This is a genomic window from Alcanivorax sp. 24 (assembly GCF_004360225.1).
GTDB classification, from domain to species: Bacteria; Pseudomonadota; Gammaproteobacteria; order Pseudomonadales; family Alcanivoracaceae; genus Alloalcanivorax; species Alloalcanivorax xiamenensis.
Genome location: NZ_SNUA01000008.1, coordinates 1 through 57,671 on the forward strand (window position 1 = coordinate 1; position 57,671 = coordinate 57,671).

At 60.8% G+C, this 57,671-nt stretch carries 41 protein-coding genes, 1 tRNA gene and 3 pseudogenes (1 of these 45 running past the window's edge); 22 read left to right on the forward strand and 23 right to left on the reverse strand.

Annotated features, from left to right (window positions below; genetic code table 11):
* From tnpB to E0L37_RS12190, 7 genes and pseudogenes are all read right to left on the reverse strand, one after another.
* Positions 1 to 220: IS66 family insertion sequence element accessory protein TnpB (gene tnpB, locus E0L37_RS21915; RefSeq protein ID WP_205655615.1), on the reverse strand; the 220-nt coding region annotated here is incomplete at its 3' end.
* Entirely contained in the window at positions 163 to 546 is a 384-nt protein-coding gene (locus E0L37_RS12165) for a transposase (RefSeq protein ID WP_041716686.1), read from the reverse strand. The genes tnpB and E0L37_RS12165, both read right to left, overlap by 58 nt.
* Positions 547 to 628: 82 nt before the next feature.
* A pseudogene (locus tag E0L37_RS12170) lies at positions 629 to 958 on the reverse strand (helix-turn-helix domain-containing protein); the annotation flags it as partial.
* Between the two features lie 166 nt (positions 959 to 1,124).
* A pseudogene (locus E0L37_RS12175) lies at positions 1,125 to 1,912 on the reverse strand (IS3 family transposase); the annotation flags it as partial.
* Positions 1,909 to 3,624, reverse strand: coding sequence for an alpha/beta fold hydrolase (locus E0L37_RS12180; protein WP_133492006.1), 1,716 nt, complete (start codon positions 3,622 to 3,624; stop codon positions 1,909 to 1,911). The pseudogene E0L37_RS12175 and the gene E0L37_RS12180, both read right to left, overlap by 4 nt.
* Positions 3,625 to 3,735: 111 nt before the next feature.
* Positions 3,736 to 5,745: a hypothetical protein gene (locus E0L37_RS12185; RefSeq protein ID WP_133492007.1), complete on the reverse strand. Its 2,010-nt coding sequence runs from the start codon at positions 5,743 to 5,745 to the stop codon at positions 3,736 to 3,738.
* A 75-nt stretch (positions 5,746 to 5,820) separates the two neighbouring features.
* Positions 5,821 to 6,729, reverse strand: coding sequence for an NAD(P)-dependent oxidoreductase (locus E0L37_RS12190; protein ID WP_133492008.1), 909 nt, complete (start codon positions 6,727 to 6,729; stop codon positions 5,821 to 5,823).
* Positions 6,730 to 6,867: 138 nt separating this feature from the next.
* Here E0L37_RS12190 and E0L37_RS12195 point away from each other — a divergent pair, with 138 nt between their 5' ends.
* Complete coding sequence (locus tag E0L37_RS12195) at positions 6,868 to 7,761, forward strand: LysR substrate-binding domain-containing protein (RefSeq protein WP_133492009.1); 894 nt, start codon at positions 6,868 to 6,870, stop codon at positions 7,759 to 7,761.
* Positions 7,762 to 7,846: 85 nt separating this feature from the next.
* On the opposite strand, the gene E0L37_RS12200 is transcribed toward E0L37_RS12195, so the two are convergent.
* Positions 7,847 to 9,265 (reverse strand): flavin monoamine oxidase family protein, encoded by a 1,419-nt coding sequence (locus tag E0L37_RS12200; protein WP_205655610.1) that lies wholly within the window; start codon positions 9,263 to 9,265, stop codon positions 7,847 to 7,849.
* 91 nt (positions 9,266 to 9,356) lie between these two features.
* On the opposite strand from E0L37_RS12200, the gene E0L37_RS12205 reads away from it, so the two are divergent.
* A complete protein-coding gene (locus tag E0L37_RS12205; protein WP_205655611.1) occupies positions 9,357 to 9,914 on the forward strand; it encodes a TetR/AcrR family transcriptional regulator in 558 nt (185 codons plus the stop codon).
* A 65-nt stretch (positions 9,915 to 9,979) separates the two neighbouring features.
* On the opposite strand, the gene E0L37_RS12210 is transcribed toward E0L37_RS12205, so the two are convergent.
* Positions 9,980 to 11,758 (reverse strand): AMP-binding protein, encoded by a 1,779-nt coding sequence (locus E0L37_RS12210; protein WP_133492012.1) that lies wholly within the window; start codon positions 11,756 to 11,758, stop codon positions 9,980 to 9,982.
* Between the two features lie 97 nt (positions 11,759 to 11,855).
* Positions 11,856 to 12,452 (reverse strand): TetR/AcrR family transcriptional regulator, encoded by a 597-nt coding sequence (locus E0L37_RS12215; protein ID WP_133492013.1) that lies wholly within the window; start codon positions 12,450 to 12,452, stop codon positions 11,856 to 11,858.
* Positions 12,453 to 12,542: 90 nt separating this feature from the next.
* Here E0L37_RS12215 and E0L37_RS12220 point away from each other — a divergent pair, with 90 nt between their 5' ends.
* Positions 12,543 to 13,457, forward strand: coding sequence for a crotonase/enoyl-CoA hydratase family protein (locus tag E0L37_RS12220; protein WP_133492014.1), 915 nt, complete (start codon positions 12,543 to 12,545; stop codon positions 13,455 to 13,457).
* On the opposite strand, the pseudogene zapE reads toward E0L37_RS12220, so the two are convergent.
* Positions 13,444 to 14,658: pseudogene (gene zapE / locus E0L37_RS12225) on the reverse strand (cell division protein ZapE). The gene E0L37_RS12220 and the pseudogene zapE overlap by 14 nt on opposite strands.
* A 108-nt stretch (positions 14,659 to 14,766) precedes the next feature.
* Between zapE and hmpA the strand changes: the two are divergent.
* Both hmpA and argC read left to right on the forward strand, forming a co-directional pair.
* Positions 14,767 to 15,990 carry an NO-inducible flavohemoprotein gene (hmpA, locus tag E0L37_RS12230; protein ID WP_133492015.1) on the forward strand — a complete coding sequence of 408 codons (1,224 nt, stop codon included), beginning with the start codon at positions 14,767 to 14,769 and terminating at the stop codon, positions 15,988 to 15,990.
* A gap of 119 nt (positions 15,991 to 16,109) precedes the next feature.
* Positions 16,110 to 17,051, forward strand: a complete 942-nt coding sequence (gene argC, locus E0L37_RS12235) for an N-acetyl-gamma-glutamyl-phosphate reductase (RefSeq protein ID WP_133492016.1) — start codon at positions 16,110 to 16,112, stop codon at positions 17,049 to 17,051.
* 48 nt (positions 17,052 to 17,099) lie between these two features.
* Here argC and E0L37_RS12240 read toward each other — a convergent pair whose 3' ends face one another.
* From E0L37_RS12240 to E0L37_RS12270, 7 genes are all read right to left on the reverse strand, one after another.
* Complete coding sequence (locus E0L37_RS12240; protein WP_133492017.1) at positions 17,100 to 18,476, reverse strand: lyase family protein; 1,377 nt, start codon at positions 18,474 to 18,476, stop codon at positions 17,100 to 17,102.
* Positions 18,477 to 18,487: 11 nt separating this feature from the next.
* Entirely contained in the window at positions 18,488 to 18,859 is a 372-nt protein-coding gene (locus E0L37_RS12245) for a hypothetical protein (RefSeq protein ID WP_133492018.1), read from the reverse strand.
* 104 nt (positions 18,860 to 18,963) lie between these two features.
* Complete coding sequence (locus E0L37_RS12250) at positions 18,964 to 20,082, reverse strand: Wadjet anti-phage system protein JetD domain-containing protein (RefSeq protein WP_133492019.1); 1,119 nt, start codon at positions 20,080 to 20,082, stop codon at positions 18,964 to 18,966.
* Between the two features lie 28 nt (positions 20,083 to 20,110).
* Positions 20,111 to 23,761, reverse strand: a complete 3,651-nt coding sequence (locus tag E0L37_RS12255; RefSeq protein WP_133492020.1) for an ATP-binding protein — start codon at positions 23,759 to 23,761, stop codon at positions 20,111 to 20,113.
* Positions 23,762 to 23,801: 40 nt separating this feature from the next.
* Positions 23,802 to 24,470, reverse strand: coding sequence for a DUF4194 domain-containing protein (locus E0L37_RS12260; protein ID WP_133492021.1), 669 nt, complete (start codon positions 24,468 to 24,470; stop codon positions 23,802 to 23,804).
* Positions 24,457 to 25,893: a Wadjet anti-phage system protein JetA family protein gene (locus E0L37_RS12265; protein ID WP_133492022.1), complete on the reverse strand. Its 1,437-nt coding sequence runs from the start codon at positions 25,891 to 25,893 to the stop codon at positions 24,457 to 24,459. The genes E0L37_RS12260 and E0L37_RS12265 overlap by 14 nt, the downstream gene beginning before the upstream one ends.
* A gap of 325 nt (positions 25,894 to 26,218) precedes the next feature.
* Positions 26,219 to 27,115: a YafY family protein gene (locus tag E0L37_RS12270; protein WP_133492023.1), complete on the reverse strand. Its 897-nt coding sequence runs from the start codon at positions 27,113 to 27,115 to the stop codon at positions 26,219 to 26,221.
* 855 nt (positions 27,116 to 27,970) lie between these two features.
* Here E0L37_RS12270 and E0L37_RS12280 point away from each other — a divergent pair.
* The 6 genes from E0L37_RS12280 (at position 27,971) to E0L37_RS12305 (ending at position 39,862) form a co-directional block, all read left to right on the forward strand.
* Entirely contained in the window at positions 27,971 to 30,850 is a 2,880-nt protein-coding gene (locus E0L37_RS12280; protein WP_133492025.1) for an SNF2-related protein, read from the forward strand.
* Positions 30,851 to 30,996: 146 nt separating this feature from the next.
* On the forward strand, positions 30,997 to 34,320 hold the full coding sequence (locus tag E0L37_RS12285; protein ID WP_133492026.1) for a DNA methyltransferase: 3,324 nt from the start codon (positions 30,997 to 30,999) through the stop codon (positions 34,318 to 34,320).
* Positions 34,307 to 34,615: a hypothetical protein gene (locus tag E0L37_RS21765; RefSeq protein WP_240687467.1), complete on the forward strand. Its 309-nt coding sequence runs from the start codon at positions 34,307 to 34,309 to the stop codon at positions 34,613 to 34,615. The genes E0L37_RS12285 and E0L37_RS21765 overlap by 14 nt, the downstream gene beginning before the upstream one ends.
* Positions 34,615 to 37,974: a DEAD/DEAH box helicase family protein gene (locus E0L37_RS12295; RefSeq protein WP_133492027.1), complete on the forward strand. Its 3,360-nt coding sequence runs from the start codon at positions 34,615 to 34,617 to the stop codon at positions 37,972 to 37,974. Before E0L37_RS21765 ends, E0L37_RS12295 begins: the two co-directional genes overlap by 1 nt.
* A 281-nt stretch (positions 37,975 to 38,255) precedes the next feature.
* Positions 38,256 to 39,131, forward strand: coding sequence for a three-Cys-motif partner protein TcmP (gene tcmP / locus E0L37_RS12300; RefSeq protein WP_133492028.1), 876 nt, complete (start codon positions 38,256 to 38,258; stop codon positions 39,129 to 39,131).
* Complete coding sequence (locus E0L37_RS12305) at positions 39,128 to 39,862, forward strand: DUF5131 family protein (RefSeq protein ID WP_133492029.1); 735 nt, start codon at positions 39,128 to 39,130, stop codon at positions 39,860 to 39,862. The genes tcmP and E0L37_RS12305 overlap by 4 nt, the downstream gene beginning before the upstream one ends.
* Before the next feature lie 187 nt (positions 39,863 to 40,049).
* On the opposite strand, the gene E0L37_RS12310 is transcribed toward E0L37_RS12305, so the two are convergent.
* Positions 40,050 to 42,116 (reverse strand): TonB-dependent copper receptor, encoded by a 2,067-nt coding sequence (locus tag E0L37_RS12310; RefSeq protein ID WP_205655612.1) that lies wholly within the window; start codon positions 42,114 to 42,116, stop codon positions 40,050 to 40,052.
* 469 nt (positions 42,117 to 42,585) lie between these two features.
* Between E0L37_RS12310 and E0L37_RS12315 the strand changes: the two genes are divergently transcribed.
* On the forward strand, positions 42,586 to 43,983 hold the full coding sequence (locus tag E0L37_RS12315) for an 8-oxoguanine deaminase (RefSeq protein WP_133492030.1): 1,398 nt from the start codon (positions 42,586 to 42,588) through the stop codon (positions 43,981 to 43,983).
* Positions 43,984 to 44,282: 299 nt separating this feature from the next.
* Here E0L37_RS12315 and E0L37_RS12320 read toward each other — a convergent pair whose 3' ends face one another.
* Entirely contained in the window at positions 44,283 to 44,519 is a 237-nt protein-coding gene (locus E0L37_RS12320; protein ID WP_133492031.1) for a DUF5062 family protein, read from the reverse strand.
* Between the two features lie 205 nt (positions 44,520 to 44,724).
* Between E0L37_RS12320 and E0L37_RS12325 the strand changes: the two genes are divergently transcribed.
* The 8 genes from E0L37_RS12325 to E0L37_RS12360 all read left to right on the forward strand — a co-directional run bounded on the left by E0L37_RS12325 (position 44,725) and on the right by E0L37_RS12360 (position 52,562).
* The gene (locus tag E0L37_RS12325; protein ID WP_133492032.1) at positions 44,725 to 45,204 is read left to right on the forward strand and encodes a CinA family protein; all 480 of its coding nucleotides are present in this window, start codon (positions 44,725 to 44,727) and stop codon (positions 45,202 to 45,204) included.
* Positions 45,205 to 45,401: 197 nt separating this feature from the next.
* A complete protein-coding gene (recA, locus tag E0L37_RS12330; protein WP_133492033.1) occupies positions 45,402 to 46,439 on the forward strand; it encodes a recombinase RecA in 1,038 nt (345 codons plus the stop codon).
* Positions 46,408 to 46,908 carry a regulatory protein RecX gene (locus E0L37_RS12335; protein ID WP_133492034.1) on the forward strand — a complete coding sequence of 167 codons (501 nt, stop codon included), beginning with the start codon at positions 46,408 to 46,410 and terminating at the stop codon, positions 46,906 to 46,908. Before recA ends, E0L37_RS12335 begins: the two co-directional genes overlap by 32 nt.
* Positions 46,909 to 47,240: 332 nt before the next feature.
* On the forward strand, positions 47,241 to 48,008 hold the full coding sequence (locus E0L37_RS12340) for a sulfite exporter TauE/SafE family protein (RefSeq protein WP_022995677.1): 768 nt from the start codon (positions 47,241 to 47,243) through the stop codon (positions 48,006 to 48,008).
* A 98-nt stretch (positions 48,009 to 48,106) separates the two neighbouring features.
* Positions 48,107 to 50,704 (forward strand): alanine--tRNA ligase, encoded by a 2,598-nt coding sequence (gene alaS, locus E0L37_RS12345; protein ID WP_133492035.1) that lies wholly within the window; start codon positions 48,107 to 48,109, stop codon positions 50,702 to 50,704.
* Positions 50,705 to 50,811: 107 nt separating this feature from the next.
* Positions 50,812 to 52,038: an aspartate kinase gene (locus tag E0L37_RS12350; RefSeq protein WP_133492036.1), complete on the forward strand. Its 1,227-nt coding sequence runs from the start codon at positions 50,812 to 50,814 to the stop codon at positions 52,036 to 52,038.
* 158 nt (positions 52,039 to 52,196) lie between these two features.
* Positions 52,197 to 52,385: a carbon storage regulator CsrA gene (gene csrA / locus E0L37_RS12355; RefSeq protein ID WP_022995680.1), complete on the forward strand. Its 189-nt coding sequence runs from the start codon at positions 52,197 to 52,199 to the stop codon at positions 52,383 to 52,385.
* A gap of 87 nt (positions 52,386 to 52,472) precedes the next feature.
* Positions 52,473 to 52,562, forward strand: a tRNA-Ser gene (locus E0L37_RS12360).
* Between the two features lie 594 nt (positions 52,563 to 53,156).
* Here E0L37_RS12360 and E0L37_RS12365 read toward each other — a convergent pair.
* The 3 genes from E0L37_RS12365 to E0L37_RS12375 are packed head-to-tail and all read right to left on the reverse strand — an operon-like array spanning position 53,157 to position 54,877.
* A complete protein-coding gene (locus E0L37_RS12365; protein ID WP_133492037.1) occupies positions 53,157 to 53,543 on the reverse strand; it encodes a hypothetical protein in 387 nt (128 codons plus the stop codon).
* Between the two features lie 26 nt (positions 53,544 to 53,569).
* Entirely contained in the window at positions 53,570 to 53,977 is a 408-nt protein-coding gene (locus E0L37_RS12370; protein ID WP_166643061.1) for an SMI1/KNR4 family protein, read from the reverse strand.
* A gap of 12 nt (positions 53,978 to 53,989) precedes the next feature.
* On the reverse strand, positions 53,990 to 54,877 hold the full coding sequence (locus E0L37_RS12375) for a YafY family protein (RefSeq protein ID WP_133492039.1): 888 nt from the start codon (positions 54,875 to 54,877) through the stop codon (positions 53,990 to 53,992).
* A 448-nt stretch (positions 54,878 to 55,325) separates the two neighbouring features.
* Between E0L37_RS12375 and E0L37_RS12380 the strand changes: the two genes are divergently transcribed.
* Together E0L37_RS12380 and E0L37_RS12385 are read left to right on the forward strand one after the other, a co-directional pair.
* On the forward strand, positions 55,326 to 56,552 hold the full coding sequence (locus E0L37_RS12380; RefSeq protein ID WP_133492040.1) for a hypothetical protein: 1,227 nt from the start codon (positions 55,326 to 55,328) through the stop codon (positions 56,550 to 56,552).
* A 117-nt stretch (positions 56,553 to 56,669) separates the two neighbouring features.
* On the forward strand, positions 56,670 to 57,671 hold the 5' end (the start) of the coding sequence (locus E0L37_RS12385; RefSeq protein WP_133492041.1) for a parallel beta-helix domain-containing protein. The gene runs 1,983 nt beyond the window's last position; only the first 1,002 of its 2,985 coding nucleotides appear in the window; it begins with the start codon at positions 56,670 to 56,672; its stop codon lies beyond the right edge, outside the window.

Genomic DNA, 57,671 nt, shown 5'->3' on the forward strand with positions numbered 1-57,671 from the left:
CGTGGATCAGCACCTTCATGCGGTTGCCCCGGCGGTTGGCGAACAAGTAAGCCTGGTGCGGCTTCGCCGCACCGAACACCTGGATCACCCGGGCCAGGGCCTTGTCCGGCCCGGCGCGCATGTCCAGTGGCGCGGTGGCCAGCCAGATCTCGTCGATGCGGATCATCGCAGCAGCTCGCGTAACAGGGCCAGGCACTGATGGGCCTGCTCGGCGGGCCATTCCACGATGACCGGTCCGCCGGAGCGGGGCACTTCAATGCGGATGCGGTTACCCGACTCCTTGGCGCAAGACCGGTCAGGAGGGCTCGACGCCACCGGTACCGCCAAGGGCATAAACGCGGGTGACGTTATTGTCTGGCCGGCTTGCTCGGCTTCACGGATCCAGCGGCGGACCAGGTTGGCGTTGAGTTGGTTGTCCAGGGCGATCCGGGAGACGGACACGCCCGGTTCCTGACAGGCGGCCACGATGTGCGCCTTGAACTCACGGGAGAAGTGACGGCGACGTCGCGGTTGAGGTTGGGGCTGAGATACGCTTAACGGGTCCATCGATAGTGTCCACTAAGAAATAAGTGGACACTATCGTGAAGGCCGCAACCGTCGACTCAAGATGGGGTCGCCGGACGCTTACGATGCTGCGGACACCACTGGCAGAGACAAAGACCCCACGTTTGCGCAGTTCGTTGGAGACCCTGACCTGCCCATGAGCGGGCTCTTCCAGGGCATACTGGGTGACCGCCTCTTCCACGTGAGGTTCTACCCGGTTCTTGGGATTGGGAGTGCGTCGCGTCTTCTCCAGAAGGGCATCAACGCCACCTTCCTCGACCGCTTCCTTGTAGCGGTAAAAGGTGTCTCTCGACACGCCCATCATCTTGCAGGCCTTGGAGACGTTACCAAGCTCGTCGGCCAGGTTCAGCAGGCCAACCTTGTGTCGGATGATACGATCATTACTATGGAGCATGAGGGTTACCTTTTGGTTCTGGTTTCAGGTTTAGGCACCTTCATCAGAACCGGTAACCCTCTCTTTTTCAAAGGGATCTGTCAGATTTGGTCTGAACTACTCCAACTCATGCAGATCCAACCATTCGTGCCGTGCCGTGCCGTGCCGTGCCGTGCCGTGCCGTGCCGTGCCGTGCCGTTCGGTTGAACCGCTCAATGTACGCGTTCTGGGTCGGTTTGCCTGGCTGGATGTAGATCAGTGTAATCCGCTTCCTGTTGGCCCACTCCACCAGCGCCTGCGAGATATATTCCGGGCCGTTATCACAGCGCAGGGCGGCGGGCTTCCCTCGCCATTCGATGATCTGGTCAAGCGCACGTATCACTCGTTGTGCAGGCAGTGACAGGTCAACTTCAATACCGAGCCCTTCGCGATTGTAGTCGTCGAGCACATTGAATGTTCTCAACGACTTGCCGCTGACCAGCTGGTCGCCCATGAAATCCATCGACCAGACCTGATTCGGCGCCGTCGGCACCGCCAATTCGCCGGGATAACCCCGCTTGATTCGCCGCCGGGGCTTGATCCGTAGGTTAAGCTCCAGCTCCCGGTAGATCCGATACACCCGCTTGTGGTTCCAGGCATAGCCTTTCACGTTACGTAAATACAGGAAACATAACCCGAATCCCCAGCGCTTGTGGGCCTGCGTGAGCTTAAGCAGCCCGTCCGCAATCAGGGCGTTTTCGCCGCTGAGCTTTGCCTGGTAGCGGTAGCAGGTTTCACTAATGCCGTACACCACACAGGCGAGCCGGACACTGATACCGTGCTTGGCGACGCCCTTCATGGCCATCTCCCGGCGTTGAGACGGCCTTACAGCTTTCCCTCCAGGGCTTCTTGGCGCAGCTCCGCTTTGAGGCGCTCCTCAGCATATATCTTCTTCAGACGGGCGTTCTCGGCCTCCAGGTCCTTCAGTCGCTTCAAGGGCTGGTAAGGGCTGGAAAGGCAGTCCCTCCGGGTGATTCCTCGGGAGAAGAAAGTTCGAGCAGTTCAGTTAAAAACGCTTTCCAGACCTTGTAGATCATAAAACGCCCCTGGTCCGGGAAGCTGCGAAAACTGACGTTGGGCAGGCTCGCGGCCAGGCCACGGGCACTGCCGATGGAGATGATGCGGTCGTCTTCTCCGTGCCAGTAGGTGACAGGCACGCTGATCTGGCTGAGATCCACATACCAGGGGTGCTGCATACGCAGATACTCATCAATGATGATGCGGGCGCCCTGGAAGTGACTGAGCTTCATGCGCTCGATCAGCCGGGCCAGCAGGTCCGGGTTTCCGAGTACGGCCTGGTCTTCGGGGCACAGGGATTTGGCCAGACGTGAGAAATACTTTTCCGGCGAGCGCTGCATTCCGCGCAGGGCGAGCCGTCCGACCAATACGAACAGACGTGGATCCTTACGGAAGATACGCAGGAACATGGCGTGGATAGGGTCAAGCTTATCCAGTTCGAAGTGTTCGATCGGAACAGTACTGGACAGCAGTCCCAGTCGATCAAACAGATCCGGATCCATAGCGGCTGAGCACAGTGCATAGGGCCCGCCGCCGCAGTAGGCCGCCATCGGTGGTCGTTCGATATCGAGATGGCGGCATAGCGCGCGGATATCCGGACTGAAATCCCGGAACTCCATCTCCGGCCGTGCGGTTGAAAGGCCGTAACCGGGCCTTACGATCAGTATCATGCGCAGACCCTGTTCGCGATACCAGGTTTCGAACAGGCGGTGGTCGGGGAGTGCGCCACCGAGGTTATCCAATGTCAGCACCGGCCGCCCGGTTGGATCACCGTACTCGAACCAGCTCAACACGCGGCCGTCGGTCAGGGTCATGGTGCGCTCCGGTATTGGTGACGTAGCCCCGGGCGGTGCGGTCTGCACCAGAGCATGCCCCATCGCCTGGCTTACCAATTGTACCTGGCTGTTGACGTCCAGCTTTGCCATGGCGGACTTGATCTGGGCGCGAGCGGTGTGAACGCTGATCGACAGCAATGCCGCGCTTTGATTGAGATTGCCGATCTTACACAGCAGGTGAAGAAGGCGGGATTCCGCGTGAGTTATGGGGAAAATGGCTTTCAAGGATTCAGGAGAGGGAGTCACTACATTCTGACCCGCCAATACCCAGACAATAGTCCGCACCCGGCTAATGGTGCCCCCGGCGTCGGACTTCTTCACTGGCAGACAGAGCAGGGTCACCGCGGCGTGTCGTGAAGTGAGCAGTTGAGTATGCCGGCCGCCCGCGCGGTCATTGACCCGCTTCAATGACTGCTTCAGTTCCCGGTCGGCGACGCGTAGTTGGCCATCGGGGAGCAAGGTTATCGGCTCCCGGGTGAGCGTCTGACGCGCCGCCAGGTTGCATTCCATTACATGCATTTCCTGGTCGAGCATCAGCATTGGCCAGGGCATTCGGTCATACATGGTATTGAGGAGCTGTGTGCGGTCCTCAAGAGCATGCATATAGGAGCTGCCGCGTACCGCCCGTTCAAGGTGCCCGATCAACCGTTCCACATGAACGGGCGCATCGGGGGTATCCTTTGGCGGCGTGATGTAGGTCCAGCCGGTAATGGTGTCCAGCAGTTCCACCCAATCGTCGGGGGACAAGGCTGTTTCATAGATCTTGCCAATCAGATCGTCATTATCATCCTGCAAGACAGAGGCCCCGGGCTCGGCGAAATATGACCTTGATCATAGAAAGCGTTTGCCTGGGGCGCAACGAAAACGACCCCGGCGGAGCGGGGTCGGAAATAGCCTGCTGGCTTGTTACTGTATGCCGGGAGCGTCTTCCGTGACATCGACCAGGACCACCAGGCCGAGTTCATTGGGATCGCCATCATCGGGTACCCAACGGGTGGTGAATACGCCCAGGCTGGCATCCTGGTTGAAGAACCCTTCCATGAGGTTATGACCGTCTTCGTCGTTGAGGGTCAGTGTTGTGGCGCCCTGGGCGTCGACGCTCACGGCCACGGGTTGATTGATGCTGTCCTGCTCCACGGAAAGATCACCGCCGAGGCCGCTTTTTTCCACCACGGTAAAGTGGCCGTCCAGGGTGCCGGCGGTGGCACTGTTCAGGTTGATGTAGCTGTTGAACCGGCTGTTGATCATCTCAATATCACTGGTTCCGTTACCGGCTCCCTCCAGTGACACGGACAACAACATCAAACGGTATCGCTTACCGGCGATATCCGGGGTGCTTTCCGGTAGTTTCACCATCAGAGTTTTGTTGAATTCCGCCCAGAGCGTGTCGTTGTTTTCGGTTTCCGCGAAGGCGATGAAGTCGAAGCTGTCGTTGATGAATCCATCGGTGGCCGTCGGCTGCCCTTGTTCGCTGCCCGCTGAAACAATATCCCCTTGGGCGGAGATGACAATCGGCTCTCCCGTGGAGCCGGTTTCGGATAGGGCCATGTAGGTGCCGCCGCTGCTTTCCAGCCCGACCCGGTGTCCCGTGCCGTCGCCTTGGTCGAAGGTGCCGTCGCCGTTGAAAGTGACGCGGCTGACTTCAGTCTGCAGCTCGATAACACCGGACTGCACGTAGGTCTCCATGAAAACCCGCCCGAAGGTGCCGTTAAGATCGGAACTCTCCATGGACGAGGGGGAGCGTGCGAAGACCTCCAGGGCCCGAAACGCCTCGTCTCCTTTCCGGTCATTGGGGTTCAACGCATCCGGTTGCTGATCACCATTGGTGTCGGTAGTGCCATAGCGCACCGCGGCTTCCTGGGAAAGCAGGAAAAACAGGCCCTTCTCCTTCACTTTCTGCAGGTTGTAGACCATTGCGGGGTAGCGAAAGGCGTAATCACCGTTCACGCTTTCTTCGAAGGGGCCCTCTATGGTGAGAAGGCCGGAATGACTCAAGGTGCCAGAGAGAGCTTCACTATCCTCGATGCCGGTTTCATAGAACAGTGAAGCGGTTGCCACACTGGAGCCGGAGAAGTTGGAATAGGCATTCTCTTCGGTCTCTAGCGTGATTGACACGATATTGCCGCCGCCGTCGGCGAAACTGAATTCGCTTAACCAGAGATCATTGGCGAAGGTGCCGAAGTTGTCATTGTCGCTGTCATGCAACCCCAGGCCGAAGGCGGAGCTGCGATAATTGCCGGTAACGCCGCTGGCATCGCCTGGTTGGCTGTTGATGGCCGCGACCTGCTGTTCCACGAACTCACCCACTTCCAGGTCCAGTTTGGAAAGCATGTCACTGAGATCGTTGCCAGCGGTGAGGTCGAACGTATCCACCTTGCCTTTTAATGTCACCACTTCGGAGACGGTCAGTTGGTCAAGATCCACGCCTTGTTCAATAAATTTTCTCAGCACGAATTCGGATACCGGATTGATGTCCACCATTCGGTCGACCACCTGGGCGCGCATCTGAGCACCGGATCCCGTGATACGCACGAGCAGATTGCCTGCCAGGTTCACGTCTTGTGGCAGGGGCAAAGTGTAATCCCCGCTGATCGAGGTAACCGTTTCCGCAAGCACGTCGCCCACCGGATTGCCCTCGTCGTCGATTCGCAGAAGCTGGACGGTGGCGCCTGCCACCGGGTCAAGACCGGTGATCGCCGCGTTGGCGGGGGAAATCAGCAGGTTCAGGGCGATCTCCAGAAAGCCCGGTTGAGGGTGAATGGCCACCGCGCCAGTTGGAGCGGTGGCGGTACCGTTGATGCTCAGGCCGCTATCGCCATCCCCGGCGCCGCCGCCGGAAGAGGAGGAGCCACCGCACCCGGAAACAAGTGTGGCCGATGCCACCGAAGCAATCAGGAGTAAGGTCGTTTTTTTCATCGTCGTTCCACCAGTCCCAAATCAGAGTCTCTTGAGTGTAGGGAGTCGGTAGAGCGCGCACATACCCCATATGGGTTATCGGTGGATTCCACCGGGGCCAGAGCCTGTGTCCCGGATGCCGACGGCTTTGATCACCGAGACCATATCCGTTTCCCCCAGGCCCATGGCTTCGGTATTGGCGTAGAGAGCAAGACAGATATCCATCAGCGGGGAGGCGATGCCGGCGGCCCGTGCTGATTCCACCACCAAACGATTGTTCTTCAGCACATCGGTGATGCCTGCCTGCCGTTCAAAGTTGTGTTGCAGCAGTTTGGTCATTTTGCTGCGGGAGACGTCACTGGCCATGGGGCCCGCATCAAGAATCGCCGCGAAACACGCCATGTCCAACCGGTGCCGTTGTGCGAAATGGGTGGCTTCGGCAAGCCCGGTGACCAGCGTGATGAGGAAGGTGTTGATCGCCAGCTTCATACGCAAGGCGCCAGGCACCGGGCCGCAGTCGAAACTTTCATGACACATCGCCGCGAGGAGTGGACGGGCCGCCTCGACGTCCTCTTCTCTACCCGCGAGCATAGCCACCAGCCGGCCGGCTTGTGCCGGTTGGCGCGAACCGGAGACGGGCGCTTCAACATAGCGACCGCCCGAGGCCTGGATATCGGTGGCGAGCGAGGGGGAGTATTCCGGGGGAACGGTGGACATATTGACGATCGTGCGGGCCGCGACGCGCTTGGGGAACTCCGGCTCGTTGCGGGCCAGCACCGCGTCGATGGCGCCGCCGTCGGTCAGCATCAGAATGATCGTGCCGCATTGATGATACAGATCCCGTATGTCCTTCATCGCCGTGGCGCCGGCGGCGACCAAGCGTGGGTACTTCGTCGTCGATCGGCTCCAGACCCGCAGCGGGATGCCTGCCGTTGCCAGATTCAAGGCCATGGGTTCGCCCATGGTGCCCAGGCCGATAAAGCCGATGGGAGGGGAGACCGCCATATTTGATTACCCCGATAGCGTTGGATCGGCCGTTGGCGGTCACCATGACCGCCGGCACTGGGCGGTACTGTAGGAAGCTGATCTTCTTTTGTATATCGAATAATATTAAAGTGAAACTTCAGTAAAACGGGTATGTGAGTGGCGGCCAGATTCGATATTGATGCTTTGCGTACTTTGGTGGCGGGTACCGATGCCGGCACCTTTGCGCGGGCGGCCGTGCAACTCGGCCGCTCTCAGTCCGCGGTCAGTATGCAGTTGAAGCGCCTCGAAGAGCAGGCCGGCTTGGTGTTGTTCGAGCGCAAGGGGCGTGGGCTGGTGCTGACCGAGGCTGGCGATGCGCTGCTGCACTACGCCCGCCGCATCGTCGAACTGCATGATGACGCGGCCAGAGCGCTCGGGGCGGCCACCAGGGCGGCGACGATCCGGGTCGGATTGCCGCAGGATTTTGCCGAGGATGTTCTGCCCGAGGCGATGACGCTCTTTGCCCACCAGAATCCGGATGTGCATGTGGAGGTGAGGGCGGGTCGGAACCATGCTCTGGAAGAAGAGGTGCGCGCGGGCAGGCTGGATCTCGCCATCGCGTTTGCCCGGCCCGGTACCGCGGCGGCGGGGGATTCCCTGGTCGCCATGCCGATGTACTGGTTCAAAGGCACGGAGCCGGTAAGTCGTGCGGATCCTTCGGCGCCGATTCCCCTGGTGCTCTTTAACCATCCTTGTTTGTTCCGGCAGGCCGCATTACAGGCTCTGGATAAAAAGGGCGTGCCATGGAGACTGGCGTTGACAACGCCCAGCCTTCCCGGCGTTTGGGCGGCCTTGCGGTTTGGTCACGGCGTTACGGCTCGAACGGCCCATGCCATTCCGGAAGGCATATACAGGATCGATGATGGCGGCACTCTTTCGTCTCTCCCGCCTCTCCCACCTCTCCCGCCACTAGAACTGCGGATATTCGTCCGCTCTGATTTATCGCGAACCGCCGCGCGGTTCAGGGACGTGCTTGCCTCGGTGGTTCAGCGCTTGGCGGGCCATGCATGACAGGCCGGATCAGGCGGACGACCGCGAATGCGTGAGAAGAACAGGGGGCGGGTATTGAGGTGTGTATTCGCTTTTTTAGCGCGTCTCAGTATCTCTGCGCCGCGATCACTTCCCTGGCGGCGCGAATGCCTGACTGCAAGGCGCCCTCCAGATACCCCGTCCATTCGGTGGCGGTTTCCGTCCCGGCCCAATGAATCCGGCCGCAGGGTTCCCGCAAAGTGTCGCCGAAGGAGGTGATGACGCCCGGAGCGGTGTGAGCCACGTAGCAGCCCCGGCTCCAGGGTTCGGCGGTCCAGTCCTGTTCCACGTAGTCGATGGGGTTGGCGGCGTCCTGACCGAAGTAATGGACCAGATCGGTAATCACCTGTTGGCGTCGGGCCGTTTCGTCGTGGGCGCTCATGGCGATGGCATGGTCGCCGTCGATAAAGCCCACCAGGACGCCCATGCCGTTGTCATCCAGTGACTGGTCGAAGACCACATTGAAAATCCGGTCGTTGCTGACGACGGCGCCATTGAGACCACGCTGACGCCAGAAGGCGCTTTGGTAAGCCACATGAATCTTGATCACCGAGCCCATGGGCATGCGCTCCAGCAAGGCGCTGCGTTTGGAGGGCAGGGGCCGGTTGTAACCAATCTTGCCTGCCAGCACCGGCGGGACCGCCATGATCAAGTATGGCGCGGTGTATTTCCGCCCTTCGGTGGTGACGGTGACGTACTGACCGTTCTGTTCCACCGCCAGTACCGGGGCATTGAGCACGATGCCGCCGCCGAGCTGTTCGGCCATGCGCTCGGGAATGCGCCAGGCACCGCCGATGAATTTATCCTGCTGGGCGCCCCCTTGGGTGCCGATCAGGGTTTCCAGTCCCTGCCCCTGGCGCAGGTATTCCAGGAAGCACAAATAAGAGACCTGGCGGGGTTCCGCGCACAGCACGGCGCGGGCAATGGTGCGGGCGAATTCCCGGGCGCCACGGGTGTGAACGTGTTTGAGGATCCAACTTTCCAGAGTTTCTGAATCCCATTGTTTGGCTTTCACTGCCAGCCAGGGTTCGGCGGTGGTGGGCAGACTTCGCATCTCCTTGGCCCATCTGCGTTCAAGTCGCCCCAGTTCCAGCAGGGACAGGAACGGCAGCCTGGGGATGTCGGAGCGGTAGCTGCTGAGCTTGCCATCCAGGGAAAGCAGGCTGGCTCCGGTTGTATATTGGGGTGTGGTTTTTACCCCCAGCGTGTTGGCTTGATCCAGCAACAGGGTCTGTTGTGGTCCCACCCACTGGCCGCCCAGATCGATGGTCTGGCCGGCGATTTCACCGGGCATGGAGCGCCCGCCCACCCGGTCCCGGGCCTCCAGTACGGTCACTCGCTTGCCTGCCTGCTTGAGTTCCAGGGCAGCCTTGAGCCCCGCGAGGCCCGCGCCAACGATGATGACATCCTGCCGCGGATCGGTATGGTTCATGGTGTTCTCGCACTCTTCCGGTGTCGGGAACTGGAATTTAGTAAACGCGTTCACTAAAATCAACCCCATGACCTCGACACAATCGAAAACCGCTCGCCGTGGCCGCCCGCCCCGTAGCCGGAAACAGGCGCGGGACAGCCGTCAGATGATCATTCGCGCCGCCCGCTTGCTGTTCGCGGAGGAAGGCTATCACGGTGTCTCCATGCGCAAGATCGCCACCATGGCCAACTGTTCCCCGGCCGCGCTGTACAAACTGTTCCCCGGCAAGCGTCAGCTATTGCTGCATATTTGGGAGGAGATCTTTGCCGGATTGATCGAGGCGTTGAACGCCTGCTATCAGAACACGCCCGCCGCCGGGCGATTGGAAACCCTGTGTTTGACGTTCATCGATTTCTGGTTGTCCCGCCCTGACGACTATCGCGCCATTTTCCTGATCGAAGATCAGCCGAAGGCCGAGGGCGAAGGTTATTTCGTGGAAAGTTCCGGGATACAGGATGGGCTGAGGATTTTCCGTCAGGCCATCGTGGATGCCCAGACGCAGGGCAATCTTGGCGCGGGGGACCCGGACGAAATGCAGAGCGTGTTGCTGTGCGGAATGCAAGGTGTGGCGATGAACCTGATCACCATCCCTGAGTACCCTTGGGGTGACCCCGAGGTGGTCAAACGTGTCACGGTGCGGGCTCTGATCGCCGGATTACAGTAGCCGGGTGGGGCCGGGCCGATGTGACGGGAAGATGGTGAAATCGCCATCTTCCCTGGAGGTTGTCTTTACATCAGCTCAAGGCCCAGGTCGGCCAGTACCTTGTCGGCTTGTTCCCGCTGTTCCTCGGTTGGTGTGCGCTTCCAGTGCAAACTCACTTGTCGGGCACCGTTGTCCTGGCAGGTCACTGTCTCCAGGGCATCAACCGAGGATAACGCGGCGCGAACCTGATGCTCGGTGGCCAGCTGTTTGAGTTTATAACGGGCGATTTTCCCCACCGGGGTGAGCGGCATTTCCTCAAGGATGAAGGCGTGCTTTGGCCGGGCAGGTGGTTCGGCGATGCGCTCACCCGTATGCGCGATGAGTTCCTCGGGGCTGACCTGCGCTCCCGGTGTCAGCGCGACATACAAAACCGGGAGTTCACCCGCATAGGCATCGGGCATGGCGACCGCCGCGGCCTGCGCCACGGCCGGGTGTTCCATGGCCACCTCTTCGATCAGTAGCGGGTCGATATTGTGTCCGCTACGAATGATGATTTCCTTGCTGCGGCCGACCAGTCTCAGGTCGCCATCCTCGGTGACTTCGCCGAGATCCCCGGTACTGATCCAGCCATCGGTCGGACCGCCCTGGATGCCGTCGTTGGTGCGATAGCCCAGAAAAACATTCGGACCGGACACGAACACTTCACCGGTATCGCCGGGTTTGAAGTCGCGGTCCGGGCCACCCATCGCGACCTTCATCATTGGGATAGGCTTGCCGCCACAGATCGGGTGGTAGCCGCCATCGGCCTGTTGCGCGGTGGTGATGCCGGCGGTTTCGGTCTGGCCATAGAGCTGACACACCGGTTTGCCGCTGATCTCCTCCACCTTCCGTTTCAATTCGGCGGGCAGCGGAGAGCCGCCGGTCACGAATCCCCGTAGCGTACTCAGTGTGGCGTCGGCCCGGGGGCTGGTGGTCATTGCCGAGAGCATGGTGGGCACCCCGCCGACCAGTGTTGCCCGGGTCTCATCCACCAATGACCAGAAGCGGCTGATCACCTCTGGATTGCGCAGGCCCAGGGCGGTGGGAAACATCAGCGTGACGCCGGCCGCGATGCCGGACAGCAGCATGTCCACCGAGCCGCCAACATGGAAGAGAGGGAGACCGGTGAGAATACGGTCGCTGTCCCGCCAGCCGAGCGCCGAGCCGGCCATGATAGCGGCGGCCGCCAGATTGCGTTGTGTCAGCTCTGCGAGTTTGGGGGCGCCGGTGGTGCCGCCGGTATGCACCAGGGCCGCGGGCGCATCGGGAACAGGTTCCACATCCAGACCGGTATTTCCGGCTTCCAGTAATTCCGCCCAGGAAAAAGCACCTGGCGTGGAGGCTCCGAGAGCCACCTCGGTCAGATTGACCTCGCTATCCAGTAGCTGGATGGCGGCGTCGACACGCTCGCGGACGTCCAGGGCGGGGTGGGGGCCCATGACAATGACCTCTCTGGCCCGGGCCAGTTTGAACTGGGAGGCCATCGCTTCCGGAGACAACAATAAATTCACCGGGAAGGCGACCCCCACGGTCAGCGCGGCGATCAGACTGGACACTGCCTGCGGAACCAGCGGCAGCAGTATGGGAACGCCATCGTCCTGGCCGACGCCCCGTGCTCTGAGTGCCCGGCAAAGGGCTTCCACTTCCTCGAGCAACTGAGCGTAAGTGAGCGTCACCGGTTGCGGGTCGCTGGCATCGCGCAGATAGATCAGCGCCGGATGATCCGGACGCCGGGCCGCGGTTCGGCGCAGCAAGGCCAGCGGACTGCGAGCCTGGTCAAACAGTTTGGCGGCCTCGATATCGTCACGAGGGATAGCCTGGCTCATCGATTGGTCTCCTGTTTCTTTGTTTTCAAATGGGGAAGGATTGCCAACCAGCCCGAAAAAGGAGACGAAAAAGAGCCTTGGAGGACGCTGTCGGAGCTTACGCTTCCAGTGACTTTTTGATCACCTCAACCCACAACGAAATCATTCGCCATCGATATTCGGGCCGTTTTCTCAGGATGTCGGAGAAGGCCACGCCTCTGAGGAATTCCACGCTGAGATCCGCCAGAAGCTGATAATTTTCGTGCTTCTTCCAGCATTCAAGGAGCTTCCCGACCACCCGGTCCAGGTCAAAGCGGGCTGCTTTTTCCGCCTGATACAGAGCGTCGCGTAATTCCTGATCGTTGCGTGAAATCGCCCACAGCTCCATTTCGGCCAGATACGAGGGGCGGGCCATGTTGTCGCTCAAGGCGATCAGTGCTTTCTCCACGTCCTCGGCCGGGTCCGAGCAACTCAGAAAGGATTCATTGATCTGTTGCTCGTTCATTCGCACCAGTCTTTCGATGGTGGAGGCGAGCAGATCCGCCCTGCTCGGGAAGTGATAGAGCAGGGCGCCGCGACTCACGTTCGCTCTTTTCTGAACCGCCACCGTGGTGGTTTTTGCCACGCCTTCATCAATCAGCAATGCCACCGCCGCGTCGGTAATCCGGTCCTTCAAGGAAGGGACGGGCCGTGCTTCGGACGTTGAGGTCTTCATTGAGTTTGCACTCCGAAATCCAGGGTGATACTTTGCAGTCAGTCATGACTGACTGTCAAGAAGTCGATAACCCCCTTATTGGAGAGAATCATGCTGGAATTGACAACCGTCCGGATTTCCCAGGATGAGAAAAACCCAAGAATCGCCAGGCTGCTCCTCAATCGTCCGGAAAGACTCAATGCCATCATCGACGAAACCGGTGACGATATCCGGCGCGCGGTAAGGTGGGCGGAGGACAATGACCAGGTCCACGTGATTGTCGTTGAAGGCGCCGGCAAGGGATTCTGTGGTGGTTACGATCTGACCTACTACGCGGAATCGCAAAGAGAGAATCCTTGTCAGCAGGAAGCCATGCCCTGGGATCCCATGGTCGACTACGCCCATATGAAGCGGAACACCGAGGATTTCATGAGTCTGTGGCGGTCCCGTAAACCCACCATCGCCAAGATTCATGGCGCCGCCGCCGCCGGCGGAAGCGATATCGCCCTGTGCTGCGACTTGATGATCATGGCCGATAACGCTCGCATCGGTTATATGCCGACCCGGGTTTGGGGATGCCCGACCACCGCCATGTGGACCTACCGGCTCGGGCCGGTGCGGGCCAAGCAGATGATGTTCACCGGGGATCTGATTTCCGGCAAACAGGCCGGCGAATGGGGCCTGGCCAACTATGTGGTGCCGGAGGAGGAGCTGGACGCCAAGACCATGGAAGTGGCGGGGCGCATCGCCGGCGTGCCAAGCAGCCACTTGAGCATGCACAAGCTGGTGGTGAATCAAGTGATGTTGACCATGGGCCTGGAGCAGACGCAAATGCTGGCCACCGTGTTCGATGGGATCACCCGTCACAATCCGGAAGGTCTCTGGTTCCGCCGCTATGCTCAGACGGAAGGCTTCAAAGCCGCTATTGAATGGCGTGACAGCGGCCGCGACATCCCGGAAGGCGATGACGCGCGTCGCAAGATCGCCGAGTTGGAACAAAAGTTGAAGGAACTCAAGGGAGAGTAAGCTCCGCCGTCCACTTGCTTCCCGGGCCGGGCCAGGGGTGTGGCCAGGCCTGCATGGCATGGAGCCGGCTTACCGTTCTTTGGAAGGGCATGATCAGATGTCCGTCCGTGTAGAGGGCATCCAGCGATACGTCGGCGTGCATATAGAGAGGACAGCCACGGTCGTAGCACTCGTCCACCAGGGCAATCAGCCGGCGGACGGCGTCGTCGTATCTGGACAGAGCCGGCAGCGCCCGGTCACCGGCGGCCACCTGGCTGGCGGCGTCTTAGGTGCCACGGGCGATGCCGGATGCCTTCGGTGTGCCACCCAGGGCAGGCACATCGCTGAGAAAAAGCGCCTGAAAATGGTCGCAAAGCGCCATGTAGTCGGAACTGGAGCGGGCCGTCTCACACAGTTGGGCGAAGGTGGACCAGAGCGCCAGTTTGCCGCGCTGGACCACCGGTAACAGGCGGCCTTCCAAGGCCCAGGGGGCGTCGGTGGGCGATTCTTCCTCCTCCAGATAATCCAGGAAAGCGTCTTCCAGCGGCCCACGATCCGCGATCCAATATCGGGAGAAAGCGCCGCCGCCATGGAGTCGGTGGTCCTGCCCGCCGTCCATCCGGATCACTTTCAAGTGCCGCCGCAAGGCGCCGACGGCCGGGGAGAAACGGTCATAGTTAAAGCCGTCCTGATACAGCTGTTCCGGAGCGCAGTTGGACGTGATGATCAGCGTCAGCCTGGCGTCCATGAGTGCTTCGAGCAAGGGCCCCAACAGCATGGCATCGCCGATGTCGTTGACGAACAGCTCGTCGAAGCACAGCACGCGCAATGTCCCGGCCAACTCCCTCGCCAGGTACTGGAGCGGATTGCCGTGACCGGTCAATTGGAACAGCCGTCGATGCACCCATTGCATGAAATGGTGGAAATGCTGGCGGCGGACCGGGACCGAAAGACTGCCGTGAAACTGGTCCATAAGCCAGGTCTTGCCACGTCCCACCGGTCCCCAAAGATAGAGCCCGGCGGGGCATTCGCCCTGTTCCAGAGCCTCGAAACACCTTTGCAGCGCGGCCACGGCCTGTTCCTGGCCGGAGTCCTTGGTGAAGCCATCTTTCAAAGCCTGACGATAGCGCATCAGGGGGCCGTAATCGGGCATGGGAGTCACTGCTGAAATTAAAAAAGACCGGCTTGGTGTGAGCCGGGAATACGGTGTCGGCGCAGCCATGGAAAGTCAAGCGCCCGGCGAGCGCCGGTCACGATCTTGATTTATGTTAAAGATGCACATAATATGCATCTTTATAAGGTGTATTTTAAATGTAACTTAGGAGGCATCATGTTGTCAGCGGCGCGGATGGAGGTCATCAAACAAACCGTTCCTGTGTTGGAGGAGAATGGAGAGGCGCTGACCCGCCATTTTTACCAGCGCATGTTCCGGGAAAATCCGGAAGTGCGCGGGTTCTTCAACCCGGCCCATCAGCATGCGGGAACCCAGCAGCGGGCGTTGGCGGCGGCCATTTGCGCCTACGCACGCAATATCGAAAACCCGGCGGTGCTGGCCGGAGCGGTGGAGCTGATCGCCCAGAAGCACGTCTCCCTGGGGATCAAGGCGGAGCACTATCCGATCGTGGGTGAAAACCTGTTGGCGTCGATCCGGGAAGTGTTGGGTGAAGCGGCCACGGACCAGATCATCGATGCCTGGGCGGAGGCTTACGGCATGCTGGCGGATCTCTTCATTCAACGCGAACGTGAGATTTACCACTCCCAGACCAAGACCCATGGCTGGCAAGGCTTCAAACGGTTCGTGGTCCAGCAGCGGGAAGCCGCCAGCGACAATATCGTATCCTTGTATCTGGCTCCGGAAGATGGCCAGCCCTTGCAGCCCCACAGTCCCGGGCAGTACGTGACGCTGCGCCTTACGCCTGAAAACGGCGTGCCGGTGATGCGCAATTACAGTCTGTCCAATCGGCCGGGCTCGGCGCGGTTCCGGATCAGCGTGAAACGGGAGCTGGCCGGTGAGGCCGGGGCCCCGGACGGCGTTTGCTCCAACTATTTGCATGACCGGGTCAAGCAGGGGGATGTGGTGGAACTGGCGCCGCCTTGCGGGGAGTTCGTGTTGAAACCCGTGGTGGAGGCCGGCAAGCCGCTGGTCCTGATTGCCGGTGGTGTCGGTATCACCCCGATTCTGTCCATGCTCCACGCGGCCCTGGAGCAGCAGGTTGGCCGGGAAGTCATCTTCATTCAGTGTGCTCTTAACGGCGCGGTGCGCCCGTTCGAGAAAGAACTGGCGGCGTTGCGGGGGGATTATCCCAACCTCAGCGTCCACGTTCGCCTCAGCGAGGCCACCGCGGAGGACCGCGCCCGGGCGCTTCACGACAGCGAGGGCTTGCTGGATTCCGTACTGCTGGATCAATTGATCGGCAACCGGGCGGCGGAATTTTACCTGTGCGGCCCGGCGCCAATGCTGAAGCACGGCTGGCGCCTGCTCAAGCAACGCGCCGTGGAGGACGCCGATATCCATTTCGAGTTCTTCGGCCCCGCCGGCGACCTCGCCGCTTAGCGAACCTGGAGACCGCCGGTTGAGATCGGGGGCGGAAAGCGTGGAAAATGGACCTGTCCGTTGCAAGCGCCCGGCCGGATACTTAGGCTTGGCGGTCTGATTCTCCGGGAGATCCGAAAATGGCATTCAAGGTTTATGTGGACGGTCAGGAAGGCACCACCGGGCTGCGCCTGTTCGAGTACCTGGAAGGGCGCCCGGACATCGAGTTGCTGCGCATCGACAGTGCCTTGCGCAAGGACGCTGATGAGCGTGCCCGGCTGCTGAACGCCGCCGATGTGGCCTTTCTGTGCCTGCCCGACGCCGCGTCCAGGGAAGCGGCGGCCATGGTGAATAACCCCGACACCTGCCTGATCGACGCCAGCACCGCGTTCCGGGTGGCCGACGACTGGGTTTACGGCCTGCCGGAACTGGAAGCCGGCCAGCGTGACCGCATCCGTGCCAGCAAGCGCATCGCCAATGTGGGTTGCCACGCCAGCGCCTTTATTCTGGCGGTACGGCCACTGGTGGACGCCGGCTTGCTGCCCGCTGACTACCCGCTCAGCGCAACCTCTCTGACCGGTTACAGCGGTGGCGGCAAGGGCATGATCGCTGACTATGAAGCCGACACCGAAGGCCGTCTGCGGGCGCCGCGTGCCTACGCCCTCGGCCTGGAGCACAAGCACTTGCCGGAGATGCAGCGCTACACCGGCCTGGCGTTTCCACCGGTGTTCGTGCCGACGGTGGGACCGTTCCTGAAAGGGCTGGCGGTGACGGTGCCGCTGCAGATGTCCCACCTGAAGCCGGGCACGGATGTTGGCGAGCTGTACGAGACCTTCCGCAAGCGCTATGCCAACGAGCCCTTTATCCGCGTGCATATGCCCGATGACCCGGCCAGCCTCAACGGTGGTTTCTTCGATGTGCAGGGCAGCAATGACACCAACCGGGTGGACCTGTTTCTGTTCGGCAATGGCGAACGCCAATGCGTGATCGCACGGCTGGATAACCTGGGCAAGGGGGCGGCCGGCGCCGCGGTGCAGAATATGAACGTGCACCTGGGGATCGACGAAGCCACCGGGCTGTAAAAAAAGCTCCGCCGCGCTATCGACGCCGCGACGGAGCCAAAACGGGACTTATAAACCGCCGTGGGTCAATTTGGCGGGGTCCAGCAATCGTTGCAGCTCTTCGCGGCTGAGGTCGGTGTGTTCGGCCGCCACCTCGACGATGGGGCGGCCTTCCTTGTAGGCCAGCTTGGCGATTTCCGCCGCTTTCAGGTAGCCGATGATCGGGTTCAACGCGGTCACCAGAATCGGATTGCGTGACAGGGCCTCGTCCAGTTTGTCTTCCCGCACGGTGAAGGTGGCGATGGCCTTGTCCGCCAGCAGACGGCTGATGTTGCTCAGCAGCTCGATACTCTCCAGCAGGTTCTTCGCCACCACCGGCAGCATCACGTTCAATTCGAAGTTACCGGACTGACCGGCCACGGTGATCACGGTGTCGTTGCCGATCACCTGGGCGGCCACCATGGTGGCCGCTTCCGGGATCACCGGATTGACCTTGCCAGGCATGATCGAGGAGCCCGGCTGCAGCGCTTGCAGTTCGATTTCCCCAAGTCCGGCCAGCGGGCCGGAATTCATCCAACGCAGATCGTTGGCGATTTTCATGATCGACACGGCGGTGGTCTTCAACTGTCCGGACAGCGCCACGGCAATATCCTGGGAGCCGATATGAGTGAAGAAATTCTTCGCCGGGGTGAAGGGAATGTCGGTGGCCGCGCTCAGCGCCTTGCTGAACGCCCCGGCGAAATCCGGGTGGGCGTTGATGCCGGTACCCACCGCAGTGCCGCCCTGGGCCAGGCTTTGCACACTCGGCTGCAACTGTCGCAGGTGCGTGATGTTCTGCTCGATCTGATCCGCCCAGGCCTGCAGACTCTGGCTCATGCGCACCGGCATGGCGTCCATCAGGTGGGTGCGGCCGGTTTTGACGTACCGGTCCACGCTCTCCGCCTTGGTACGGATGGCACTGACCAGGCCGGTCAGCGCCGGTAACAAGTTGTTTTGCAACTCGATGGCGGCGCTGATGTGGATGGTGGACGGAATGATGTCGTTGCTGCTCTGGCCGCAGTTGATGTGGTCGTTGGCACCCACCGGCTCGCCGTACAGCCGGCTGGCCAGTGTCGCCAGTACCTCGTTGGCGTTCATGTTGGAGCTGGTGCCGGAGCCGGTCTGGAATACATCCACCGGGAAATGCGGCATGAAGTCCTCCGCCAGCAGTGAATCCACCGCCTGGCAAATCGCCTCGCTCATTTTTACCGGAATCTGTTCCAGCTCGCCGTTGGCGCTGGCCGCCGCCCGTTTCGCCAGCAGCAGGGAGCGGATGAATGCCCGCGGCATGCGCTGCCCGCTGACCGGGAAGTTGTTTACCGCGCGTTGGGTCTGGGCCGCGTACAACGCCTCCGCCGGCACTTCCAATTCGCCCATGCTGTCTTTCTCAATGCGTGTCTGGCTCATGCAAAGAATCCTTATCCAATAAGACTGTGTTGTACGTAACGGCTGGATACCGACAGCTCCCAGAGCAGCTGGCGCACGTGCCGCCGGGAAGCGTCGTCATCGGCGAGCCGGTGAAGGGACCCCAAGGGAGTGTGAATATGATCCAGACACTGGCAGCGCCAATGTCGGGGCACCAGTTCGTCCATCACGGTGTCGAGCAGCAAACGGAATTGCCCCTCGAACAGACCGCGCCGGGCCTCCGTATCCGCGGTGCCGATCAACACCGCTTCTTCCTGCATTCGCCAAAGCGGGAACAACGTCGGGTTATCCGGTTCAGTGCCGAACCGGATCTTCCGCCGCAGTAACCGCAATGCCGGATCGGGGACGGGCCGGGGGGAGGGCATGGCCGATCTGCCTCGTAATTGATAACAGGGTCCAAATAGTAATGGTTTTCATTATTATTTTAAAGTCGAGGCGGAATACCAGGCAGGGCAACCCATAATGGGGATCAACCCCGGGAGGGCAACGCCGGCAGGAAGGCTTCCTGATCAAGAAACCGCTTGCTATCGCGCAGCGCTGGCAACAGCTGCCGATCCGCATAGGGACAGCCGGTGTGCCCTGGATCGTTCTGGCGATCCTTGCCGGCCTGTTCGGCGCTGTGTCCCTCTCCACGGGTCAGCGCCAGGAGCATCGGCTGGTAACCCGGCTGCCAGGCGACCAGGTCCGGCAGACTTTGCCGTAGCGTGGCAAGGATGCCGAGACCGGCAAAATCCAGATCGCCCCAGAAGAAAGCCGCCAGGGTGTGGTCAAGCCAGCGCTGGCGGAAGACGGCGGGGTCGCTGCCGGGGAGGAAGGCGAAACGGGTATGGGGGCTGGTGAGGCGCTGGGCGCTGGCGCGGAAGCCGCCGCTATAAAGCAGCGCATAGCCTGCCGGCGCCTGCGCCACCAGGCGCAGAAAGGTGTCCTGATTTTCCACGATCAGCAACCGCCCGCAGCCGGCCGGTGCCCAGGCGGTAAGCAACAGAGGCCGTGGCCGGATGAGTTGGGCGCGCTCGCCAAACAGGCGGGTGAGCAGTTCCTGACGGCCATCGAGAAACTTGGAATTGCCGCGAAAGCAGCGGGCGGAGAGCTCGCGCAATGTCAGGCCGCTGTCCAGCAAGCTGGCGGCACGGATGAAATGACCGACCATGTCTTCCGGTGAGTCGCCGGCCAGTGCTGGCTTGGCATCAAGGAGCGCCGCGCCGCCATCCTGAAAGTGCGCTTCATGGCCGCTCAGTGCATTGCGCCAGGTCTGTCTCAGCGGATCCACGCGGGGACGGTCGAGCCAGCCGCGCAGCAGCGCCTCACAAGCCGGATTGAGACGGAGCTGGGCGTTCTCATAGCGCTCCTGAAAAGCACTCAAACGGGAGTCGTAATGGATGCTGAAGACCCGGTATTCCTGTGCCAGCCGTTCCATCAGTTGCCAGCGGTAGCGGGTATCCTCGCTGAACTGGAACAATTCCGGCACGGTGGATTTTTTGACCCGGCGGGTAATGGTCTGGGTACGGGGCTGCTCCAGCCGGTCCAGAAACCAGCCCAGTAGCCGCCCCAGCCAGGGCTCCTCTTGCAGCCAGAGCGGCGCGCTCACCAGGTTGTCCCCATGGTCAGTCTAGCCATCACGAAATCCCTTCCATGAAGTCCAGCGCGCCTTGCTGGCGGATCACCCGCCGGTGTTGATCCCACAGTTCGGCGATGCGGTCCTGATTGAGTTGCTGGCGGTCCAGCAGCACGCGGGTATTGAGCTCGCCCACCGGCACCGGGCTTGGCACCTTGCTGAACACGAACTGGTTGCTGACCAGATCGAGGAAGGGGCCGGCTTTGCTGGTGGGCATGATGAAGATCAATTGCAGGCCCAGGGTTTCGGTGAGGTAACGGATCACCTGGCGCGAGCGGGTTTCGTCCATGTGCATGAACGCCTCGTCGACGATCACCATGCGCAGGTGGCTGTCGCCTTCGTTGAAGCGGAAAGCGCTGGTGATGGCGGCGGCGCGGATAATGTAGGCGGGCGTTTCCAACTGGCCGCCGGAGCCGGTGCCATACTGGCTGAGACGGATCGGCGCCTTGCCTTCCGGGTGTTTGAGGATGTCGTAGCGGCGATAGCGCCGGTAGTCGCTGATCCGCTCCAGTTCGCGCAGCGCCTGCTGTTCGTCGCCGTCCAACAGCAATGCGAGCAGCCGGTCGCGCACCTCCGTGGCCTTGTCGGAGAGAGTACTCTCGAACAGGCTGGCGCCATCGCCCAGGTTGGGAATCTCGGTGACTTCGCGAAAGAAATCCCAGTATTCCTTGTATTCCCGCACCCATTCCCAGTCGAAGGAAAACCGCTCCCGGTCGGCGCCGAAGTAATGGTGCTCCAGTTCCTTGTTCAGATTCTTGAGAGTACGTTCGCCGTCCTTGATGGCTTGCTGGATCTGGTTGCACAGATCACTGACGAAGGTGGTGTTGAAGGTGTCGCGCAGACCGCCCAGTTGCTCCAGTTTGCTCAGCAGGACATTGTTGCGCAGCCGGTTGTGCAGGTTGTCCAGCTGTTGATGCAGGTGATGCACATGGCCGAAGAACGGGGCGCTGTGCAGCTCCTCGGCGGTTTCGATAAGGATCTGATCCGCCGGCTGGGCCTGCTGATTGTAGTCGCCGACAAGCCGTTCCAGAGTGACGGCGTTGCTGCTCAGGGTGTTGAGCAGGGCCCGCTCCTCGCTGTCGAAATCGATGTCGTCCTGGGCGGCTTGCAAACGCTGGTCCATGGCATCGATACGGGACAGTACATCCAGATCCGGCCAGTACCGGGTGCAGGCGTGCAGGTGTTCCTCGGCGTCTTCCTGATCCTGCTGCAGTTGCTCACTCTGATCGGCGAGGGCGCTGATGGCACGCTCGCAGGCGTGTTGTTGTTCGCCGAGCTTGCCGTTCTCTTCCTTCAATTCGCCCTGCCGCTGGGTCAACTGCTTGTGCCGTTGGCGGGCATCCTGCTGTTGCCGTTCCAGCTCTTCATGGTCACTGAGGTCGAGATTGGCCAGAGCCTGTTCGGTGTCGGACAACTGGCGCTGGCATTGCAGCAGGTGAGTGACGGTGGCCACCCAGTCCAGCGGCTTGAATTCAAGCACTTGCTGTTGCAGTTGCCGCACCGCCTGATAATCGTCGCTGGCGTGGCGGTAGCTTTCCTGCACGTCCATCAGGGCATGGCGTTGCGCGTACAGGTTGCGCTCGCGGGCAGTCTCGCCGAACACCAACTGGCTGTCGTCCAGATCGCAGCGGAACAGCGCATAGTTGCCCGAGCCCAGGCCGTCGCTGGTGATACCGCGCCGGGTGCGGCGCAGGGTTTCGGCGTCGTCCACCCGCACCACATTGCCGTAGGACGCCTTCAGATAATGCTCCGCGGTGCGATGGGAAAAACGCAGCACGTGGAAGATGGACTCCGCCGGCAGGGCGGCTTTCTCCGCGTCCCGCCGTGCCTGCTCGCCCTGGATCACCCGAGCCTTGTTACGCTGGCGGCCGGCCAGACGGCGCACCACGCGGATCGCTTCCGCTTCGTAATCCGGCTCCACCAGAATGCCAAAGCGGGCGCCGCCGAGATAACCCTCGATGGCCATTTGCCATTCCGGATCCTGCACTTCCACATGATCGCAGAGCACCCGGGGATCGGCCTGGGGGCACTGCTCGCGGATCGCCTGCAGCGCTTCTTCCACATCACGGGGATAGTTCACCCGTTTCGATTCCAGCGTGCTGATGCGATGCTGAATCTGCCTTTGCTGTTCGTCCAGTTTTTCCAGCGCCTGCGCTCTTTGCGTCACCAGACGATCCAGCCGCTGCGCCAGCGACAAAGCGTCCTGATTGGTGCCGCTTTCCGCCGGCCCGTGCAACTGCTCCGCCAGATAGTTGTGCAGCTGCTGCTCGGCGCGAGCCTGTTCCAGGCCACTTTCCAGCGGCGACAAATCGATCCAGTCCCGTGCCAGCATCTGGTTCAGGTCCGGTATCGGGCGCTGTTCCAGAGTCAGCAGTTCCTTGCTGGTGGCGCGCCAGCCCCTGCTGGCGAACAGCGGCAATTCCAGTTCGATACTGTGGCGGTTGAGCAAATCGCGCAGATTGCGCAACGCGGTGAAGTTGCGGGTACGCTGCTGGTCCTGTTCCAGTAACGGCCGGGCGCCTTGCTGCAATTGTTGAGTCAGGCTATCCAGCTGTGCCTGCAGTTGCTGTTTGTCGCGCAGCGCGGGGATGCCCTGTATGCGCGCTTCCAGTCCCACCAGTTCGTCGTGGGCTTGCTCCAGTCGCTGTTCCACCTGTTCCGCTTCTTCGCGCAACGCCTGTTGTTGCTGGCGGAGCTGGGATTGTTCCTCTTTTTTCTCCAGATACTGGCGCTGGTTGCGGCGGTAACGTTGCGCGGCGGCGCCGTAGGCGAGGGCGGTGCGCTCCAGCCAGGTCTCCTGATACTGCCCCGCCAAGCCACGGGCCTGCTCCAGATAGTCCACGCTGGCGCGCAGTTGCCGGGCCTCCTGCTCCATGCCATGGATAGTGCGCAGCATGTCGCGGATACGACGTAGCGTGTCGCCCATGTCCTGGGCTTCCAGCACTTCGCCGGCGACGAACTGATCAATGGAGTCCACCGGTTTGTACGCCATGAAACGGGCGAAGGTGCGGGCGGCGTTCTTCGCTTCCTGCTGGGATACCGCGTCGCGGCGGCCGCGCAGGGCGCCGTACAGCCGGGCCAGATAAGCGCCTTTCTTCTCGTAGGTCTCCACGTTCTTTTTGCCGAACGTCCGGCGCAGCGCATTGGGCAGCTCGGTGATTTCCACCACCTGACGTTCGGCGCCCTCTCCGTGCACGAAGTGCGACAGGCTCAGCATCTCGCCGGGCACGATCATCAACAGCAATTCACTTTGCCGCGCCTGGGCGGTCATACCGGCACGGTCCAGATGCGCGCGCACGCCAATCACCGCCGTGAACGGTTCGGCGGTCTCGCCCTTGGTGGGATGAAACACGCCGGCCAGGTAACCGTCGCTGTCATAGGGACGGGCGAAGGCGCCGTCGTCGCAGCCGAGAATATAGGACGCCAATGTGCGCACCTGCTTGCCGCCCCGGCCGCGCTGGGTGGTCTCGTCCTGGCCCGGGTTGTAGTTGAACAGATTGTCGTGGGCGGCGGTCATCAGCGTCTGCAGGGCGTCGGCGGCGGTGGTCTTGCCGGAGCCGTTACCGCCGGAGAACAGATTGATGGGGCCGTATTCCAGCTCTTCGGCGGGCAGGTTGCCCCAATTGACGGTGATGGAACGTTTCAAAAACATGGGCGGCTCGGATCAACAAAGGCGAACGTGAAATAACCGATCATGATGGCAGATCTTCCGATGAAGGGGCTTCGGCATCCGGCCCGTCGCCGGTGAGCTGGCTGAGTACCGCGTCGGTGACCAGGCTGGTGATGTCCGGACGGATGGTCAGCCAGGTCTCGGCGTCTTCCAGACCGTCGTCGCTGGCGGTGCGGATCAGCCGTAACTGACGCAGCCGGCGGAACAGGGCGCGCCGTTCGGTGAGCGCCTCCGGCAGCGGCCGGCCAAGCAGATTCTTGCTGGCCAGGTTGAACGCTTCCAGCGGCAGCATCACTTGGCCGTGTTCGTCGATCTGGCCTTCGCGCAACGCTTTGTCGTACTCCGCGCGCAACACCAGAATGGCGGCCACTTCCTGTTGGCTCAAACGCTCACGCAAGCCCTGGTTGAAGCCGTCCTCGCTGTCGGCCAGGCCGGGCACCTCGGCGCCGGGCGGAAACAGCCGCAGCGAATGGAAGCGCCGTTCGTGCAGCAGGCGGATGCGCAGCACGCTCAAATAATCCTCCACCAGATCGGCCACCTGCAGGTAGCGATCGTAGAGCTCCGTTTCCTTTTTGCTTTCGTCGCGGCACAGCACGCCCCGGTCCAGCAGCCGGATCATCAGTTCGGAGAACTGATCCGGGCCGACGCCGCGGGCCTCCAGAGCCTCGGCCAAAGCGTCACGTATCGTCATCGTGTTCCAGTTCCAGCAAGAAACCATCGCGGCGACCGAAATAGCGTTCGCCGACGATGGGGTCGGTGGGTTCGATGCGCAGCCGGAAACCACTGGCCCGATGGTCGGCGCTGCCCAGCTCGATCACATGGCTGAGCGCCAGCAGATCGGTGGCGTTATTCACCGGCAGGTCGCGGTTGTCGATGCGGCGGCTGGCGCCCAGAGCCTGGCGCAAATAGTCACGCAGACCTTCGCCGTGGATGCTGAACGCCTTCTCCAGCAACTGTTGAATCGCCAGGTCGCGCAGCGTGGCCGGGTCCGGCGCGTCCAACTGAGCCATGCGGCTTTGCACCTGCCGTTTTTCCCGCTGCTCGCGCAGCCGGTTCTGGGCCGGATCCACCAGCCCCAGACGTAAATGGGCCATGGCGCGCCCGGCGGCCTCCAGGCGTTTGGCGGTGGTGGCATCATCCAGCTCGGACAGCTCCCGGCACAGGCCGACAATGTCACTGTGTTGCTGGCTGTGCAGATAGCTGAGCTGGCGGATGATAATGTCCGCCCGCCGGGTAAAGCCCTGCAGGGTCCGGCGCAGGGCCGGCAGCATGATCTCGGCGGCGCCGCGCATGCGGGTCTCGATGCTGTCCAGCAACTGCCACAACACCGAGCCTTCCGGGTTGATCACCAGATCCGGCGCCAGCCGCCGCAGCTCCAGCTCCGCGTTGCGCTTCCAGTCCGTGGGTTTGCGGCGGATGCGCTCAATCGTGTTCTGGATGCGGTCGCGATGTTTTTCCACACTGTCGGCGGACATGCGGATCGCCACGTCCGGCTGGAAGCGCTTCTCCATGAACTCGAAAAACTGGTCGCTGGCCTGCTGCACCAGTTGCTGGGCCTCCACTTCCTTGACCAGCTCCCGCTTGCGCTCTTCCAGCTCGGCGATGATGTCGGTGAAATCAGCGATGATGCGCTCGGAATGCTCATGGGCGTCGAGCAGATCATAGACCTCGCCGCGATCCAGAAACGCGGCCAGCGCATTGAGCGTATTGCGGGTATTACGATGGCGGGTGCGGATGCCGCGGCCGTCCACCTCCGCCAGAGTCTGGGTGAACAGGCGCCCGGTGCGGCTGAACGGATAGGTGGACTGAAACGACGCCTCGTCCTTGTCCCGCTTCAGCCAGCCATGCTCCACCAGCGTATTGAGAATCCAGGCGGCCTGCTCCCGATTGTTGCGGAAGCGGCCGCCGTCCTCATCGCCGCCCTCCAGCAAGGGCGCCCGCTCCAGCGCCTCGCTGAACACATCCAGCACCTGCTCGCGCTTGAGCGACTCGCCATAATCGGCCTGGGCGCTGTACAGACGCTCGTGCAACAGGCGCAGACACTCGGCCACCTGCTCGCGGTACTTGCCGGTCAGCGGCTTGAAGAATTGATGGCGGTCTTCGGTGAAAAACATGGCGTCAGCTAAAGGGTTGCAATAAAGCGTTGGAATAAGGGCCGATGATACCGGCAATCGACGGCGGCTGCCTGCTGGCCTGCCCGGATGTTCAGAGCTATGTTGGCACCCGAGGATTCCTCGGTAGTTCGCCGTGAAGGGAACGGTGGCGGGCATTGATCAAAAAATAAGCGCAAGACTCGGAATTGAGTGGGGAGGCTGGCCGCGGCCTGCTAGGCATGGTCTCCCGCTACACATAATCCTCAGCAATCCGGCAATGGCTTCAACCCGAAGCCGCTGTGGGAGCCCAGCTTGCTGGCGAATGAAATTACTCTCCACCTCCACTTCAGCCACCCCCACCATCCCCCCACAACCAAGCCGCCACCGCCTCCCGATTCCCCAACGCGATCTGCTGCGCCTCCGGCGCCCGATTATCGGCCACGTCCAAATGCAGCAGCTGCACCACGTAATTCACCAGCGCGGCACGGCAGGGAATCAGCAAACGGCCGTCTTCCATGGCGTAATCCCGGGCGATCATCGCCTGCTGGCGGGCGTCCAGACGCGGGTCCGGCACCACTTCCAGGGTCAGCGGGGTCTGCCAGGCCTCATCCTCGTCGGCTCCCTGCCACGCCTCGGTAACCGGCTCCGGATCATCCTCGATCCGGCTCAACACGAAATCCCGGTACGCAGAGTTCTTCTCGCACCAGGCGCGCACATGCCAGCGCAGCCCGCTGTGCACCACTGTATGCGGCTGAATCACCCGCTCCTCCGGCACCGGATTACGCAGGGACGCATAACGAATCTCCACCCGCAGTCCTTCCCGGCAGGCCTGCAGAATAGGGCGCAACACCGCCGGGCGCAGATCCCGCCGGGGCGGCAACAACACCTCCGTATTCAGCTCCCGCACGTCCAGCGCCTCGAAGGCGCAGCTCAAATCCTCCCGGGCGTGCATCATCTGCAAATACTCGTCCGCCACCCCGCGCGTAAACCGGGGCTCGAACTCAGGGGAGGGCTTGTAACCCTTCAAGGAACGGTCATAGACCAGATTCTCCGGCGCGTGCTCGGACAAATACTGATTGATGTCCTTGCTGGCCTGCTGCCGCCCGATCCCGAACGCCCGCTGCAGATGATTGGTGGTCAACCGCCCCTCCCAAAGAGCGATCACCTCGATCAACCGATACCGCAGCAACAAATCCCAACGCAGAGGCCACTTCCCCGCGTTCTGTCCAGTAGTGCGCGCCATCTTCCCGCCTCCCCAAAGTGCGGCAAAAAGCGATATAACCCAAAAGACGACATGTTCATGTAGTCAGTATTGGCATGACCATAATAAAGTCATAGGTTGATTGTCCAGAGAGCGACGTCGCTTTGATATCAGGGGGGGCTTGCTGTGGGAGCACGAGGAAGTAATAAGAAAGTGGGAGCCGCCGGACTGGCTCAGACCAACGTATGTGATAAAGTTCACACTCGTACAACGAAAAGCCCCGCGCCAGAAAGGCGCCGCCAGGCCGCGATTGGGGACGGCATGGTAAGAAGGGACAGCAACATGGAAAGCCGACACCACAACCTGAAAACCCGACAACGCCAGGAGCGTCACGGCTACCCGGACAATCTGTCCTTGCGTGCCCCAAAAAGAACAACCCTGCCGCACTCACCATCGTCTTCAGCCGTATCTGCACCTAGAGCAATCAGAGCATCCACGTTGGCGCCACCTGGGGTGTTTTAGGGAGGAGGTCAGTTATCCCGCTGTTTGATACGAATGACAGATGATATGAGATCTCCCAGTATCGGCGTGGCTTGGAACAGAACGTTCAGATAGATAAAAGGACGTAGGGGCTCGATTTCGTCATACCGCTGACTGGCAGGTCGGGCGTCAGTATTCAGTTTGGCACTGGGCGATGCGGTGGTCCTGGTCATTGGCGGATTGCTGATTTGGCACGAGAAGAGGCCATAGACGCTATGCTAGATGGTGACATGGAAAGTAGGGAAAAGGTCAACTCGTGTTTTCAGTCGGCAATATTTTTAGATTAACTTCCGAGCCGATGAGATGTCCGGCTTTTAATGGCGAGTTCGCTTATTGCAATAGAGTAGGGGAAGAAGGATGACAAATGAGAGCATTACGGACTATCACGCCAAGTACTTCGCCTATGAGCTGACTCGTCAGCGGCGAGGCGGTGATGTTGATCGATTGGCAACATCCTTGTTCGATGCTTCTATCGACCTCAACCCGCATCAGATTGATGCTGCCCTGTTTGCCCTACAGAACCCGCTGACCAAAGGCGTGCTGCTTGCCGATGAGGTGGGGCTCGGCAAGACCATTGAAGCGGCTTTGGTTATTTGCCAGTACTGGGCGGAGCGTCGGCGCCGCTTGATTGTCATAGCACCGGCAGCCCTGCGCAAGCAGTGGGCAACCGAGCTGGCCGAAAAATTCCATCTGCCCACCCAGGTTCTCGATGCTCGCACCTACAAGCATCGGCGTGATCAGGGGATCTACGACCCGCTGGATCAGGACGTCATCAGCGTGATGTCCTACCATTTCGCGGCCAAGCTGGAGCCACAGCTGCGCACCATCCCCTGGGATCTGGTGATAATCGATGAGGCCCACAAGCTGCGTAACGCCCACCGTGAGAGTCATCGCACCGGGCAGGCCATCAAGCGTGCCTTCGCCGGCAGCCGGAAGCTGCTGCTCACGGCTACGCCACTGCAGAACTCATTACTCGAACTCTACGGCCTCTCCACAGTGATCGATGACCAGCTATTTGGCGACGCGATCAGCTTCCGCCGCCAGTTCATGCGTGGTGGTAATGACATCGAGGGGGTGCGACGCCGGCTAAATGAATTTGCCAAACGCACCCTCCGCCGCCAGGTGCTGGAGTACGTGCAGTACACTGAGCGCAAGGCGCTGACGATACCCTTCACCCCGTCCCAGGATGAGCAGCGTCTCTACCATCTGGTATCCGGCTATCTGGCACGGGAGGACAGCTATGGCGTGCCCACGCGACAACGCCACCTTGTGACACTGGTTATGCGCAAGCTGCTGGCGTCCTCTACCACGGCCATTATCCAGACGCTAGAGACCCTCAAGGAGCGACTCGAGTCGTTGCAGAACCATCACCAGGTTGAACAAGACTGGCTGGAGCGGCTGCTGGCCGATGAGTCGCTCGATGATGAGCTGTTGGAAACTGCGGAAGCAGATGAAGTGGAGGAGGCCGGTGCCCGGTATCTGGAACAGGAGGTTCATCCCACTCGCTTACAGGGTGAGATCGCCGAAATAGAGCAGTATCTGAGCCTGGCTCGGGGGATTCACGAGGATGCCAAGTCCCATGCACTGGTTACCGCGCTGGAAACAGGCTTTTCCCGAATGGATGATATGGGGGCACCGCGCAAGGCAGTAGTGTTCACCGAATCCCGGCGTACTCTTGAGTACCTAAGCCGATTTCTGGAGCGGCACGGCTTTGCTGATCAGGTTGTGACCTTCAGCGGCACCAACAACAGCCCTGGGGTGACGGGCATTTATCAACGCTGGCTTGCGGAGCATGCTGGCAGCGACCGAGTGACGGGCAGTCCTGCGATCGACCGCCGTACTGCTATCATCGACCACTTCCGAGATAAGGCGCAGATCCTGGTCGCTACCGAGGCGGCTGCCGAAGGGGTCAACCTGCAGTTCTGCAACTTGGTGGTGAACTACGACCTGCCCTGGAATCCTCAGCGTGTGGAGCAGCGCATCGGTCGTTGTCACCGCTACGGCCAGCAGTTTGATGTGGTGGTGGTCAACTTTCTCAACCAGCGCAACGAGGCCGACAAGCGTGTGCTCGAGCTGCTGAGCGAGAAGTTCCAGCTGTTCGATGGCCTGTTCGGCGCTTCCGATGAAATTCTCGGACGGCTGGAGTCGGGCGTGGATGTGGAGAAGCGCATTGCCGCCATCTATGCCACTTGCCGCACGCCGACCGCCATCGAAACGGCCTTCGCCGAACTGCGTGAGCAGTTGGAGGCGGATATCGATGCCCGCATGAAGGAGACGGAGAGCAAGCTGCTCGAGCATTTCGATGAACAAATCCACGACCTGCTGCGCGTTCAGCGCGACAAGGCCGAGGCTCAGCTCGACCGCACCGGCAAGCTGTTCTGGAAGTTGACCCGCCACTGCCTGGCGGAGCAGGCCAAGTTCAGCGATAGCAGTCTGACCTTTCACTTGGAAGCCTCTCCGGTAGAGAGCGTGCCCGCCGGTGACTACTGGCTGATTCGCAAGGGGAAGGGTATCAAACCGCCCGAGCATGCCCACATCTATCGGCTGACACATCCGCTGGGCGAGCATGTCCTCGATAGCGGCCGCCGCCGGGAAACGCCGGTCGCCACCCTGCGCTTTCAGCTGTCCGATCACCCGCTGCGAATCTCGGTACTCGAACAGCTCACCACCCGCAGTGGATGGCTGGAGCTGAATCTGCTCGAATTGGACAGCTTCCAGCATGAGGAGCACCTGGTCTTCACTGCCCTGGCTGACGATGGCACACACCTTGACCAGGAGGCCTGTGAGCGAGTCTTCAATGTGACGGCTGAGGTAGTGCCCGATAGCGCACCCGCCCCCCCTCAGGAGCTCTTTGCTCTGGCCAAACGGCAGCTGGATGCCACCCTTAGCCGTGTGCTTGAGGAGAATCACAGCTACTTCCAGCGCGAGCGCGACAAGCTGGAGGCCTGGGCCGATGATCAGGTCGCTTCCAGTGAAGCGCAACTGGAGGACACGCGGGCCAAGATCAAGGATGCCAAGCGCCGCTCACGCACCGCCGAGACCCTTGAGGAGCAGAAGGCTGCCCAGGAAGCGCTCAAGTCGCTTGAGCGTCAGCAGCGCCGCGACCGTCAGGCGATATTCGACGTGCAGGACGAGATCGAGGAGAAGCGCGATGCGCTCATCGATGCCCTGGAGCGCCAGATGCACCGCAAGAGCCAGACGCATCGCTTGTTCCGGATACGCTGGGAGCTTGCATGAATCCGCGCAGGACATGACGTGGAGGCCTGCCGGCCGGTATCATTCTGGCAAACGAATCAACAGGGGCTGAGCCTATCGCTCGGCCCCGCTTTGCGCATATCGCATTGATTTTTAAAATCTTTGCAAGGGATGAATGGGATTCCCCAATGAATGTAGTAACAGTCGACGGTCACAAGGAACGCTTCATCAAGCTGCTCCATGAGCTGTTCCAGCTCGACAAGCCCGAGTTGGATTTCGGGCTCTATCGCATCATGCACGCCAAGAGCGATCAGCTCTCTCGGTTCATCCGCGAAGACTTGGCCAAGGCCATCGAGGAGGCGTTTACCGAGCAGGGCGAGCAGCAGCTGGCAGCGATGCGTCAGGAGATCGAGGAGAAGCGGCATCAGGCCGAAGAGCTGGGCGCCCCGGACCCAGATAGCGCCCCGGCGGTGAAGCAGGCGCGGGCCGCCTATGATGTCGCCAAGCGAGAGCAGAACGCTTCGGCGGACATCTACGACCATCTCTATCGCTTCTTCTCGCGCTACTACGACAAAGGCGACTTCATGAGTCGTCGCCACCACGTCGCCGAGAATGACAGCCGTGCCGCCCCCTATGCGGTGCCTTACGATGGGCGGGAGGTCTACCTCCACTGGGCCAACAAGGACCAGTATTACGTCAAGTCCTCCGAGACGCTGGCCAACTTCACTTTCAACCTCAACGAGGCCCTGAAAAAGCTGCAGGGTTCGGCTGCCCAGGCTGGCCTAGGTTTCGATTCGGTGGATGCGGCACTCAAGGTGCACTGCCGTGTGGTGGACGCCACCGAAGGTGAGCATAATGATGTGAAGGCGAGCACCGAGCGCTTCTTCATCATCCATCACGACGAGCCGGTGCGCCTGGAGGGCGCTGACCTGGCACTGCAGTTCGAGTACCGGCCCGACCCGGAAAAGACAGGGCAGAGTGGCACTTGGCAGAAGAAGCGGCTCGAGGAGGCCGAAAACGTCATCATGGCGGCGCTGCGTACCATCGATGGTGTAGCTGTCTATCGGGAAGGGCTGGCTACCCGGGCGCCGACGGACAAGCAGAAAGAGCGCACCTTGTTGGGCAAGTACCTGCAACAGTATACCGCCCGCAACACCATGGATTATTTTATCCACAAGGACTTGGGTGGGTTTCTCTCTCGTGAGCTGGATTTCTATATCAAGAATGAGATCCTGCGGCTGGATGATATCGACAATGCCGGTTTGCTGGTCGTAGAGCAGCAACTAAAGAAAATTCAGGTGTTGCGCAAGGTTGCCAAGAGCATCATCGTTTTTTTGGCGCAGTTAGAGGGTTTTCAGAAGAGGCTTTGGCTCAAGAGGAAGTTTGTTAAAGAGGTCGATTACTGTCTCACGCTTGACAGGCTTGAAGGAAATGAAGAGATTTTGTGTGAAGTTTTTCAGCAAATATTGCAGCGTAAGCAATGGGAGAATATTTACGCTATAAACTTGGATGAACTTGATCGTGATTTGAGCAGCAAGGGTGTTAGTGAGCTTGTAAAACATGAGAAATATCGGTTTCTCATGGTTGATACGGCCTTGCTCCCAAAGAGCCTGAAATATGAGATTGCTAGTTTGTCGTATGGAGATAGTGATTTCTTAGACGGAATTTTAGTTCAATCAGATTCATTCCATGCATCTAGGCTCATGGCTAGTAGCCTCCGACGGTCAGTTGATACAATTTACATTGACCCGCCCTATAACACAGGGAAAGATGACTTTGTTTACAAAGATGGATACCGGTCATCTAGCTGGTTATCAATGGTCCATGATCGAATTTCCAGTTTTCGTGATTTTTTAAGGAACACCGGCGGCTTCTTCTCTAGTTGTGATGAGAATGAGTTTAAAAACTTGTCTAGGGTCGTCGAGGATATATTTGATGAAAGCAATTTTGTTAGCGAGTTTGTTTGGAAAACAGATGGGAATTTTGACAATCAAGCCAAAGTAAAACTTGCGCATGAGTACATTTTGTTTTATTCAAAGAATAGAGATCAGCTTCCTTACCCAAGTGCAATAGAGGGTTGGGCTAGTGAAAATAGCAAGCTATTTAACGATAGCATTGTTAACACAATAGTAAAAAATGGTCCCAAAAATCCACCTGGCGATGTCATTCTTCCAGTAGGCTTTCCATCAAATGAGAAGGCCTTTTTTCTAAAAAGTGACGATGTAACATGGCCAAAGTACAGTACTGATGTGGAAGTCAATGATTGGAAGCTTGCTCATGAGGTCAAAGCAAGGTCCGGGTGGAGCTCAAAATCTTTACTGCTACAGTTTATTGAGTCCGGATTGAAGCCGGTGTATGACAACAAAGGTCAAGAGACAGTGTTCTACTTGACAAAAAATGGTGCAATTGAGTCAAAGAAAAAAAGAAGCAAAGATCATGGTCATATAACTTCGTTGATACAAAAGGTGGGTACAACACAGTCTACCAGCTCTTTTCTTGATCACATGGGTGTCCCATATCCAGACTACCCTAAGCCTATAGGGTTGATGCGGCATGTCGCATCTATTGTAAAAGATTCCAAATTCATCTTGGATTATTTTGCTGGGTCTGGATCAACTGCCCATGGGGTCATTGAGGAAAGCAGGGAGAGCGGTAAAAAGATTAGATACGGTTTGATCGAAATGGGTGAACATTTTGACACGGTGATGAAGCCTAGAATCCATAAGGCAGTTTACTCATCGAGCTGGAAGGACCAGACCCCTAAAAAGAATGACCATGGTAAATTTGGGGGGCTGTCTCATGCTTTTAAATACTTTCGTCTTGAAAGCTACGACGACACATTAAACAACCTCGAGCTAGAAGATAACCCTCAACGCGACGCGCTGATGGAGCAGAACCCGGAGCTGCGTCGTGACTATACTCTCAAGTACCTGCTTGACGTGGAAACCCGTGGCTCGGCCAGTCTGCTCAACACCGAATGGTTCCGTGACCCCGAAGGCTACACGCTGAAGGTCAAGCAGTCCGGCAGCGACGAGACCCGTGAAACGAACGTCGACTTGGTCGAAACGTTCAACTGGCTGATCGGCCTGCATGTCACTCACCTCGACAAGCCGCGCACCTATATTGCCCGCTTCAAGCGCGAGGAAGACCCCGAGCTGCCGGAGGACCAGAACACGCGACTCAAGGCAGAAGGCCTGCGAGAGAATGAAGATGGCGCCTACTGGATTCGCAAGGTGGAAGGACACGTGCGCCGTATCCCGGGCAGCGACGAGGACCTGGCCAAGGTGTTGGTGGTGTGGCGCAAGCTGACTGACGACCCCGAGAAGGATGCTGCGGTGCTGGAAGCACTGCTGGAAAAGTACAAGATCGGCACCACCGACAGTGAGTTCGATGCCATCTACATCAACGGCCCGCACGGCTTGAACCTGACCGGCAATGCGCGTAGCCGAGTGCACAGCCTGGAAGAGACCTTCCATGCCCGCATGTGGGAGGGGTGTGATGATGAGGATTGAAACCAGTGCGTCTACCTACTGGATCGTTGCTGGTCTCCAATGGGGCAGGCAAGACAGCGTTTATGCTTCACTACAACTTACTCGTCAAGGATATACGGCTTTGACTCAGCTGGCATCGGACACCCAGGAGATGCTCGATAGCCTCCGTATCGCAGTCGCTGACACCTTGGAACGTAAGCGTCGCCTTGGCCAGTACGCCGTGATCTGGCAAGACGGCAAGCCCGTGCAGGTGGGTGAGGATGCGCCGACAAATCTGATTGAGGAGCAGGACGATCAGGGCCGGGAGTCGCATTGATGGCAAGGAGGCCACGCCAAACCAAGATCAAGCAGCTCAGTGCCAAGAGCGATTTTCTCAAGAAGCTGATACTCAACCAATGGGTGCTGACGCGCTTCGGTATCGACCCGTTGGAGCAGTACCGGGACAGCGGCAGCCGGGTACGCCCGATTACCCTGCTCAGCAAGACGCTAAAGGAGAGTGATCCAGGGCTGACCGGTGATCGCCACCACCACTATCTCCATGCCTTGCTGGGTAGCTATCAGCCCACCTGGAAGTATGGTGAGGAGGATTTGAAGCGCTTCGACGCCAACATCGTCGAACATACCGATGCCCTCAATCAACAGCGTGAGATTGAGGTCGATTGGAAGTACTTTCAGTGGCTGACTCTGCTGTTCGTGGAGATCTACCTCCACGAGTACTTCCGCGATCGTGAGGTGCTCAAGGCCAGCCTCAACCGGCAGGTCGAACGGTTCAATAGGTTCTGGCAGGGGCAGGGCTACCAGACAGGCATAGGCCCTTATGAGGACGATGATCTCAATAAACTGTGTCTGCAAAACGCCACTGGCTCCGGCAAGACCCTGCTGATGCACACTAATGTGCGTCAGTTCCGGCATTACGCTCGTAAGCATCACCGTATCGCCGACTACGGCCAGATCATTCTGATTACACCCAACGAACGGCTCAGTGAGCAGCACCTTCTGGAGTGCCGTGATTCCAGCCTGGAAGCGGAGCGCCTGAGCCAGGACGGTGGAGACCTCTTCAGCGGCGACCGGAAATCGCTGAGCCGTGTTGCCGTGACCGAGATTACCAAGCTCGGCATTGAGCAGGGTAAGAAGACCATGGCGGTGGACAGCTTCGGAGACGCTAACCTGCTGCTCGTCGACGAAGGGCACCGCGGACTGGGATCGGCGAGCGAAGAGATGGGGTGGCTGTCTCATCGCAACAAGCTGGCCGGGCGTGGTTTCACCTTCGAATATTCGGCCACCTTCAAGGAGGCCGTGGTTGCCGCCAAGGATGTCGCGGTGGAGGAGACCTACGCCAAGAGCATCCTGTTCGATTATGGCTACCGCTATTTCTACGAAGATGGTTACGGCAAGGATTATCGAATCTTCAACCTGCCGGAGAGGGAGACACAGCAACGCTACACCTACCTCACGGCGGCACTGCTGGCTTTCTATCAGCAACAGCGCTACTACCAGGAGGAGCATGGCCACCTAACCCAGTGGAATCTGGCTGCTCCGTTATGGGTATTCGTCGGGGCCAGTGTGGTCAAGGACGATGGCAGCAAGGAGACTGCCAAGAACTACAAGGACCGTGCTTCCGATATCGCCCAGGTCTTGGGCTTTCTGGCTTGGTTCCTCGGGGAGAAGGATGAAGCCCGCCGGGCGCTCAGCGCAGTCTATGAAGGTGACGCAGCAACTACCGGGCTGATAGACAAGCAAGGCAACGAGATCTTCTCGGGAAGCTTCCCCTGGGTCAAGGCTCAAGGACCGACCGTCGAAGAGCTCTACCGGGACATCCTTACTCATACCTTCCATGCCCCGGGCGGTGGCACGTTGAACGTAGATCGTATCACTGGTGACTCTGGCGAGCTTCTGCTGAAGGTGGGAGAGGCCGAGAAACCTTTCGGCCTGATCAACGTGGGCGATGCGCCGGGGTTGGCTGAGCACCTTGATGGCCGCAAGATCCTGCACCTGCAAGTCCGGAAGTCGGAGCTGGCCAATCCCATCTTCGCCGAGGTCACTCGCGACAGCTCACCGGTTAACTTACTGATCGGCTCCAAGAAGTTCATCGAGGGCTGGAACTGTTGGCGTGTCTCCAGTATGGGCCTTATGAACACTGGCAAGAAGGAAGGCTCGCAGATCATCCAGCTGTTCGGTCGTGGCGTACGCTTGAAAGGCCGTGACATGAGCCTGATGCGCTCCAGTCGGCTCGATCCGGTACTGGCTCCCAAGCACCTCTATTTGCTCGAGACCCTCAACGTCTTTGGCGTCGGCGCCGACTTCATGGCGACCTTCCGGGATTTCCTGGAGGACGAGGGCCTGCCGGGCAACGACCAGCCCGAGATCCATACACTCAAGCTGAACGTGATGGAGGACGTTGGCAAGTCGTTGAAGATGCTGCGTCCCAAGGTCCGACAGGACACCAAGCAGTCTTATAGCTTTCACCGCGACGGCCCCTTGGTGCGCTTCGGACATCCTGTGGCTACCGGCGGTAGCGGTTTCCACCATGAGCTGGGCCTGACGCCGGATATCGTGCTCAAGGAGCGCAAGGTAGAGCTCGATCGCTACCCTCGGGTCGAAAGCTTGCAGGCCACGGGCCTGAAGGACGTAATGGCCAAGCCTGGTGAGGCCAAGCAGCACGAGCGCTACTTCGATGACGAGCGCTTGTTGTTCCTGGATATGGCTGCCCTAGGGCGAGACTTGGAGCGTTACAGGCGATCCCGCGGCTACGCCAACCTGCTGATCGATGCCAGCCGGTTCCCGGCGCTGCTGAAGAGCCAGGTGTGGTACAGGCTGCTGGTTCCCGAGGACCAGTGGAAGCTGCATGCCGACAACTTCCAGCGCTACCAGAGCATGGCGCTGGAGCTCCTGTCGCTGCTGATGGACCGGGTCTTCAACTACCACCGCCGAGCCTACCTGGAGCCGCGCATGGAGCTGATCGCGCTCGAGGATGCCCGTGGCAACTTGCCGGATACCAGGGAGTATCAGCTGATCGTCGACGGCAGCGAATCGGCGCTGATCGACGACATCAAGCAGATGAAGGAGGCCATCGAGAAGCAGCGTCAGGCGCTCTATCGTTCGTCCAAATCCAATGGCATCAGCGCCGTTCAGATCGGCGCTCATCTTTACAACCCGCTGTTGCACCTGGGCAAAGACAGCCGTATCCGCGTCGAACCCGTTGCCCTGAACGACAGCGAGTTCCGCTTTGTCGAAGATCTCAAAGGTTGGCTGGAGCGAAATCAGCAGGCGATAGCGGAACGTGGTGAGCAGCTCTACCTGCTACGTAACCTGGTGAAGCAGGGCATTGGCTTCTTCGAGGCGGGTGGATTCTACCCTGACTTCATCCTCTGGCATGTGCAGGACGACCGGCAGCGCATCGTTTTCGTTGACCCTCATGGGCTCCGCCATACCGGGCCGAAGGACGAGAAGATCGAGTTCTGCGAGCGTATCAAGGATGTGGAACGGCGCCTGAAGAGTGAGCACGTCGAGCTGGAAAGCGTCATTCTGGCCCCTTCCAGCACCACGCGTGAGTGGATCACTAGCCATTGGGGCATGACGGCAGAGGAGCTGCGTGAAAAGCACGTGCTCTTTATGTCTGACTCATATTATCTAGATCAGTTAATGGAGCTCGTTGTAGTGGGTAAGGACGCTTGAACGAGACGGCCTTGTGCATAACGGGTTCTTCGGGTGTCGGAGGGGTTGTTACGCCGCTGAGTGTTTTGTATGTACTCCACCTTTCCCCCAGCTGTATCGATTGCTCGGCATGAGTTACACCTCTCCCCCGCATGCTAGTGGCATGCGGGCGCCAATCGCAGGGCGTGGAAGTTGGATCCGCCGAACGCTTATCGCCCAAGCCTCAAGGGTGGACAATGCCATTTGGCAGAGCTATAAAACTGACCATATGGACAGTTTTATGGCTTGGGGGGTAAGGAAACATGAAACACCAATTTGGGGGTATATGGACTAGGAAGAAATTGACGATTCTGGAAGCGTACTTGCGTTTCTACGTTACCGCACTCAAGAACCAGCCCTTTAAACTGCATTATGCGGACGCCTTTGCTGGTACCGGCTCCCATTCGCCGGCTACCGTGGAGAGTCAGGATATGCTGATTCCCTATGAAGACTTCAAAGGCTCGGTGGAGGTGGCGCTTTCGGTTGATCCCGCTTTTCACCAGTATCATTTCAATGATCTGAACCCGGCTCACATCGCGGAACTTGAGGCTATCAGGGATCGGCATCCCTACAAAGAGATCGAGATATATCAACAGGATGCCAATGCCTTTGTGCCTGCTTTCTGCTCAAGTCTGAGTGGGCGGGATCGCGCGATCCTGTTCCTCGACCCATACAGTACCCAGCTTGACTGGTCCACGTTGGAGCATGTGGCGATAACAGAAAAGGTCGACCTTTGGCTGCTGTTTCCCATTTCTGTCATTCTGCGGATGATGCCTCGAGGTGGGGACCGGATCAGGCCAGAGTGGCGTGAGACGCTGAATCGGCTTCTCGGTACGGACAGGTGGGAGGAAGCGCTTTACAAGCCGGTTGATTTGCCGATGATCGGTGATCTTTTCGGCGATGGTGATCCGACGCCTGTGGCGAAAAGGACCAATGTGGATGAGTTGCAGAAATGGGTGAGGGCGAGGTTGGGCGAGCTATTCCCTTATGTGGCAAAACCGGTTTTGCTAAAAAACAAAGGGAGGCCGCTCTTCCTGTTCTTCTTCGCTGTTTCCAATCCGGAGCCGAAAGCGTGGGGACTGGCCGAGAAGGCGGTCTCCCATATTATCGAAGAGGATGTAGGTGGTGATGTGCCATGAGCAAAATCGAATGGACGGAAAGAACCTGGAATCCGGTGACTGGTTGCACCAAGGTGTCTCCTGGCTGCAAGCATTGCTATGCGGAAACCATGGCGAAACGCCTGCAGGCGATGGGTGCACCCGGTTATGAGAATGGATTCAAGCTTAGTCTGGTTCCCGAGCGCTTGAATCAGCCCCTTCAGCGTCGCAAACCCACCATGTACTTCGTCAATTCCATGAGCGACCTGTTTCAGGATGGCGTGCCAGAGGCCTTTATTGATCAGGTGATGGACGTTATTCGTGCGACCCCGCAGCACATCTATCAGATATTGACGAAGCGCAGTGGGAATATGCGTGATTATTTTCTGACCCGACCGGTTCCGGAGAATGCCTGGCTTGGTGTGTCCGTGGAAGACAAAAAGTATGGCAAGCCTCGCATTCCAGATCTTCTGGCGATCAAGGCAAAAACGCGGTTCTTATCGATCGAACCGCTTCTTGAAGGGTTGGGCCGGTTAAAGCTGAAAGGCATCCACTGGGTTATTGTCGGCGGGGAGTCGGGTCATGGGGCCCGCCCCATGAAGGAAGAATGGGCTTTATCCATACGTGACCAATGCGAACGGGCCGGTGTGGACTTTTTCTTCAAGCAGTGGGGGGCGTGGGGCGAAGACGGCAAGCTCCGTAACAAAAAGGCAAACGGGCGAACGCTGGATGGCAAGGTTTGGGACATGATTCCGACGGTGGCAATGGCTTGAGGGGCGAGAGCCTGATCAGCTGTAGGAGGATTGGATAAGGGCGTATTCGCTAGCAAGCTAGCTTCCCACAGCGGCTTGTCGTCCTTTGTGGGAAGCCGGCTTGCCGGCGAATGGAAACATTAAAGAATTCGCTTGCAAGCGGAGCGCCGCCCGGCAAGCTTCCCACACCCTCCCTAAAACGGAAAGGTCAGAACCGCCAATCCACTTTGCCCCAGAACGTCCGGCCCGGTTCGTTGATGCGTGTGTCCGCGGGGAAGCCGAAGCCGGCGTTGCCGGCGAGGTTCAGGTGTTCGGCGTAGGCTTTGTCGAACAGGTTGTCGATGCCGGCGCTGACGGTGAATTGGTGGTTGACGCGGTAGGCGGTGTTGAGGGAGAAGACGCCGAAGCCGTTGCTGTCGCCGAGGTCGCGGCCGACCACGTTACCTTTGTTGTTGGTGGTGCGGTGCTGGGCGGCGACCAGCCGCCAGAGGGCGCCGGCGCTCCAGTTGCCTTGTTCGTAGGTGGTGGTGAAGCGGGCTTCCAGCGGCGGCATTTGCGGCAGCGGTTCGCTGTCGTCGCGGTTGCGGCCCCAGGCGTAGGCGAGGGTGGCGTCGCCGCTGAGGTTGTCGGTGAAGCGGTAGCGGGCGCCGATTTCGGCACCGGCGATGTGGGCGTCGATGTTATCGGCGTCGGTGCTGTAGCCCATCATGCCGCTTTGGTAGGTGAACAGGATGTAGTCGTTGATCTGGCCGACGTAGGCGGAGGTCCAGGCTTCCAGGTTGCCGTTGCGGTATTGGCTGCCGATGTCGAGTTGGGTGGTTTTTTCCGGTTCGATGGCGTCGAAGGCGTTAAGCGATCCGGCCGGGCCGCTACCGGGGGAGAACAGTTCCCAGTAGTCGGGGAAGCGCTGCACGTGGCCGATGCCCACGTAGTAGTTGGTGTTCTGGCTGAGGTCCGCTTCATAGCGCAGGAAGCCGCTGGGCAGGGTGTCGCCGCGGGTGTCGCCGGCGGTGGCGCTGTCGGCGGCGTCGCGGAAGTCGCGTACTTCGTTGCGGTCCAGGCGGGCGCCGGCGACGATGCGGCCGTTGTCGCTGACGGCACGGGTGACTTCGGTGAAGGCGCCGTACTGATGGAAGTCCGCGTCTTTGTCCCAGGCTTCGCCTCGGTAGGCGTCCACGCCCATGGCGCTGCGTTGCCGGTGTTCGCTGGATTGGGCGTCGATGCCGGCGAGCGCTTCCCAGTTCTGGCCGCGCCACGTGACCTTGAAGCGGCCGCCGAGGGTGCGGCGGTCCACGTTGGCGGCCATGGGATTGGCCATCATGCCGGTGCCGGACGGGGTGCGCAGGCTGTAGTTGTCCATCAGGTGGTCGGCGTAGTTGTAATAGACGCGGCCGTCGATCTGGTCGAGCACGGCACCCAGGTTCCGGAATTCAAAGCGCATCCCCAGGCTTTCCCGTTTGAACTGGCTGCCGTCCATGCCACGGCCGGCGTAGCGGGCTTCGCCGTCGCCTTTGCCGGCGCTCAGTTCGATGACGCTGTCGGCGTTGGGCGTCCAGCCGAGCACCACGTCGCTGTTCCATTTCTTCCAGCGTGAGGGCACGCGGTCGCCGTTGCCGTCCTTGTAGTCGTCGGCGCGGGCGTTGTTGCCGGAGAGCCGCAGGTAGCCCAGCGGGTTGCCGAGGGTGGCGTCGATACGCTGGTCGTTGCGGCCGTGGGAGCCCAGCAGCCATTGGGCGTCCACCAGGGCGTCCGCTTCGCTGAAGTATTGCGGGTCACGCTCGAACAGCACCGTGCCGGCGGAGGCGCCGGGGCCCCACTGCACGCTTTGCGGGCCTTTGATCACGGTGAGTTTGTCGTAGTTTTCCGGCGCGATGTAGGAGCTGGGGGCGTCCATGCGGTTGGGGCAGGCGCCGATCATTTCGCCGCCGTCCACCAGCAGGTTCAGGCGTGAGCCGAACTGGCCGCGCAGTACCGGGTCGCCATTGCTGCCGCCGGAGCGGATGGCGGAGAAACCGGGGATGGTTTTCAGGTAATCGGTGGCGTCGCTGGCCGGCACGGGTTGGCGCGGCTGTTTCGGGTTGGCCTCGATCACCGGTCCTGCGCTGGGGGCCACGCCGGTGACCACCACCGGGGCCAGCAGGGGCGGGGTTTGCTCGTCGTCGGCCAGCGCCGGAGCGGAGAAAGGAAGCAGCCCTCCGAGCAGGGCCGGGCCCCAAAGGCTCCGTCGTTGAATCAGGCGCAATGCAGGAGAAGAAAAGTGAGAAGGTGTATTCATGATCCCATCCAAGAAGTCAGTACCCGGGCACTCCGTCGGCCACCAAACACGGTGACAAAGTCGGCGCAGAGCCTAGCATCGAGGGGGATGGGACTCACTGCGGTGTTTTGCCGCGCTGTTGAACTGGCGCTGTTTTTGCATCGTTTCTTGTCGCGGTCTATTCGCCAGCAAGCTGGCTTCCCAGAGCGGCTAAAGAATGAGGGTTTTCAGTTTTTCGCTGTTTACTGTCAATTATCAGGTCTACAGCGGCGTTGTGCCCCTGTGGGAAGCTAGCTTGCTAGCGAATGGCGAAGGACTCAGGTATCAGGAGGGCAGGGTATGAGGAAAAACCCCGTGGCCGGCGTGCGCCGGCAGCGCGCCTTGCCGTTCCGGCCGTTCTGGCAACGCACCGCTTTCGCTCACCAGTTGTTCTGATCCGCTCCGAAATCGCGCTTTTGTTGTTTCCTTTTCCGCGTTTTCGGAGTGACCAATGACGACCTTATTGATCGACCGTATCGACTACCTGGCAACCTTCGATGATCAGCACCACGAGTGGCGCGATGCCGCCATGCTGATCCGTGACAACCGGATTCTGTGGGCCGGGCCGCGCACGGAGAAACCAGACCTTCCGATGGACGAGACCCTGGACCTGAGCGGCCATGTGGTGATGCCAGGGATGGTGAACACGCATCATCACATGTACCAGAACTTCACCCGGGTGATGGCCCAGGACGACGCGCTGTTCCCCTGGCTCAATACGCTTTACCCGATCTGGGCACGGCTGGACGACGAGGCGATCTATCTCAGCAGCAAGGTGGCCATGGCGGAGCTGTTGCTCTCAGGCTGCACCACCGCCGCCGACCATCTTTATATGTTGCCCAATGGCGCCCGCCTGGACAGTCAGATCCAGGCGGCGGGGGAGATGGGCATCCGTTTTCACGCCGCCCGCGGCGCCATGTCCCGGGGGCAAAGTCAGGGTGGTTTGCCGCCGGACAATTGTGTGGAGAAGGAAGAGGACATTCTGCGGGACGCGGAACGCCTGATCGGCCGTTACCACGATGCCGGCCGCCACTCGATGCTGCGTCTGGTGCTGGCGCCGTGCTCGCCGTTTTCGGTGACGCCGGAGCTGATGCGGGACGCCGCCCGGCTGGCCCGGCGCCACCAGGGCGTGCGTCTGCATTGCCACCTGGCCGAGGAACTGGATGAGGAGGACTACTGCCTGGCCCAGTACGGCATGCGGTCGGTGGCGTTCGCGGAGTCGGTGGAATGGCTCGGTAAGGATGTGTGGTTCGCCCACGGGATCTTCCTCGACGACGAGGAAATCGCGCTGCTGGCCCGCACCGGCACGGGGATCACCCACTGCCCCAGCGCCAACATGCGTTGCGGGCAGGGCATTGCCAAGGTGCGCCAGCTATTGGACGCCGGGGTGCCGGTGGGGCTGGGGGTGGACGGTTCCGCCTCCAACGATTCCAGCAATCTGTTCCTGGAGGCGCGCATGGCGATGATGCTGCAGCGGGTGGCGCCGGCCCGTTACCGTTCGGAAGCGCCGGGCGGGCGCGGCGGTTTCGGCGGCGACCCTGGCGCGCTATCGGCGCGGGAGGCGCTGGCCCTGGCCACCCGTGGCGGCGCCCGCTTGCTGGGCCGGGATGACATCGGTCATCTGGCACCGGGGATGAGCGCGGACTGGGTGGCGGTGGATATGAACCACCTGTCCTTCGCCGGCGCGCAGCGGGATCCGCTGGCGGCGCTGGTGATGTGCGGGCCCTTCCTGGCCAGCCAGGTCATGGTCAATGGCCGGATGCGGGTTCGCGACGGGCAACTGCTCGACACGGAACCGGCGGCGCTGATGCGGGAACACGCCCGGGCCATGACGCGTCTGTATCAGTGACGTCCCTGTATCGGTGGAGAGGGCGGCGGGGCGAGGGCCTGTTCACACTATTTTCATCGCGCCTGCTGGATGCCCTTTTTGCCTCCAGCAAGGCGGGGGGCGCGCGGTTTGGTCATTCCAAATGAGCAACCGACAACGGCGCGGGAGGCAAAAAGGGCTCCAGCCCTTCGGGTTGCGGTTAAAACGTCACCACTGTGCGTTACTCGTCGTTCATTTGGAGTCACCAAACTTCTCTCCTCGTGCCTGCATTGGTGACGTTTTAGCCGCAACAGGCGCAATGAAAATAGTGTGAACAGGCCCTAGGGTTGTTTCGACGCCCAGATCGCCAGCTTATGCTGGATCGACTGCTGGGACACTTGATCCTCGGGCAGCGGCTGGATGACCTTGTCATGAACCAGCAGGCGATAGATGTACTCCAGCTTCAGTGCCGCCGAATCGGTGGGCTCGAACTCGACCACGCCCCGCTTCTCGCCGTACGCCATGCCGAGTGTGATGGCTTTCTTGACCCATTCCTTCTCATTCTTGAGCTTTTTCATGATGACTCCGAAGGCCAGGGGCTACTTACGGCCCAGAGTAACAAAGCCGATGGAAGGATGCCCTTTGTTTCCCTGCGGCTTCGGGGCAGGGGCGCTGGTCCGTGAACCTGTGGCCGGTTTGCTGGATCACTGGTGGGCAGCGTTGGCAAAGTCCGCCATCATGGAGGGCGGTTTTTTTGATCTTCTCTGAACATCAGGAGTCACCATGACCATACCCGAGCAGGTCACTGCATTGGCCGACACCCTGCGCGAACGGGGCCTGCGCGTGGCCACCGCTGAGTCCTGCACCGGCGGCGGCATCGCCCGCGAAATGACGGAGCTGGCCGGATCCTCGGACTGGTTCGAATGCGGCTTCGTCACTTACTCCAACGAGGCCAAGCAGAGCATGCTGGGTGTCTCGGAAGCGATTCTGGCCAGTGCCGGCGCGGTCAGTGAACAGACCGTCCTGGCCATGGCCCGGGGCGCGTTGGGGCGTTCCCGGGCGGATCTGGCGGTGGCGGTGAGCGGTGTGGCGGGGCCCGGCGGCGGCAGCGCCGATAAGCCGGTGGGCACGGTGTGGATCGCCTGGGCGCAGCAGCCGGACTGGGCCCGCGCCGAGCGCTTCCTCTTCGATGGTGATCGTGGGCAGGTCCGGCATGCTACCATCGCCGCCGCCCTGGAAGGGCTGCTGGCCCGCCTCGGATAAGGGGGGGGGTTGCAGTGGCGCGGGACAGTGTTCATAATGCTGTCCTTATAGACAGTGCTGATCAAAGGGTCAGGCCGAAGGATGCTCGTCGGCCCACGATCAGCGGGCTCTCGCCAGGGCACAGGCCGGTCAGCGGCGAGCCACGGCATCATCAGGGAATAAACGGAATCAAGGGATAAACGGATAGGGGTCATTCAATGAGCGATAAAGGTAAAGCACTTTCCGCGGCGCTGTCGCAGATCGAGCGGCAGTTCGGCAAAGGTTCCGTGATGCGCATGGGCGATCGTAAGCGCGAGCGCATGCCAGCCATCTCCACCGGGTCCCTGGGCCTGGATATCGCCCTGGGCATCGGTGGTCTGCCCAAGGGCCGGATCGTGGAAATCTACGGTCCGGAGTCTTCCGGTAAAACCACGCTGACCCTGAGCGTCATTGCCCAGGCGCAGAAAAAAGGCGCCACCTGCGCTTTCGTTGACGCCGAGCACGCGCTCGACCCGGACTACGCCGAGAAACTGGGCGTCAACGTGGACGACCTGATCGTGTCCCAGCCGGACACCGGTGAGCAGGCGCTGGAAATCACCGACATGCTGGTGCGCTCCGGCGCGGTGGACGTGGTGATCGTCGATTCCGTGGCGGCGCTGGTGCCGAAGGCGGAAATCGAAGGCGAAATGGGCGACGCCCACGTGGGCCTGCAGGCCCGCCTGATGAGCCAGGCGCTGCGCAAGATCACCGGTAACGTGAAAAACGCCAACACCCTGGTGGTGTTCATCAACCAGATCCGCATGAAGATCGGTGTGATGTTCGGCAACCCGGAGACCACTACCGGTGGTAACGCGCTCAAGTTCTACTCCTCCGTGCGTCTGGACATCCGTCGTATCGGCGCGGTGAAGCAGGGCGACGAAGTGACCGGTAACGAAACCCGGGTCAAGGTAGTGAAGAACAAGGTATCGCCGCCGTTCCGGCAAGCGGAGTTCCAGATTCTCTATGGCCAGGGCATCAACCAGCTCGGCGAGGTGTTGGATCTGGGCGTGCAGCAGGGGCTGGTGGACAAATCCGGCGCCTGGTACGCCTACCAGGGCAACAAGATCGGCCAGGGCAAGCAGAACGCCTGTGATTATCTGGCGGAGCACCCGGAAGTGGCGGGTGCCATCGAGAAGGAAATCCGGGCACGCCTGCTGGGTACACCGGCGGAAGAGAGCGCTGAAAATGCGGCCCAGCCCGAGTCCACGGAAGAGTAAAGGCGGCGACCCGGCCCCCGCCGATGCCGCCCAGGGGCGCCAGCATGCGGTCAGCTTGTTGGCGCGCCGGGATCACTCCCGCCACGAACTGCGTGCCAAACTGACACGCAAGTTCGGCGCGGCGTCCTGGCTGGACGAAGTGCTGGCGTGGTGTGAAGAACAAGGCTTCCTGGATGACCGGCGTTTCGCCGGTTTTTTTGTCCGTTCAAGAATCGAACGGGGACAGGGGCCGCTGCGCATTCGCGCCGAGCTGCAACAGAAAGGAGTGGGGGAGGCACTGGTTACCGAGGCGCTGGGTGAAGCCGAGTGCGACTGGTTCGCCCTTGCCAGCGAAGTCCTGGGCCGGCGCTTCCGGCACCCGCCGGCGGACCAGAAGGAAAAAGCCAAACAGCTGCGTTTTCTGCAGGGCCGTGGCTTCGATGCCGAGCAAAGCTTCCACGCCCTGGATCAGCAGCGCGAACAGGATTGAGCCAAAGCGCCACCTTGAAGACCTGAATTCAGCGGTCGCTACAACGCCGCTGCGGGAGCTTCGATGGTGCCCTGCAAGCGAATGTCCCTATGTCGTGGCTCCCACGGTTTCTGCTACGAAGCCGCTGTGGGAGGCCAGCTTGCTGGCGAATATCGCTAAATGCCCGAGCGAACCCCATTCGCTTGCAAGCAAGCGTCCCACAGCGGCTTCGTAGTTCCCTTCTCTCTCTGTGGGAAGCGAGCTTGCTCGCGAATAGCCTGTTGCGTGCAAGCGCCCCGCCTCGTCAACAGGCATAATACCCGCTCCTGTTTTCTGCCCTGGACGTCCGCCCCATGGAATATCTTGGCGACCCCTGGCTGGTGGCGGCCCTGCTTGGCTCGGGGGTGATCGCCGGCTTTATCAATACCCTGGCCGGCGGTGGCGGCCTGTTGATTCTGCCGCTGCTGATGCTCAGTGGCATGGGCCCGGCCCTGGCCAACGGAACCATGCGGGTGGCGGTACTGATTCAGTGCGTGGAAGGTGTGCGCCAGTTCCACCGGCACGGCTCGGTGCCGTTCAAGGTCCTGCCCGGCATCCTCATTCCCACCCTGAGCGGTGCCTTGATCGGCGCGGTGGCCGCCTCTTTCCTGCCCACGACCATTCTCAAGCCGGTGTTGCTGACCACCCTGGTGGTAATGGCGGTGATCATGGTGGTGCGTCCCTCCACGTTGATGCCGGAGGAGGGCGAAACGCCCAAGGCGTTGGCCAGTACCCCCGCCGCCTGGCTGGGCCTGTTCCTGACCGGCGCTTACGGCGGGTTTGCCCAGGCCGGCGTCGGGTTCCTGGCCATCGCCGTGCTGGCCGGCCAGTTACGCTATGACCTGCGCCGCACCAACGCGCTGAAACTGGCCATGACCGCCAGCTTTACCATCCTCGCTCTGGTGGTGTTCGTCTGGCGCGGCCAGGTGGCCTGGCTGCCGGGTCTGGTGGTGGGGCTGGGCACTTTATTGGGAGTGCGTCTGGCGGTGGGCTTCGCTCACCGGGTCTCCGGCGGCTGGCTCAAAGGGCTGCTGCTGATCATGGTGCTGGTGACTTGTTCCGCCGCTTTCCTCAAGGGTTGATCGGCCATGCCTATCGGTGTTCGTGACCCATCGCAACCGGTCGATGACGACGCTATACTTGCCGGTCACCCCCAATCCAGCAATGACGTGTTCCTTATATGAAGAGCGCTGAGATTCGCCAGGCCTTTCTTGATTACTTCGCCAGCCAGGGCCATACGGTCGTGCCGTCCTCCTCCCTGGTGCCGGAGAACGATCCCACCCTGCTGTTCACCAACGCCGGGATGAACCAGTTCAAGGACGTGTTCCTGGGCCGTGAAAAGCGGGATTACACCCGTGCCACCAGCTCGCAACGCTGCGTGCGTGCCGGCGGCAAGCACAACGACCTGGAAAACGTGGGCTACACCGCCCGTCACCACACCTTCTTCGAGATGCTGGGGAATTTCAGCTTCGGCGACTACTTCAAGCGCGAGGCGATCCGCTTTGCCTGGGAATTCCTCACCGGCACCCTGGGGCTGCCGGAAGAGCGCCTGTGGGTGACGGTGCATGTCTCCGATGACGAAGCCGCCGACATCTGGCTCAAGGAAATGGGTGTCAGCGCCGAGCGCTTCTCCCGCCTGGACGAGGACAATTTCTGGCAAATGGGCGATACCGGTCCTTGCGGTCCCTGCTCGGAAATCTTCTACGATCACGGCGAGGACGTTCCCGGTGGCCCGCCGGGCTCCGAGAACGATGACCTGGATCGCTACATCGAGATCTGGAATCTGGTGTTCATGCAATACGATCGCCAGCCGGACGGTGAGCTCCAGCCGCTGCCCAAGCCCAGCGTGGATACCGGCATGGGGCTGGAGCGTATCGCCGCGGTGATGCAGGGCGTCCACTCCAACTATGAAATCGATCTGTTCCAGGCCCTGCTGAAAGCCGCCGCCGAAGCCACCGGTTGCCAGAATCTGGAAGAGAAGTCTCTGCGGGTGATCGCCGACCACATCCGCTCCGCCAGCTTCCTGATCTGCGATGGTGTGATTCCCTCCAACGAGGGGCGTGGTTATGTGCTGCGCCGCATCATCCGCCGGGCACTGCGCCACGGCCATAAACTGGGGCAGGACAAGCCATTCTTCTCCACCCTGGTGAAAGCGCTGGTGGCACAGATGGGCCAGGCCTACCCGGAGCTGGTGCGCGAGCAGGCACGCATCGAAAAAGCACTGCTCACCGAGGAAGAACAGTTCGCCCGCACGCTCAACGCGGGCATGAAGGTGCTGGAAAATGCCATTGCCGGCCTGCAAGGCAGCGAACTGCCCGGCGATGTGGTGTTCGCGCTGTACGACACCCATGGTTTCCCGCCGGATCTGACCGCCGACGTGGCCCGCGAGCGCGGCCTGACCGTGGATATGGCCGGCTTCGAAAAGGAAATGGAGGCGCAGCGGGCCCTGGCCCGGGGCACCGGCGCCTTTGCCAATGATTACAGCGACCGTCTCACCATCGAGTCGGTGACCGATTTCTCCGGTTACGAGAAGCTGGCGGATCAGGACGAGATCGTCGGTCTCTACAAGGACGGCAACGCCGTGAACAGCCTCAATGCCGGTGATGAAGGCATGGTGGTGCTGGCGCGCACGCCGTTTTACGCCGAATCCGGTGGTCAGGTGGGCGACACCGGCCTGCTGGTCAAGGGCGACAGCCGCTTCGCCGTGGCGGATACCAAAAAGCGCCAGTCCGCCCATGTTCATCTGGGCACGCTGGAAGCCGGCACTCTGAAGGTGGGTGACAAGGTCGACGCCTATGTGGATGTGGAACGCCGCAACAACATCATGCGCAACCATTCCGCCACTCACCTGATGCACGCCGCGCTGCGTCAGGTGCTGGGCGGGCATGTGCGGCAGAAAGGCTCGCTGGTGGCGCCGGATTATCTGCGCTTCGACTTTTCCCACGGCGAGGCGCTGAGCGCGGAGCAGCGCGAGCGGATCGAAACCATCGTCAACCGTCAGATCCTGGCGAACACGGCGGTATCCACGGAGTTGATGGACATCGACGCCGCCCGTGAGGCCGGTGCCATGGCCCTGTTCGGCGAGAAGTACGACAGCCAGGTGCGAGTGCTGACCATGGGCAGCGACGGCTTCTCCAAGGAACTCTGTGGCGGTACCCATGTCGGCCGTACCGGTGACATCGGCCTGTTCAAGATCACCCTGGAAACCTCCGCCGCCGCCGGCGTGCGCCGTATCGAGGCGGTCACCGGGGAAGGGGCTCTGGCGCTGGTGCGTCAGCACGAAGCGGCGCTGGCGGAGATTGCCGGCACTCTCAAGAGCAGCCCGGAACTGGCCGCCGAGCGGGTGGGAGCCCAGGCTCGCCGTGTGCGCGAGCTGGAGAAGGAAGTGGAACGCCTGAAGCAGAAACTGGCTTCCGGTGCCGGCGGTGATCTGACCGCCGACGCCCGCGAGGTGGCCGGGGTGAAAGTGCTGGCCACCCAGGTGGACGGCGCCGACGCCAAGACCCTGCGGGTGACCATGGACAAAGTGAAGGACAAGCTCGGCTCGGCGGTGATCCTGCTGGCGGCGGTGGAAGGTGACAAGGTGGCGCTGGTGGCCGGTGTCACCAAGGATCTCACCGGCCGCTTCAAGGCCGGTGATCTGATGCGTCAGGTGGCCGGTCAGCTGGACGGTCGCGGTGGCGGCCGGCCGGACATGGCCCAGGGCGGCGGCAACGACGTGGCGGCGCTGCCCAAGGCGCTGGCCGGCGTTTACGACTGGGTGGCGGAGCAGGCCTGAGCCCGCCGCGTTTCAGCGGGGAAAGCCGGCCTCACATGCCTCTCACATGATAACCGGGCGCGGAAATGTTACCCTTACGCGCCCTTTTTTGCGGAACAACGTCATATATGGCCCTAATTGTTCAGAAATACGGCGGCACCTCCGTGGGGTCCGTCGAACGCATCCAGGCCGTCGCCGAACGGGTGGCGCGCTTTCACCAGCAGGGCGATCAGGTGGTGGTGGTGGTTTCCGCCATGAGCGGCGAAACCAATCGTTTGATCGAGCTGGCCAATGGGATCAGCGGCACTCCGTCCCCCCGGGAAATGGATGTGCTGGTGTCCACCGGCGAGCAGGTCACCATCGCGCTGTTGTCCATGGCCCTGCACGGCCGTGGCATTGATGCCCGCTCCTATACCGGCTGGCAGGTGCCGATCCGCACCGATCACAGCCATTCCAAGGCGCGTATCGAGGACATCGACGACAAGAAGATGGGCGCCGACCTGAAAGCCGGCCGCGTGGTCGTGGTGGCCGGGTTCCAGGGGATCAACGATGACGGCCACATCACCACCCTCGGCCGGGGTGGTTCCGACACCACGGCGGTGGCCCTGGCGGCTGCCCTGAAGGCCGATGAGTGTCAGATCTATACCGACGTGGACGGGGTCTACACCACGGACCCCCGGGTGGTGGACAGTGCCCGCCGCCTGGACAAGATCACCTTCGAGGAAATGCTGGAAATGGCCAGCCTCGGCTCCAAGGTGCTGCAGATCCGTTCGGTGGAGTTCGCCGGCAAATACAATGTGCCGCTGCGTGTACTGTCCAGTTTTCAGGAGGGTCCGGGCACCCTCATTACCGTCGACGACGAGGTGGATATGGAAAAGCCGGTAATTTCTGGCATTGCTTTTACCCGTGATGAAGCCAAGATCACCGTGCGCGGTGCCCCCGACACCCCGGGTATCGCCGCCAAGATCCTCGGTCCGGTAAGCGACGCCAATATCGAAGTGGACATGATCGTGCAGAACGTGGGGGCCGACGGCGCCACCGACTTCACCTTCACCGTGCACCGCAACGACTTCAACAAGGCCAAGGACGCGCTGCGGAAATCGGCGTCGGAGCTGGGCAACCCGGAAATCATCGGCGACGACAAGATCGCCAAGATCTCCCTGGTGGGCGTGGGCATGCGCTCCCACGCCGGCGTGGCCAGCAAGATGTTTGAAACCCTGGCCCAGGAAGGGGTTAATATCACCATGATCTCCACCTCGGAAATCAAGATCTCCGTGGTGGTGGCCGAAAAGTACCTGGAACTGGCGGTACGCGCACTGCACCAGGCCTTCGAGCTGGATCAGCCCGCCGCCTGACGAGACATTCTTATTGGCATGCGGCATACTACCCGCCTCGCACACGGGGCGGGTACCGGCTTCCCGATAGTGGAACGCTCAAGGACGACGGGTGGCTCGTATCCAGTGTGCAAAACCGCGCTCACTGAACAATATATGGATTCGAGGAGGGAACTCCCATGCTTATTCTGACCCGCCGCGTCGGCGAGACGCTCATGGTCGGCGACGATGTCACCGTCACCGTTCTGGGTGTAAAAGGTAACCAGGTACGTATTGGTGTTAACGCGCCCAAAGAGGTGGCGGTGCACCGTGAGGAAATTTATCAGCGTATCCAGCACGAAAAAGGCTCTGACGGCGAGTCTGCTTGATTTTTGAGCTGTATTTTCTGTGCAAACTGGTATGATGCGCGGCGATGTCACGGATCGCCGTGAGAACAAAGCGATTGTCCGTGTTCCGGAGAGGTGGGTGAGTGGCTGAAACCAGTTCCCTGCTAAGGAACCATACGGGTTACCGTATCGCGGGTTCGAATCCCGCCCTCTCCGCCATACAAACAAAAGCGCCCCGCTCCGCGGGGCGTTTTTGTTTGTATGGGTGATGGGTAGCGGAAAGAGCCCGCCGGTTCGACCAGCCGCGCCTGCGCGGCGCAGGACGTCGCGAAGCGGCGCCCCGAAGGGGTTCGCCTGCTCGCAGGCGAATCTCTCGGCATTGGACTCCCGCGCCCACGCTCTTTTCTCCATGCGTCCGCTCCGCCAATTTCCCACAAGGGCGCTACGAAGCCACTGTGGGAAGCTTGCTTGCAAGCGAATTGCCAACGGCAGGGAGAAATTCGCTGCCGAGGCAGCTCCCACAGCGGTTTCGTAGCGCCCCGTTCCGCGGGGCGTTTTTGTTTGTATCGGTGACGGGCAGCGGAAAGAACCCGCCCTCTCGGCACTCGACTCCCGCGCCCACGCTCTTTTCTATGTGTCCGCTTCGCCAATGGCAGGAAAGCAGTTCGCTGCCAAGGCAGCTTCCCACAAGGGCGCTACGAAGCCGCTGTGGGAAGCTTGCTTGCAAGCGAACCGCCAACGGCAGGGAAAAATTCTCTAGCCCCCATAGCGGTTTCGTCGTTCGGACTGTGGGAGGCTCTTCATGCTCGGTGTTCAGACCGGATAGTCGAGCAGGCATCCGGTCCCGTGGCCTTCCAGAACGGAAGGGTCGAAGCAGACGATGTGATTGCCACGGCGCCAACCACAGGGGTAAAAGCCCGCATGGTAGACCTGGAACAGCGCTTCAAGCACCGGATCCATGCTGATGGTGGCGTAGGCATCGGTGCAATAGAAAGGGGAAACCGCGTTGGCCTGTACGTCCTGCCAGATACGGTACTCCCGTGGTAACTCTTGCGAGTTTTCCAGCAGCATGGCCCGGTCCAGATCGGTGAGGACCTCGGTGCCGTTGGGCAGGGCTTCCGGGTGGGCGGCGGAAAACAACCGCTCCGAGAAGAGGAGCCGGACCGGCTCCAATACCCAGGACAAGTCATGATCAGACAAGGGGGTCTCCCAAATCACGGTAGTGGTTAATCCTGGCGCTCATCCAGCGTCCGTCCCTGGAACCGGATCAGCAACTGCGCCAGTGAGTCCGCACAGACTCTCATCTCCGAGGCCATCATCACACCCATGTCCACTTCGAACACGGCGGGCTCCCGGTTGCGCAGCAGCAGCGCCACGCCGCCGCTGTCGTCTCCGATCATCAGGTATCCCGGCAGGTACTCCGGCACCTCATAGTCGCGATTGCGTTCCGCGATGCTGTCCGCGTCCAGCAGCACCAGGTTGCCGTCGGTGTACAGGCCATCGCTGAGCCGGAGAAAGGCCGCGTACTCCGGATGCAGCGGCCGGCCCAGTCCGGCCTCGGCCCGGGCGAGGGCTTCCGGGGAGGCCGGCGGCTCCAGCCGGTAATGTTGCTCCAGGTTCGCTCTGTTCAGCATGGTTCTCACCATTCAGTTGTCACCGATCAGCCAGGGCCGACATTCGTCCCGATTCAGAAGTACGATGTGTTGGGTCTCCGGTGGACCGGGACGTGTTTGCTCCAATCCCAGCCACTGTAGCAGGTAGCCGACCAGCGCCGCCCGGGTGGGCAGGGCCAGTTCACCATTCTCCATGCCGTAATCGGTGGCGATCAGAGCCTGTTGTGCCCGATCGAGACGAGGGGCCGGTGCCAGCCGCACGGTGATGACGGTCTGCCAGGCGTGGTCCTGCCGTGCGTCCCGGTCGGCCGGGGTGAGCAGACGGGCGCTGTCGCCGATGCGGCTCAATACGAAATCGCGATACTCCCGGTTTTTCTCACACCAGCCGCGAACGTGCCAGCGATAGCCGGAGAACACCACGGTATGGGGGTGGATTACCCGGGTCTCCGGCTGGGGGTGAGCCAGCGAGGCGTATTCGATTTCCAGCCGCAGCCGCTCCCGGCAGGCCTGGATCAGTGGCCGCAGCACCGCCGGGCGGAGCCCCCGGTTCGGCACCGGCAGCATCTCGATATTCAGTTCCCTGACGGTCAATTGCTCGAAGGAGCAGGCCAGGTCCTCGCGGGTCCGGACCATTTGCAGGTACTCGTCGGCGGCTCCCAGGGTAAAGCGAGGGGTGAATCCGGGGCCCGGGCGGTAGCCTTTGAGAGAGCGGTCGTAGACCAGATTGCCCGGTGCATACTGCGTCAGATACCGGTTGATATCCTTGCTGGCCTGCTGGCGGCCGATGCCGAAGGCACGCCTCAGGTGATTGGTGGTGAGGCGGCCCTCCCAGAGTGCGATGATCTCGATCAAACGGTAACGCAGCAGCAAATCCCAACGTAACGGCCAGTCGCCGGCGCTCTTGCGGGGGGAAGGGGACATTTCCCTTGGGCTCCAAAAAACGACGTGTTCATGTAGTCAGTGTTGGTATGACCACACTGAATACATATTATGGTCTCCTTGCCCGGCAAGGCGCTGGAACAGGTCACGAATCCAGCTATCGTGATCCGGTTCACCGCGCTTTCGGGCCAGGAAGAAGAATCGAGACCCTGAGTAGGCTCTGAGATCAAATAAAGAAAGGAATGTCCGCGCCGCCTTTGGGATGCGTCGCCGGGGTAACTGTCCGTTGGGGAAGGATAGAGGGTGAGCGAGATGGGGATCTTCGCTTTGGGGGCATCGAGACCATCGATGACCGGTCATCGGGGGGAATCTTCGTGCCATCCACCGGCGGTGGAAGGCCCGTCAGTGCAGAGGTGCATTCGGGTGGGCATGACCTTTCGTGGTTGTGGTGTGGCCGTGGCCATGCCCGTCGTCGCCCAGAGGTAATGCCATGGCCCAGCGTTTGCGCCACACCCTTGTCCTGGAACCTGGTTTCGGGCCGCCGTCCCCCTATGCCTGGAGTGGACTGCCGGAATCGCCGGAGACCACGGAACGGGTTGCCCATCGTCTCGGCCTGCACGGCGAAGGCGGTTTGCTGGTGCCCGACCGGGGCTATGGCCATCGGCTCAAGGCGGTGCTGAACCGGCGTTCCCTGGTGCGGCGCGGACTGCGCCACGGTGAGCTGGAGATCCTGTCGCGGGTGGCGGCGCTGTTAGTCAACGAACACACTGGCAATATCCAGGTGCTGGACCGCGAGCAACGCCCTCTCGATCCGCAGGCGTTGATGTTGCTGCTGCGAGTGGATCCGGATGGGGTGCGTCAGTCGGTGGATGAGCAAATCCAGCAGCACCAGCATCGTCTGGAAGGGCTGGTGACCTTGCACCATCGCACCCCGGTTCCCGGTGAGCAGCCGTTGCTTGCGCCGATGGCGCCGGAGGAGCCGGAGCCGGCCACGTTGCCGTTCCGGGCCGGTCTCTGGGACCGGTTCCTGGCGGTCTGTTCGGCGCGCCGCCGGGCTGGTCTGGCGAGCCGGCGGCGGCAGTGGCAGGAACAGCAACGTCAGGTACGGCTGGCCTGGTTGCAGCGTCTGCATCGCCATGCCGGCCAGTTCGAGCGGCTCAGGCGGCTGTATCAGGCGGCCCGGCAGGGGCAGCGTCAGGCCCTGGAAGGCGTGCTTGCCCATCGGTTGTCCATGGTGCCCTGGCCGCGGGTGACGCGGGTGGCCTTCCAGCTCAGTGACGATCTGCGCTGCCTGACCCTGGAAGTGGATGTGCCGGATCCGGGACTGTTTCCCTATACCAAATTGCGTCCGCACCCGCAGGGGGCGGGGGTACTGGTGACCTGGCTTTCCGACGGCGCCCGGCGGCGTCTGCACCGTGAACATGCCCATGCCACCGGGGTGCGTTTGATCGGTGAAGCACTGGCGGTGATTCCGCAGGTGCATTGGCTGGCGCTCTCCGCCCACGGGCGGGGCCGAGCCGGTGATCCGGCGCGCGGGCACTATCTCTATAGCGTGCGGGTACCGCGTGCGGGTTGGTGCGGGTTGTTGTTCGACGAATTTTCCAGCTATCCGCCGGAGCGCGTCCTGTCCGGTTTCGAGTACCGGCAAACCCTGGATGGCCAGGGCAACTGGCGGCCGGTTCCTCCCTTTTCCGCCGAACCTCCCGGCGCGGTTTAACCCTCGTTGACAATATCACTACATTCCTGGGCCGGCTGGCGTAGTACAACCGTGCCAGATACCCACATAAACATAATGGGTATGGATCCAGAACAACAATAGTCAGGGGATCGGCTTATGCGCGGGCGAGGAATCGGTTGGCTGTCATTGTGTGTGCTGTTGGGTGTGCTGGCGGGCTGCGGTGGTTCGGGCGGCTCGGGCTCTGGTGGCGATAGCCCGGGTGGCGGTGACCCTGGTGGAGAGTATCCCGGCGGTGAAGTGCCGGATCCGGAAGGCCAGGGCCGGGTGTTCACGGTTGCGCCGGGCGAGGACGCCACCCGGAGCATGGTGGATGCCATGATCCAGTTGAAGCCGAAGGACGTGCTGCAATTCGAATGTGGTTTCTTCGAGCTGGATCAGGGACTGCTGATCCAGGCCACGGAAGACGTCACCATCCAGGGCTGCGGCAAGGATAAAACCGTGCTGTCATTCCGCGACAGCGTCAACGTCACCGGCCTGGAAGCACTCAATGTGCATGGCATCACGGTGAAGGACCTGACCATTCTCGATTCCCCCGGTGACGCCTTCAAACTCAAGGGCGTGAAATGGGGCACCCTGAGCGAGGTGCGGGCGATCTGGTCCGGCGGTGGCGAACCGATCACCGCCGCCAATTACAGTGGACGCCTGCAGGTGGCTTGTACCGCGCCGCCGCTCAACGAGGGCGATCCGGCGCCGGATTACGTGCCCAGTTCCAGCAGCGGCCGCTATGGCATCTATCCGGTGGAATCGGAATACATTCTGGTGGAGGACTCGGAATCCATTGGTGCTTCCGATGCCGGTATTTACGTGGGGCAGACCGATACCACCATTATTCGCGACAGCCGTGCCGCCTACAACGTCATGGGGTTCGAGATTGAGAACGTGCGCGGTGGTGAATACGACAACAACATCGCCGAGTGCAACACCGGTGGTTTCCTCATCTACGATCTGGAGAACATCACCCGCTACGGCGACACTTCGGTGATGGTCAGCAACCTGGCCCGCAACAACAACACCTACAACTTCGCTCACAGCGGACTGGTGTCCATGGTGCCGCGCGGGGTGGGGTTCATCACTCTCGGCTACGACAATATAGAGGTG

Bases quoted from the DNA above. Each gene is read 5' to 3' on its own strand.
- E0L37_RS12270 (WP_133492023.1), bottom strand. From the start codon at position 27,115: ATGGCGCGCACTACTGGACAGAACGCGGGGAAGTGGCCTCTGCGTTGG.
- alaS (WP_133492035.1), top strand. From the start codon at position 48,107: ATGAAGAGCGCTGAGATTCGCCAGGCCTTTCTTGATTACTTCGCCAGC.
- E0L37_RS12255 (WP_133492020.1), bottom strand. From the start codon at position 23,761: ATGTTTTTGAAACGTTCCATCACCGTCAATTGGGGCAACCTGCCCGCC.
- E0L37_RS12310 (WP_205655612.1), bottom strand. From the start codon at position 42,116: ATGAATACACCTTCTCACTTTTCTTCTCCTGCATTGCGCCTGATTCAA.
- E0L37_RS12265 (WP_133492022.1), bottom strand. From the start codon at position 25,893: ATGTTTTTCACCGAAGACCGCCATCAATTCTTCAAGCCGCTGACCGGC.
- E0L37_RS12210 (WP_133492012.1), bottom strand. From the start codon at position 11,758: ATGAGCCAGGCTATCCCTCGTGACGATATCGAGGCCGCCAAACTGTTT.
- E0L37_RS12190 (WP_133492008.1), bottom strand. From the start codon at position 6,729: ATGGCGGTCTCCCCTCCCATCGGCTTTATCGGCCTGGGCACCATGGGC.
- hmpA (WP_133492015.1), top strand. From the start codon at position 14,767: ATGTTGTCAGCGGCGCGGATGGAGGTCATCAAACAAACCGTTCCTGTG.
- E0L37_RS12350 (WP_133492036.1), top strand. From the start codon at position 50,812: ATGGCCCTAATTGTTCAGAAATACGGCGGCACCTCCGTGGGGTCCGTC.
- E0L37_RS12215 (WP_133492013.1), bottom strand. From the start codon at position 12,452: ATGAAGACCTCAACGTCCGAAGCACGGCCCGTCCCTTCCTTGAAGGAC.
- E0L37_RS12220 (WP_133492014.1), top strand. From the start codon at position 12,543: ATGCTGGAATTGACAACCGTCCGGATTTCCCAGGATGAGAAAAACCCA.
- E0L37_RS12245 (WP_133492018.1), bottom strand. From the start codon at position 18,859: ATGCCCTCCCCCCGGCCCGTCCCCGATCCGGCATTGCGGTTACTGCGG.
- E0L37_RS12380 (WP_133492040.1), top strand. From the start codon at position 55,326: ATGGCCCAGCGTTTGCGCCACACCCTTGTCCTGGAACCTGGTTTCGGG.
- E0L37_RS12205 (WP_205655611.1), top strand. From the start codon at position 9,357: ATGATCATTCGCGCCGCCCGCTTGCTGTTCGCGGAGGAAGGCTATCAC.
- E0L37_RS12260 (WP_133492021.1), bottom strand. From the start codon at position 24,470: ATGACGATACGTGACGCTTTGGCCGAGGCTCTGGAGGCCCGCGGCGTC.
- E0L37_RS12375 (WP_133492039.1), bottom strand. From the start codon at position 54,877: ATGTCCCCTTCCCCCCGCAAGAGCGCCGGCGACTGGCCGTTACGTTGG.
- E0L37_RS21765 (WP_240687467.1), top strand. From the start codon at position 34,307: ATGATGAGGATTGAAACCAGTGCGTCTACCTACTGGATCGTTGCTGGT.
- E0L37_RS12325 (WP_133492032.1), top strand. From the start codon at position 44,725: ATGACCATACCCGAGCAGGTCACTGCATTGGCCGACACCCTGCGCGAA.
- E0L37_RS12340 (WP_022995677.1), top strand. From the start codon at position 47,241: ATGGAATATCTTGGCGACCCCTGGCTGGTGGCGGCCCTGCTTGGCTCG.
- E0L37_RS12280 (WP_133492025.1), top strand. From the start codon at position 27,971: ATGACAAATGAGAGCATTACGGACTATCACGCCAAGTACTTCGCCTAT.
- E0L37_RS12370 (WP_166643061.1), bottom strand. From the start codon at position 53,977: ATGCTGAACAGAGCGAACCTGGAGCAACATTACCGGCTGGAGCCGCCG.
- E0L37_RS12295 (WP_133492027.1), top strand. From the start codon at position 34,615: ATGGCAAGGAGGCCACGCCAAACCAAGATCAAGCAGCTCAGTGCCAAG.
- csrA (WP_022995680.1), top strand. From the start codon at position 52,197: ATGCTTATTCTGACCCGCCGCGTCGGCGAGACGCTCATGGTCGGCGAC.
- E0L37_RS12240 (WP_133492017.1), bottom strand. From the start codon at position 18,476: ATGAGCCAGACACGCATTGAGAAAGACAGCATGGGCGAATTGGAAGTG.
- E0L37_RS12185 (WP_133492007.1), bottom strand. From the start codon at position 5,745: ATGAAAAAAACGACCTTACTCCTGATTGCTTCGGTGGCATCGGCCACA.
- E0L37_RS12315 (WP_133492030.1), top strand. From the start codon at position 42,586: ATGACGACCTTATTGATCGACCGTATCGACTACCTGGCAACCTTCGAT.
- E0L37_RS12285 (WP_133492026.1), top strand. From the start codon at position 30,997: ATGAATGTAGTAACAGTCGACGGTCACAAGGAACGCTTCATCAAGCTG.
- E0L37_RS12165 (WP_041716686.1), bottom strand. From the start codon at position 546: ATGGACCCGTTAAGCGTATCTCAGCCCCAACCTCAACCGCGACGTCGC.
- tcmP (WP_133492028.1), top strand. From the start codon at position 38,256: ATGAAACACCAATTTGGGGGTATATGGACTAGGAAGAAATTGACGATT.
- E0L37_RS12305 (WP_133492029.1), top strand. From the start codon at position 39,128: ATGAGCAAAATCGAATGGACGGAAAGAACCTGGAATCCGGTGACTGGT.
- argC (WP_133492016.1), top strand. From the start codon at position 16,110: ATGGCATTCAAGGTTTATGTGGACGGTCAGGAAGGCACCACCGGGCTG.
- E0L37_RS12320 (WP_133492031.1), bottom strand. From the start codon at position 44,519: ATGAAAAAGCTCAAGAATGAGAAGGAATGGGTCAAGAAAGCCATCACA.
- E0L37_RS12335 (WP_133492034.1), top strand. From the start codon at position 46,408: ATGCGGCCCAGCCCGAGTCCACGGAAGAGTAAAGGCGGCGACCCGGCC.
- recA (WP_133492033.1), top strand. From the start codon at position 45,402: ATGAGCGATAAAGGTAAAGCACTTTCCGCGGCGCTGTCGCAGATCGAG.